Source organism: Uruburuella suis (genome assembly GCF_004341385.1).
In the GTDB taxonomy this organism is placed as follows: domain Bacteria; phylum Pseudomonadota; class Gammaproteobacteria; order Burkholderiales; family Neisseriaceae; genus Neisseria; species Neisseria suis.
The window spans coordinates 113,710-154,742 of sequence record NZ_SLXE01000002.1 but is presented as its reverse complement, the minus strand read 5'-3'; the positions used below and the strand labels follow the sequence as shown (position 1 = coordinate 154,742).

Below are 41,033 nucleotides of genomic sequence, written 5' to 3'. Positions count from 1 at the left end.
GCATGGCAGATAAGTATGTTTTGTTTGGCGACAAAAATTTTAACTTATCTGCCTTTCTTTTATCTGATTATTTTTATGACAAGTAATTGTCAGGATGCCCTAGCGACAAAAAGGCCGTCTGAAAAATGTTTCAGACGGCCTCGGATGAAAAAGCTCAAGCTTGCTGCGCTTCTTCGCGCAATTCGCGGCGCAGGATTTTGCCCACGTTTGATTTGGGCAGCTCGTCGCGAAATTCGATGTCTTTGGGCACTTTATAGGCGGTGAGCTCTTGGCGGCAATAAGCGATTAATTCTTCGCGCGTGAGCGAGGCATCTTTTTTCACCACAAATAATTTCAGCGCTTCGCCGGTTTTCTCGCTGGCCACGCCGATGCAGGCCACTTCGAGCACTTTGGCGTGATGCGCCACCACTTCTTCGATTTCGTTGGGATACACATTAAAGCCCGACACCACAATCAAATCTTTTTTGCGGTCTACAAGCTTAAACCAGCCTTTTTCATCCATCACGGCAATGTCGCCGGTTTCGAGAAAGCCGCGTGCATCGATGGTTTTGGCGGTTTCTTGCGGCCGCTGCCAATAGCCCTGCATCACTTGCGGGCCTTTCACCCACATTTCGCCGGGCATGCCTTGCGCCACAAGCTTGCCATCGGCATCGCGCAATTCCACTTCGGTGGAAGGCACGGGCAGGCCGATGCTGCCGGTGTAGGCGGGGATGTTGAGCGGATTACAGCACACACCGGGGCTTGCTTCAGTGAGGCCGTAGGCTTCCACAATCGGTGTGCCGGTGATGTTTTTCCATTTTTCGGCCACGGCTTTTTGGGTGGCCATGCCGCCGCCGAGCGTGAGCTTGAGGCCGGAGAAATCCACTTCGGCAAAATCGGGGCGGTTGACCATGGCGTTAAACAAGGTGTTCACGCCGATAAACACGCTGATTTTGTGTTTTTTCAAATCGCCGATAAAGCTTTTCATGTCGCGCGGGTTGGTGATGAGCAAAATGCGCGCGCCGGCCTGCATGAAAATCATCAGGTTTACCGTGAGCGCAAACACATGGTAAAGCGGCAATGCGGCGGTAACCACTTCTTTGCCGGGCGTGAGCTGGTTTTGAATCCATTCCGCGCCCTGCATCATATTGGCGCAGATATTGCCGTGGCTGAGCACCGCGCCTTTGGCCACGCCGGTGGTGCCGCCGGTGTATTGCAGAAAAGCGGTGTCGCCGCGCGCCAGGGCCACGGGCATAAAAGCCTGCGCCGCGCCTTGCGCCATGGCTTGTTTGAAAGGAATCGCGCCGGTAATGCGGTAGTCGGGCACCATTTTTTTGATTTTGCGGATCACAAAATTCATCAGCGCTCCTTTGAGCGCGCCGAACATATCGCCGATGGTGGCCACAATCACATTTTTAATTTGCGTTTTGGGCAGCACCAATTCGAGCGTGTTGGCAAAGTTTTCCAGCACGATGATGGTGGTGGCGCCGCTGTCGTTGAGCTGGTGTTCCAATTCGCGCGGGGTGTAGAGCGGGTTGGTGTTGACCACCACCAGCCCGGCCTGCAAAATGCCGAAAATGGCGATGGGATATTGCAACACATTGGGCAGCATCACCGCCACACGCTCGCCGCGCGGCAGCTTGAGCGTGTTTTGCAAAAATGAGGCAAATTGCTGCGCCTGCTGCGCCAATTCGGCATAGCTGAGGCCTTTGCCCATGTTTTCAAAGGCGGTTTGCGCGCCGTATTTCTGCACGCTCTCTTCAAACACGCTGATAATCGACTCGTAGCGGCTGATGTCGATTTCGGCCGGCACACCGGCTTCATAGCTTTGCAACCAGATTTTTTCCATAAGAATAAAGGCTTTCTTTGAATAATGTGAAAGGCCGTCTGAAACCGTTCAGACGGCCTGTTTTGTTTATTTGCTGATAATTAAAGGTTTGTCGGTGCGCATAATCACGCCGCCGCCGAGGCAGATTTCGCCGTTGTAAAGCACGGCCGATTGCCCGGGCGTGACCGCCCATTGCGGCTCGTCGAATGTCAGCTCGATGGTGTCGTTATCCAGATATTTGAGCGAGCAGGGCGCATCGGCCATGCGGTAGCGGGTTTTGCAGCTGTAGCGGCCTTCGGCGGGGCGCTCGGGCAGGGTGAAGCTCAAATCGTTCATCACCAATGTGTCGGTAAACAAAAGCGGGTGGTTGTGGCCTTGCACCACGATTAATTCGTTTGCGGCCAGATTTTTGCCGGCCACAAACCACGGCTCGCCCGCGCCGCCTATGCCCAAGCCTTTGCGCTGGCCGATGGTGTAAAACATCAGGCCGACGTGTTCACCAACGATTTTACCCTCGGGCGTGACCATATTGCCATTATTCGTGGGTAGGTATTTTTGCAGGAATTCGCGAAAAGGGCGCTCGCCGATAAAGCAGATGCCGGTGCTGTCTTTTTTGGCGGCGGTGGGCAGGCGCGCTTCGGCGGCCAGGCGGCGCACTTCGGGCTTTTCCAAATCGCCCAGCGGGAAAATGGCGCGCTCAAGCTGATGCGGTTGCAGGCGGTAGAGGAAATAGCTTTGGTCTTTGTTTTGATCCAGGCCTTTGAGCAGATAATGAATGCCGCCGCGCACTTCTTTGCGCGCATAATGGCCGGTGGCAATCACATCCGCGCCTTGTGCGATGGCGTAATCGAGAAAGCATTTGAACTTGATTTCGGCATTGCAGAGCACATCGGGGTTGGGCGTGCGCCCGGCTTGGTATTCCTGCAGAAAATAGGCGAAAACTTTGTCTTTATATTGCGCGGCAAAATTCACAATATCAATGTCGATGCCGATAATGTCGGCCACGGCCATGGCATCGAGCGAATCTTCTTTGATGCTGCAATATTCGTCGTTGTTGTCGTCTTCCCAATTTTGCATAAACACGCCGTGCACATGATGGCCGGCCTCTTTGAGCAAATAAGCGGTTACAGACGAATCTACGCCGCCGGACAGGCCGACAACGATATTTTTGGGGGAGGAAGTAGCGTGCATGGTGCGGCAGATGGGGCGGCTGCGCGGCTTTGAAAGGCCGGTTGCGAAAGCGCATGTTTGCCATGCATTTGCAATCGGGCGTAAAGCGGGAGGCCGTCTGAAAAATAATAAAGAGCGTAATTTTAGCATACTTTCAGACGGCCTCAATCGACATGCGTGAAGGTGCGCAATCGAATGAGAAATGTTATGGCAGAACACATGCATGTAAAGAAATGTGATGCTGCCATACAGCAGCCGTCGGACGGGTAAAATGAAGCGCAATCCATGAAAAAGGCCAAACCAAATATGAAACGCAAGCTAATTATCAGCGGCCACAGCAACGGCTTAGGGCGTGCGCTGGCCGAATATTATTTGCGCTGGGGTGATGAGGTGCTGGGTTTGTCGCGGCGGCGGGTGGCTGTTGAGTCGTCTGAAAAATTTCAGCAGCATATTATCGATTTGAGCGACAGCGCTGCCGTGGCCGCGCTGCTTTCAGACGGCCTGATTGCTGATTTTATGCATGCGGCCGATGAGGTGGTGTTGATTAACAATGCCGGCACGGTGCAGCCCAGCGCCATGCTCGGACGGCAAAACGATGCCGAAATTATCACATCGGCGGCTTTAAACATCACCGCGCCCTTGCTGCTGGCTAATGAAGTATGCCGGCAAAAACCCGCAAATGCAGTGCTGAAAATCGTGCACATCAGCAGCGGCGCGGGTCGAAATGCCTATCCGGGCTGGAGTGTTTACGGTGCCGGCAAAGCCGCGTTGGATCATCATGCCCGCTGCGTGGCGGCGGAACAATTGAGTGGCGTGCGCATTGCCAGCATTGCGCCCGGCGTGATCGACACCGGCATGCAGGCGCAAATCCGCGCAAGCGACACGGCCGATTTCCCGATGCTGGCGCGTTTTCAAGATTTAAAAGCGCAAGGCGGCTTGAGCAGCGCAGAAGAGATTGCCGCACACATTGCCGCCATGATTGCCGACCGGAATTTCGGCAAGGCAATTGTGCAAGATGTACGCGATTGGCAGCCTTCGGCATAATATATTCATATGAAAAAAGGATAATGAGCAGGTAAAAGCATGAGCAGCGATTTTGAACACACTTTGAAAATGCTGGGCAAGCAGGCCCGGCAGGCAGAAAAAGCACGTATTGAAGCCGAAGCGGCACAGCGCCGGCGCGAGGCGGAAATCGTGGATTTTGCCGCTGCTGTGGGCGAGGTGGTGCCGCTGAAAAACACGCAGCGTTATGCGCCGCCGCGTGATGCATCGCCCATCAAACCGCGCGCCAAAAATGAAGCGGCGCGGGCAGAGGAAGATTATTTCTACGTCGGCACCGGCGGCTTTGATGAGCCGCCGGCCACGTTCAGCAAAAACGGCCAAGGGCAAAACGACATCCGCCGCCTGCAAAGCGGCCATTGGCCGGTGGTGGCCGATGTGGATCTGCACGGCTACACGCAGGAAGAAGCGCAGCAGGTGCTGAACGAATTTATCGATTTCACCGCCCGGAGGGGCGTGTGCGGCGAAATCGTGCATGGCAGCGGCTTGGGCTCTTCGGGCTATAAGCCGGTGCTCAAAACGCTGGTGCGCCGCTGGCTGATGGCGCATCCCGATGTGCTGGCCTATGCCGAGCCGCATCCGGGCAACGATGGTGCGGTGCGCATTTTGCTGCGTCGGCGCACGGCATCGGAAGCATGATTGCAACATGGGAAATTTACCCGTTTTAACGGTGTTGCAGGCCGTCTGAAAGGCAGCGGGGTGATGTGTGTGAAATGATTCGTTTTTGTTGGTTTATAATCGAAATGGAAAAAATTTCAGCATATTGAAACGATGATTGTTCGGAAAAGAATAATTGGATGAAAACATCATGGTTGAGCCGCGCTGTTTTCCTGCTTGGCGGCGCTGCGCAAATTTGCCAGCAAGGCGGTTTGCTGATACGATTTAAGCGTTCATATTTTAAATTTGCAGCGACATTACAGCGGGTTAGTTTAATATCTTCATTAAGCAACTGATAATGCGCTGTTTTGTTCCGTCAATGCCCGAGAATATAAGCTTTTTGCTCTAATATTCGGGCAGGTTCGAAAACGAAAAGGCGGCCTTTGAGCAGGCCGGTTGATAACCCATCTCAATCTTTATAGGAAGGATGACTATGTCCACCCAAACCAACGATGTTAACGACATTGATCCGATTGAAACCCAGGAGTGGTTGGATGCATTGAGCTCTGTGCTGGAAAGCGAAGGCACCGAGCGCGCGCATTTCCTGCTGGAAAATCTGGTGAAATACACCCGCCGCCGCGGTGTGCATTTGCCGTTTGATGCCACCACCGCTTATCTGAACACCATTCCGGTGGGCAAAGAGCAAAAATCGCCGGGCAATCAGGAATTGGAACACCGCATCCGCTCCATTATCCGCTGGAATGCCGCCGCTATGGTGTTGCGCGCCGGCAAAAAAGATTTGGAGCTGGGCGGCCACATCGCTTCTTTCCAATCTGCCGCCACCTTGTATGACGTGGGCTTCAACCATTTCTGGCACGCCAAACACGATGATGCCGAGGGCGATTTGGTGTTTATCCAAGGCCACTCCGCGCCCGGCATTTATGCCCGCGCTTTCGTGGAAGGCCGCTTGAGCGAAGATGAGCTGAATAATTTCCGCCAAGAAGTCGAGGGCAAAGGCCTCTCTTCTTATCCGCACCCGCACTTGATGCCCGATTTTTGGCAATTCCCCACCGTGTCTATGGGTTTGGGTCCGTTGATGGCGATTTATCAGGCCCGTTTCCTGAAATACCTGGAATCGCGCGGCCTCACCAAAACCAAAGGCCGCAAAGTGTGGGTGTTCTGCGGTGATGGCGAGATGGACGAGCCGGAAAGCCAAGGCGCGATTTCGCTGGCCGCCCGCGAAGGCTTGGACAACCTGATTTTTGTAATCAACTGCAACCTGCAACGCCTTGACGGCCCTGTGCGCGGTAACGGCAAGATTATTCAAGAGCTGGAAGGCAACTTCCGCGGCGCCGGTTGGAATGTGCTCAAAGTGATTTGGGGCAGCCGCTGGGATGCGCTCTTGGCGCGCGATACCGACAACGAACTCAAAGCGCGTATGGATGAATGCCTCGACGGTGATTATCAAACCTATAAATCGAAAGACGGCGCTTATGTGCGCGATCATTTCTTCAACACCCCGAGCCTGAAAGCCATGGTGGCCAATATGTCGGACGCAGAAATTTGGGCGCTCAACCGTGGCGGCCACGATCCGCACAAAGTGTATGCCGCCTATTATGAAGCGGTAAACAACCCCGGCGGCCGCCCCACCGTGATTTTGGCCAAAACCATCAAAGGCTATGGCATGGGTGCTTCCGGCGAAGGCCAAAACACCGCCCACCAAGCCAAAAAAATGGATCAGGATTCGCTGAAAAAATTCCGCACCCGTTTCGACATTCCTGTTACCGACGAGCAAATCGAAAGCGGCGATCTGCCTTATTACCGCTTCCCGGAAGACAGCGAAGAAATGCGCTATCTACGCGAACGCCGCAACAGCTTGGGTGGCTATCTGCCGCAACGCAATCCCAATCTGGAAGCGCTGCCGATTCCCGAGTTGTCGGCTTTTGATGCGCAGCTGCAATCAAGCGGCGAGCGTGAATTTTCCACCACCATGGCGTTTGTGCGCATTTTGAGCACCCTGCTCAAAGACAAACAAATCGGCAAACGCATCGTGCCGATTGTGCCCGATGAAAGCCGCACCTTCGGCATGGAAGGCATGTTCCGCCAATACGGCATCTGGAATCCGAAAGGCCAGCAATACACCCCGCAAGACAAAGACCAGCTGATGTTCTACAAAGAATCGGTTGACGGCCAAATCCTGCAGGAAGGCATCAACGAGCCGGGCGCGATGGCCGACTGGATTGCCGCGGGCACAAGCTATGCCAACAGCCATTTTGCGATGATTCCGTTTTACATCTACTACTCGATGTTCGGCTTCCAGCGCGTGGGCGATTTGGCTTGGGCGGCGGGCGATATGCACACTCGCGGCTTCTTGATCGGCGGCACCGCCGGCCGCACCACGCTCAACGGCGAAGGCCTGCAACATCAAGACGGCCACAGCCAGATTCAGGCCGACCTGATTCCGAACTGCATCTCTTACGACCCGACTTTCTCATACGAAGTGGCCGTGATTGTGCACGACGGTTTGCGCCGCATGTATGTGGATCAGGAAGATGTATATTACTACCTCACCGTGATGAACGAAAACTACACCCATCCGGCCATGCCGCAGCGCAAAGGCATTGAAGAAGAAATTCTCAAAGGCATGTATTTGCTCAAAGCCGGTGAAAAAGGCGATAAAAAAGTGCAGCTGATGGGCTCGGGCGTGATTCTGAACGAGGTAATCAAAGGTGCCGAGTTGTTGAAAAACGATTTCGGTGTCGATGCCGATATCTGGTCGGTGCCCTCATTCAACCTGCTGCACCGCGATGCCATAGAAGTGGAGCGCTACAACCGCCTGCACCCGCTGGAAGAAGCCAAGCTGCCGTTTGTGACCCGCCAGCTGCAAGGCTATGAAGGCCCGGTGATTGCCTCCACCGATTACATCCGCAGCTTTGCCGACCGCATCCGCGCCTATATTCCCAACAATTACCATGTGTTGGGCACCGACGGCTTCGGCCGCAGCGATTCGCGCGCCAACTTGCGCGACTTCTTCGAAGTCGACAGCCGCCATGTGGCCGTAGCCGCCCTGAGCGCGCTGGCCGAACAAGGCAAAGTGGGCAAAGAAGTGGTGCAGCAAGCCATTGAGAAATACGGCATCCAAACCGATACCGCTCCGAGCTGGAAACGCTGATGCCTTTCAGACGGCCTTGTGTTTTAAAGGCCGTCTGAAACCGCACCGTTTCCCCCTCATATATATCGAACAACTGTTCTGCAATGCGCGCACCGTATTGCAGCCCGTTAAAGGAAAACACGATGAGCCAAATCGTAGAAATCAAAGTGCCCGATATCGGCGGCCATGAAAATGTGGACGTGATTGATGTGGCCGTTAAAGCCGGCGACACCATCGCCGTAGACGACACCCTGATCACCCTCGAAACCGACAAAGCCACCATGGATGTGCCCGCCGATGCCGCCGGCGTGGTGAAAGAAGTAAAAGTCAAAGTGGGCGACAAAGTATCGGAAGGCAGCGTGATTGTGGTGGTGGAAGCCGCTGCGGCCGAAGCAGCTGCACCAGAAGCCGCGCCGGCCGCCGCGCCCGCACAAACCGTTGCGCCTGAATCGGTTGCGCCTGCCGCACCCGCTGCGCCCGCCGTTGCCGCGCCAGCCGCCGCAGCGATTGCAGCCGTGGAAGTGCCCGATATCGGCGGCCATGAAAATGTGGACGTGATTGCCGTAGAAGTGAAAGTGGGTGACACCGTTGCCGAAGACGACACCTTGATTACCCTCGAAACCGACAAAGCCACCATGGATGTGCCCAGCAGCGCCGCCGGTGTGGTGAAAGCCGTGTATGTCAAAGTGGGTGATAAAGTATCGCAAGGCAGCAAAATTATCGAAGTGGAAAGCGAAGGTGCAGCCGCGCCGGCTGCTGCACCCGCTGCCGAAGCGGCACCTAAAGCAGCTGCACCTGCCGCTGCACCGGCGGCAACTCCTGCTGCTGCGCCTGCTCAGGCAGTGCCCGTGGCCGCATTCGGCAACACGCCGGTGAATGAAACCGCGTTTGCCAAAGCCCACGCCGGCCCCTCTGCTCGCAAACTCGCGCGCGAATTGGGTGTGGATTTGGGCTTGGTGAGCGGCAGCGGCCTCAAAGGCCGCATTATGGGCGAAGACATCAAAGCCTTTGTGAAAGCCGCCATGCAAGGTGGTGCCGGCAAAGGCGCACCGGCAGCGGCTTCTGCCTCTTTGGGCGGCGGCTTGGATTTGCTGCCGTGGCCGAAAGTGGATTTCAGCAAGTTCGGCGAAATCGAAGTGAAAGAGCTGAGCCGCATCAAGAAAATTTCCGGCCAAAACCTGTCGCGCAACTGGGTGGTGATTCCGCACGTTACCGTCAACGACGATGCCGACATGACCGATTTGGAAGCTTTCCGCCAGCAGCTCAACAAAGAATGGGAGCGCGAAGGCGTGAAACTCTCGCCGCTGGCCTTTATCATCAAAGCTTCGGTGAACGCGCTCAAAGCTTTCCCCGAGTTTAATTCTTCGCTCGACGGCGATAATCTGGTGTTGAAAAAATATTACAACATCGGCTTTGCCGCCGACACGCCCAATGGTTTGGTGGTGCCGGTGATTAAAGATGCCGACAAAAAAGGCCTTAAAGAAATCAGCATCGAATTGGGCGAATTGAGTAAAAAAGCCCGCGAAGGCAAGCTCAAGCCGCAAGACATGCAGGGCGCATGCTTCACCATTTCCAGCTTGGGCGGCATCGGCGGCACCGGCTTCACCCCGATTGTGAACGCACCCGAAGTGGCTATTTTGGGCGTGTGCAAATCGCAAATGAAGCCGGTGTGGAACGGCAAAGAATTCCAGCCGCGCCTGATGTGTCCGCTGAGCCTCTCTTTCGACCACCGCGTGATCGACGGCGCGGCCGGCATGCGCTTCACCGTGTATTTGGCCAATCTGTTGAAAGATTTCCGCCGCGTGGTGTTGTAAGGCTTTTCAGACGGCCTCTGTGAAGCGTGAGGCCGTCTGAAAACATTTATCGAAAGCAGCTTGAACACTGCTTGATGAAAGGTTGAACATGAGCTTAATCGAATTGAAAGTGCCCGATATCGGCGGCCACGATAATGTGGACATCATCGCCGTTGAAATCAAAGCGGGCGACACGCTTGCTGTTGAAGATACCCTGATTACTTTGGAAACCGACAAAGCCACGATGGATGTGCCGGCTGAAGCGGCCGGTGTGGTGAAAGAAGTCAAGGTAAAAGTGGGCGACAAAATTTCCGAAGGCGGCGTGATTGCCGTGATTGAAGCGGCCGGCGCGGCTGAAGCGCCCAAAGCCGAAGAAAAAGCGGCAGCGCCGGCAGCAGAAGCGCCCAAAGCGGCCGCAGCAGCGCCGCAAGCGGCAGCATTTGGCGGCAGCGCCGATGCCGACTACGATGTGGTGGTGTTGGGCGGCGGCCCCGGCGGCTATTCCGCTGCTTTTGCCGCAGCTGATGAAGGCCTGAAAGTGGCCATTATCGAGCGCTACAACACCTTGGGCGGCGTGTGCCTGAATGTGGGCTGTATTCCCTCCAAAGCCTTGCTGCACAATGCCAATGTGATTGATGAAGTGCGCCATTTGGCAGCCAACGGCATCAAATATCCCGAGCCCGAGCTGGATATCGATATGCTGCGCACTTATAAAGAAAAAGTGATCGGCAAGCTCACCGGCGGCCTGGCCGGCATGGCCAAAGCACGCAAAGTGGATGTGATTCAAGGCGAAGGGCAATTTGTGGGCGCGAACCATATCGAAGTGGCGCTCACCGACAGCCCGCAATATGAAAAAGCCACCGAAACCGGCGAGAAAAAAACCATAGGCTTTAAAAACTGCATCATCGCCGCCGGCAGCCGCGTGATGAATTTGCCGTTTATTCCGCAAGACCCGCGCATTATCGACTCGAGCGGTGCGCTGGAATTGAAAGAAGTGCCGCAAAAAATGCTGATCATCGGCGGCGGCATCATCGGCCTGGAAATGGGCACCGTTTACAGCACTTTGGGCACACGTCTGGATGTGGTGGAGATGATGGACGGCCTGATGCAGGGCGCCGACCGCGATTTGGTGAAAGTGTGGCAGAAGCTCAATGAATACCGCTTCGACAACATTATGATCAACACCAAAACCGTGGCCGTGGAGCCGAAAGAAGACGGTATTTATGTCACCTTCGAGGGTGAAAACGCGCCCAAAGAGCCGCTGCGCTACGATGCGGTGCTGGTGGCCGCCGGCCGCGCGCCCAACGGCAAATTGATTGGTGCCGAAAAAGCCGGCGTGGCCGTGACCGAGCGCGGCTTTATCGAGGTGGACAAGCAAATGCGCACCAATGTGCCGCATATTTATGCCATCGGCGATATTGTCGGCCAACCGATGCTCGCGCATAAAGCGGTGCACGAAGGCCATGTGGCGGCTGAAAATTGCGCCGGCCACAAAGCTTATTTCGATGCGCGCGTGATTCCCGGCGTGGCCTACACTGCGCCCGAAGTGGCTTGGGTGGGCGTAACCGAGCTTTCCGCCAAAGCGCAAGGCCTGAAAATCACCAAAGCCAATTTCCCGTGGGCCGCTTCCGGTCGCGCCATTGCCAATGGCTGCGACCAAGGCTTCACCAAGCTGATTTTCGACGCCGACACCGGCCTGATTATCGGCGGCGGCATTGTCGGCCCCAATGGTGGCGACATGATAGGCGAAATCTGCCTGGCCATCGAAATGGGTTGTGATGCCACCGATATCGGCAAAACCATCCACCCGCATCCGACCTTGGGCGAAACCATCGGCCTGGCGGCGGAAGTGGCATTGGGCACGTGCACCGATTTGCCGCCGCAACGCAAGAAAAAATAAGCTTTCGCACGGATACGTGTTGAAATCAAAGCAGGCCGTCTGAAACTTTTCAGACGGCCTTTCTGTTTTGTTTTATCAGCCTCGTTTGTGCCAAATCAAATTTCAAATGTAATAAAACTACGATTAAATATTATAATATCAATTGGTGATTTTAAATTTTATTTATTTAAATAATACAAAATATTATCAGCTTATTCTATTAAAACAATCGGAGGTTTTATGCAGAAATTCAGATTTGCAGCGGTCCTGTTGGCTGTATGTGCTTTACCGTTGGCGGCTGCTCAGCCGCATGATGCACATCATGCGCCGCATTGGTCTTATGCAGGCGCAGAAGGCCCTGCGCATTGGGGTGAGTTGGGCAGTGAATATACCGAATGTAGTGCCGGTAAAAACCAATCGCCGGTGGATTTGAGCCGGGCGGCTGCCACTTCAGAGCGCAGCGTGGTTTTTCATTATCAGCCGGCGCGTTATCGCGTGGAAAACAACGGCCACGCTTTGCAGGCCACGCCTGAGGGCGGCGGCCAGTTTGTGCGCATTGGTGGAGAGTCTTTTGCTTTGAAGCAGTTTCATTTCCACACGCCCAGCGAGCACACATTCAAAGGCCGCCATTTTCCGTTGGAAGCCCATTTCGTGCATCAAAGCACGCAAGGCGCGCTGGCCGTGGTGGCGGTGGTGTTTGATGCCGGTAAGGCCAATCCGGCACTCAAGCCGCTGTTGGCGAAAAAATTGAAGCCCGGCCAATCGGTGCAATTGCCGCATGAGTTGGATATTTCAAACCTGTTTCCCGCCGATACGGCTCATTTCCGCCTGAACGGCTCGCTCACCACGCCGCCGTGCAGCGAAGGGGTGAATTGGGTGGTGATGGAAGCGCCGGTGGCGGCTGCTGCGGCGCAGCTTGAAGCTGCTGCCACCATAATCGGCCACCCCAACAACCGCCCGGTGCAACCTTTGAATGCGCGTATTGTCATTGAAGAAGCACAATAAGCAAAAGCTGCCAGGGCCGTCTGAAAGGCCGGGCAAAGCATTCAGACGGCCTCGGTAAAAATAAACAAAGCCCCTGCGCAGCTTCGGCGCTTGTGATAAAGTAACAGCCCGATTGCCGTGCTGCCGCTTGCGGCGGCATGTTTTAAATTTTAGCCAACTCAGGCGATAAACGGCCTGTTGCCCGGCGCTTGGAGATTGAATCATGTCTTTTTGGAAAACCGGCATCCGCCCGTTGTGTGCCGCGCTGATGTTGCTGTGTGCCGGCAGCGTGTATGCAGCCAGCCATCAGGCGGCGCTGCAAAGCGATGATTATGTGGCTGTTGAGCGCAAAAAGCGCTATTCCGAAACGGAATATGCCGAAGAATACACGCGCCGCCAGGATATCGTGCAGCGGGCCAACCAAATATTCACGCTGCTGGGCGGCGAGATGGCTTTGGAAAAAGGCGAGGCCGGCACGGCGCTGGCCACTTATATGCTGATGCTCGACCGCACGCGTGATCCGGAGGTGGCCGAGCGCGCTATGGAAATGGCCGTGTCGTTGCATGCTTACGAGCAGGCAGAAGCCATTTATCAGAAATGGCAGCAGATTGAGCCTGTGCCCGGACCTGCGCAAAAGCGCATGACGTGGGCGCGCAGCTTGGTGTTTGGCGACACAAAATATGCGGCCGATAATCTGGCCGCCGTATTTGCCGGTGCCGATGAAGAGCAAGTGCGGCGCATGTTTTTATTGCTGACGCAAGTGAGCGTGCAGCAGCCGGATTTGGCTGCAAAAGCCGGCTCTGCCTTGCACCGCACCGCCGCGAAATATCCCGATATGCCGGAAGCGGCCATTGCCGATGCGATTTTCAGCGCGCAAAACGGCAAAGACAAAGATGCCGTTAAAGCTTTGCAAAAGCTCGCCGGGCTGGATGCCGATATCCGCCCGCCCACCGAGCTCACCTTGCGGCTGGTGGCGCAGCGCCGCCCGGAAGTGCTCAACCGCTTTTTTGCCGAAACCGACACAAAAGATTTGTCGCCTATGTGGCAAGAGCTGAAAATCAGCAGCTTGATCAGCGCCGGCCAAACCGATGAAGCTTATCGCCAGTTGCAGCAATTGTTGGCGCAAAGCCCCAATGCCGATCTGTATATCCAAGCGGCTTTACTCGGCGTGCAGCGCAACGATGATCTGCCTGCCGTGATCGGCCAGCTTGAAAAAGCCTATGCTTATGGTACGCAGGAGCAGCAAAGCCGCGCCGCCGTGATTGCCGCTATGCGCACCGCCGATGCCCGGCAATATGCAGAGGCGAAGGCATGGCTGAATAAAATCAACGCGCCGGATTATGTGTTTGATAAAGCCGTGTTGCGCGCCTCAATCGAAGCCGAGCAGGGCAATTGGCAGCAGGCATTGGCTGAAACCCGGCGCGCGCAGCGGCTGCCCGAGCAGCAGGGGCGCTTTTTCAACGGCAATGATTTGCAGCGGGTGCAATTGTTTGCCATTGCCAAACACAGCAACCCGCAGCAGGCGCTAGCCGAGCTCAACACCATGTTGGCGCGTGCCGAAAAGCAGCCCGATAATGATGAGCGGGTGGCCGATATTCTTTACCAACGTGCGCTGGTTTATGCCGACAAGCTGCACCAGCCCGAACGCGCCGTGGCCGATTTGCGCCGCTATTTGAAGCTGAATCCGAATAGCGCCGGCGGTATGAATGCCTTGGGCTACACCATGTTGTCGCAGCCTTCCGCCGATTTGGACGAGGCTTTCGGCCTGATTCAGGCGGCCTATCAAATCGAGCCGGAATCCGCCGCCATTAACGACAGCATGGGCTGGGCTTATTTCAAAAAAGGCGACCCGCAAGCCGCACTGCCTTATCTGCAATATGCTTTCGAGCAATATCCGGATCCGGAAGTGGCCGCGCATTTGGGCGAAGTGTTGTGGGCAATGGGCGAGCATGAGCAAGCGCGCGCCGTGTTTGCAAAAGGGCTGGCCGGCGAGGGCAATATGGCGGTGTTACGCGAAACCATCAAACGTTTGGGCGTGCGCCTGCCTGCTGCGTCAAACGCCAAAAAATAAAGCGCAGGCCGTCTGAAAAGATATTGTTTGTTTTCAGACGGCCTGTTTTTGATTTTATTGAAAATAAGGCCGTCTGAAATCAAACAAGGCCGTCTGAAACGCAAATACAAACACATGAATATAAATATCCGGATTTCTGCCGCAAAATTATTTGCACTTTCTGCCGCTGTGCTGCTGGCTGCATGTGCACAACCGCGCATGGCCACAAGCGACAGCTGGCGCGAGCAAACCGAAATGCCCGACTTCACCGCCGGCGGGCGCTTGGCGGTGAAGGTGAATGAAAAAGGCTCGTATGCCAATTTTGACTGGACGCACCAAAACCAGGTGCAAACCATTGATGTCAACACGCCGTTGGGCAACACGGTCGGCCAGCTTTGCCAAGACGGGCAGGGCGTGTTGGCGGTGGACGGCAAAGGGCAGGTTTATCAGGCCGCCAGCGCCGAAGCTTTGAGTGAGCAGCTGCTCGGTTATGCTTTGCCGGTGCAGTATCTTGATGTGTGGGCCAATGGCCAATGGGTTAAAAATGCCCCGTATCAAATATTACCTGATGGGCGCTTGCAGCAATTCGAGTGGACGATTACACGCCGTCTGAAAGAAGATGGCACGCCGCGCATCTTGCAGCTGGAAAGCCCCAAGCTCAGCTTGCGCTTGGTGTTTGACCAAATCACTTACAGCAAAAGCAGCGGTGCAGCCGGGCAATGCGCCGCGCGGGCAGGTGCATAATGGTGAAGCTGCCCGCGCATGCCCAAGCCTTTTTGGCACCGGCCAAGCTCAATCTCGATTTGCGCATCACCGGCCGTCGCGCCGACGGCTATCATTTGTTGGAAAGCATTTTCTGCCTGATTGATTTGTGCGACATCGTGCATTTGGCGCCGCGCACCGATGCTGAAGTCATATTGCATGCACCGGCCGCCAGCGTGGCCGCTGAGCAGGATTTAAGCTATCGTGCCGCCAAAGCCCTGCAGCAAGCCGCAAATTGCCGCTTGGGTGCCGATATTTGGCTGCAAAAAAACATTCCCATGGGCGGCGGCTTGGGTGGCGGCAGCTCCGATGCCGCCACTGTGCTGCTGGCGCTGAATCATCTGTGGCAATGCGGCTTGAACCGCCAAGCATTAATGGAAATCGGCGTTGGTTTGGGCGCCGATGTGCCTTTTTTCTTGTTTGGCCGCAATGCATTTGCCAGGGGCATCGGCGAGCAGTTGAGCGCATTTGCCGTGCCCAAACAATGGTATGTGGTGGTGAAGCCGGCTGTGCACGTGAGCACGCCTGCAATTTTTTCACATCGAGGCTTGACACGAAATTCCAAACCCAGCATAATGCCGACTTTCCAAACGCTACAGCCTTTCAGAAATGACATGCAAGCGGTGGTGTTGGAAACTTACCCCGAAGTAAAAGAGGTGTATCAAGCGCTGAAGCCTTACGGCAAGCCTTTGATGACCGGCTCAGGTGCTTGTGTGTTTATCGGCTTTGAGCAGAAGGGTGAGGCAGAAGCAGTATACAACCGGATTTCAAAAAAATATGAAGCATATTGCGTGGAAGGCCTCGAGTCCCACCCTTTGCTTGATAGATAAGTTTTGAAGTGTTGGGGAGTCGTCAAGCGGTTAAGACACTGGATTTTGATTCCAGCATGCGAAGGTTCGAATCCTTCCTCCCCAGCCACCACCCAGTTTTGGGGAGTCGTCAAGCGGTTAAGACACTGGATTTTGATTCCAGCATGCGAAGGTTCGAATCCTTCCTCCCCAGCCAGATAAAAGCGTGTAAGTTCACTTGCACGCTTTTATTACGTTTTCGCCACATCTGCATAAAAATGAGGGATGCGGCTTTGTGCTGCAAAGCTTGGGTGCGTATAATGGGCACCTCGGCGTCAGGCGCAGATGAAAGGGAAGCGCATATGTTTCCTGAAACAAAACACTATACCAATCCAGGTGATGAAGATATGGCTGCATACGATAGTTTGATGGTGTTTACCGGCAATGCCAATCCGGAATTGGCACAACGCGTGGTGAAACATTTGGATATCTCATTGGGCAATGCCTCGGTGAGCAAGTTTTCAGACGGCGAAGTGGCCATTGAGTTGCTGGAAAACGTACGCGGGCGTGATGTGTTTATTTTGCAGCCCACTTGCGCACCTACCAACGATAATCTGATGGAAATCCTCACCATCGCCGATGCGCTGAAACGCGCTTCGGCCGGCCGCATCACCGCCGCGATTCCCTATTTCGGCTATGCCCGCCAAGACCGCCGCCCGCGCTCTGTGCGAGTGCCGATTTCGGCCAAGCTGGTGGCCAATATGCTTTATTCGGCCGGTATCGACCGCGTGTTGACTGTGGATTTGCATGCCGACCAGATTCAAGGCTTTTTTGATGTGCCGGTAGACAATATTTATGCCACCCCGATTTTGATTAACGACATCCAACAGCAGCGCATCGAAAACCTGACCGTGGTCAGCCCCGATATCGGCGGTGTGGTGCGCGCCCGTGCCGTGGCCAAAGTGCTGAATGTGGATTTGGCGATTATCGATAAACGCCGCCCCAAAGCCAATGTGGCCGAAGTGATGAATATTATCGGCGATATTCAAGACCGCACCTGCCTGATTGTCGATGATATGATCGATACCGCCAACACCTTGTGCAAAGCCGCTTCTGCGCTCAAAGCGCGTGGCGCTTCGCGCGTGCTGGCTTATGCCACCCACCCGGTGTTTTCCGGCGAGGCCGTGTCGCGCATCGCTTCATCAGATATAGATCAAGTGGTGGTCACCGATACCATTCCCTTGTCGGAAGAGGCGCTCAATTGCGGCCGCATCCGCCAAGTGACCATTGCCGGGCTGCTCGCCGAAACCGTGCGCCGCATCAGCAATGAAGAATCTGTTTCTTATCTTTTCAATGAAGATTTGCTAACGATCGGCAATATGTATTTGCCGTAAAACCTGTCGTCTCAAGCTGGTCGCGGCCGATGACGACTTTTTCTGTTTATTTGGAGTATTTAATATGTCATACGAAATTCAAGCTACCGTTCGCGAAGCACAGGGCACTGGTGCGAGCCGCCGCCTGCGTCGCGAAGGCCAAACCCCCGCCGTGCTGTATGGTGAAGGTCAAGAGCCGGTTGCAATTGCTGTCGATCACAAAACCGTGTTTTACGCGATTGAAAAAGAATCTTTCCACACCGAATTGATTAAACTGACCCTCAACGGCAAAACCCAAGACGTGATTGTGCGCGATTTTCAAATGCATCCGTTCCGTCAAGAAGTGCAGCATATCGACTTCCAAGCCGTTGAAGCCGACAAGCCGCTGAAAATCCGCGTGCCGCTGCATGTAATCAACGCTGAAAATTCGCAAGCGGTTAAGCTGCAAGGCGGTCGTGTGTCTATGCTCAACGCTTCTGTTGAAGTGATTGCCCTGCCCAAAAACGTGCCTGCTGCGTTGGATCTGGATTGCGGCAAAGTGGTTGCCGGCGATATTCTGCACTTGTCCGACATTAAATTCCCGGAAGGCGTGGAAAGCGTTTCTTTGAAACGCGGCTCAAACTTGGCTGTGGCCACCGTTACCGGTAAAAAACGCTAAGCGGGTTGCAATATGTGAATCCCACTGTTTGGTTCAGTGGGATTTTTTATGGCAATCGCTAAAAATTATTGCATTGGAATAGTCAATGAAGTGGTAATTTTTATTTTTACATACTTTCAGTAGATAATATCTACCATTTATCTTAAGACAAGCGGATAATGCCGGCTTGATGTTATGCTGGCTCCATCACTACTGCCACTCACTGAAATCAACGGGTAAAGCTTGTCCGGCGTGCCATGGGCAAAACCAATAATATTTAAGTTGTGTAAACATGCAAAAGCATTTATTTAAAACGGGCGGATTATGGAAACGATGTGCGATTATCTCGGCATTGTTTCTTTTTGCTGCACCACCTCTTGCTGCGAAAGAATTGAAAGATATTCTGAAGCATTCACTGATTGCCGATCCGGCGCTGTTGGAAGCCCGCGCCATGGAAAATGCGGCCAAAAGCACCACCAAAGCCACACAGGCAGGCCATTATCCGGTGCTGACCCTCACCGGCACCAGTGTTTTGGCGCAAAAGCACAAATATGCCAGCAACGATAAAGATGACGGCTTGGGGGTGAGGGGCAATCTCAACCTCTATTCTTGGGGCGGCATCAGCGCCTCAGTGCGTCGCGACAAGCAAAAAGAAATCTATCAAAAATACAAATATTTCGAAACGCAGGAGCAGCTGGGCAGCACCATCGGCAAGCTTTATCTCACCGCCCTGCGGGCAAAAGAATCGCTGCAAATCAACCGCCAAAGCCTCAGCCGCCATAATAATTTATTAAAAGATTTAAGCGTGATTGTGAAGTATGACGGCGGCCGCCGCTCGGAGCTGATTGAAGCCAGAGCGCGCCAATTGCAGGTTGAAACCAATATTTCCCAACAAACCCGCACCATGGAGCTGGCCTTGAGCCGCTTATCTAAATATACCGGCAGCCGCTTGAGTGCCGATGATCTGCAAGATCCGTTCCGCAGCGAATCGGCCGTATCCCTGGTGCGCCGTTTTAAAAATGACGACAACGGCATCAACCCTTCATATTTGGCGCAACAGGCTGAGCGCGAAAGTGCCAACGAAGAATTGGCCGTTGCCAAAGCGGCAAGAATGCCTTCGGTGAATCTGGAGGGCAATGCCAGCCGCGAAACACGCGAGCTTTATGTGAATATGTCGTGGAATGTGCTGGATATGGCGGCACGTTACAACGTGGCCAAAAATGCCGAAACCTTGATTGCCGCCGAATCAAAATTGGATCAGATTGTGCGGGAAGTGGCTGAAAAGTCGCAAACTGCCGAAATCGATATGGCGCAAAGCGAGCAACGCTCCGACATCACCGCGCAACATATTGTGGCGCAAAAAGAAGTGGTGAAAGCTTATGAGCTGCAATTCAAAATCGCGCGCCGCACCTTAACGGATGTGTTGGGTGCTTACACGGAATTGGCCGGCATCGAGCAGGAATATGTGAGTGCGCGTAATGATTTTCGCGATGCCGCATTGGATTATTTGGTTGCCCAGTCGCAAGTGGCCAATTGGGCGGGCGTGGTGCAAGAGAAATAATTATTTAAATCTGAATTGAATCGTTATCATGAAATCTATAATCGAACACATTGCATTAACCACCCGTCTGCTGGGCGCACCCGTATCGGAAGCGGCCTTGTCGGCAGAAGTGGTGCGGGACAAAAAACTCAACGTCAATTTTCATTCCTTGGTTGAAGTGTTGCGCAGCCACGGTTTTGAAAACACTTTGTCCAAGCGCAGCCTGGAAGATATTCCTTCGCTGGCCGTGCCGGTGGTGCTGATTCTGCACAACGAAGAGGCGGCGGTTGTCACCAAGATAGAAGGGGTGGGGCGGGCGCGCAAATACCATATCCGCCAAACCGATGGATTGGCGCAAGAGCTCGATTATGCGCAATTGTCGGTTTTGTATTTGGGCTATTGCTGGTTTATCAAACCGAAAATGGTATCGGATGCCCGCTCGGAGCTGCCTGAATACCATTTGCCCAAATCATGGTTTTGGAAAGTGATTTGGCGCTTTCGCAGCTATTACTATCAGGTGATTTTGGCCACGTTTATCATCAATTTCTTGGCTTTGGTGAGCTCGCTCTATGTGATGAACGTTTACGATCGCGTGATTCCCAACCAAGCTTATGAAACGCTGTGGGTGCTGAGCATCGGTGTGTTTTTGGCCATTGCTTTTGAATTTGCCGCCAAAATGATACGCGGCCATCTCACCGATATCGCGGGCAAAAAGGCCGATCTGATTATCAGCTCGGCGCTGTTTCGCCGCGTGTTGGCGCTGCGCCTGGCCGATAGGCCGGCTTCTTCCGGATCTTATGCCAACAATTTGCGCGAATTTGAAGCCGTGCGCGAATTTATGACCAGCGCCAGCTTGCTCACCTTGGTGGATTTACCGTTTTTGCTGCTGTTTGTTACCGTGATTGCGATTATCGGCGGCAAGCTGGCTTTGATTCCGCTCACCATCATTCCGATTGTGATTATTGTCGGCTTTTTGGTGCAGCGCCCGCTTTCGCGCCACATCAACGAATCGATGAAAGAATCGTCGCAACGCTCCGGGCTGGCCGTGGAAGCCATTGAAGGTATCGAAACCCTGAAAACCAATAATGCCACTTCATGGGCGCAGCAACGTTGGGATGAATACACCGCCAAAACTTCAGCAGCCTCAATCAAGGTGAAAGATACCAGCAATTTTATGATTAACTTTACCATCGGTATGCAGCAACTCAATACCGTGGGCTTGGTATTGCTCGGCACTTATCTCATTCATGCCGAAAACCCGGCCGAGCGCATCACCATGGGTGCGCTGATTGCCGCCGTGATTTTATCCGGCCGCGCGCTTTCGCCTTTGTCGCAGATTGCCGGTTTGGCCACGCGCTTCCAACAGGCGAAGTTGGCGCTCGAAGGAGTGAACAATATCGTTCAGCGGCCGATTGAGCGCGACCCTGAGCGCAAATACATCACGCTTGACCGTGTGGAAGGCGGCATTGCTTTCGATAATGTTTCTTTTCAATATCAAGAAGAAACCGGCGCAGCCGTGAGCGATTTAAAGCTCAATATCCGCCCCGGTGAAAAAGTGGGCGTGCTCGGCCGCATCGGCAGCGGCAAATCCACCATGCTCAAGCTTGCCAGCGGCCTTTATGATTCGGCCAAAGGCAACATCACGCTGGATGGCGTGGATATGCGCCAGCTCGACCCGAATTTCCTGCGCAGCGAAGTGGTGTTGCTGAGCCAGCAGCCGCGCCTGTTTTTGGGCACTTTGCGTGAAAACATGGATTTGGCGCGCTTTGACGGCTATTCCACAGATCAGGAATTGCTGGCGGCCTTAAAGCGCTTCGGCCTCGACCGCATCATCCGCAACCACCCGCGCGGCCTCGATATGCCCTTGGGCGAAGACGGCTTGGGTTTGTCGGGCGGGCAAAAACAGATTATCGCTTTGGCGCGCATGACTTTGCGCCATCCCAAAGTGGTGCTGCTGGACGAACCCACCACCGGCTTGGATCAGGCCACCGAACGCATGGCTTTGAATGCTGTGGCGCAATGGAGCAAAGACAAAACCATGGTGGTGGTAACCCACCGCCCGCAGGTTTTGCAAATCGTTAACCGCATTATCGTGATGGACAACGGCAAAGTGGTGATGGACGGCCCGCGCGATTTGGTGCTGCAAAAGCTGATGCAAAACGAAGCCCAATCCGCCAAACCGGCTGCCGCCGCGCAAGTGCCGGCACCGCAGGCAGGCGCGGCCGGCTAAGCCGCCCGGATACAATAAACCAAGAGCCGGTTCAGACGGCCTGAAAGCAATAAAGTAAGGTAGCCAAACATTATGAGCAGCGAAAACAACGTTAAATCCAAAGATCTTGCATTGGTCAACGACCTCAATGCCGCTTTGCAAAAAGAAAAGCACAGCGGACAATTTTGGGTGATCATGCTTTTTTTCATCTTTTTGGTGGTGTTCGTTATTTGGGCGTATAACAGCCCGATTGAAGAAGTTACCCGCGGCCAAGGCAATGTGATACCGAGCAGCCGCGAGCAGGTGGTGCAAAGCATCGACCCCGGCATCATCATGGAAATGAAGGTGAAAGAGGGCGAAATTGTAGAAAAAGACCAAATTTTGCTCAAGCTGGACGACACCCGCAGCTCTGCCATCTGGCGCGAGAGCGAAGCCAAAGTGCAAAACCTTGAAGCCATGGTGGCACGGCTCAAGGCAGAAGCCTACGGCACCGAATTGAGCTTTCCCAAAGGCATCAGCAACGAATTGAAACAGCGCGAACATGCGGCTTTTGTGGCGCGCCGCCGCGCCGTTGTGGACGCGATTCAAGGATTGAGCATCAGCAAAGCCACGCTGGATAAAGAAATCAGCATCACCGCCCCGATGGTGGCTCAAGGCGTGGTTTCCGAAGTGGAGCTTTTGCGTATGCAACGCGAATCGAGCGATTTGGCTTTGCAAATCGCCGAGCGGCGCAACCGCTATATGGCCGATGCCAACAACGAATTGGTGCAGGCCGAATCCGAATTGGCTCAAGCCAAAGAAAATATGGCCATGCGCGCCGACCCGGTCGACCGCTCGCTGATACGCGCCCCGATGCGCGGCATTGTGAAAAACATCGAAATCAACACTGTGGGCGGCGTGGTGAATGTGGGGCAGGATATCCTCACCATTGTGCCGCTGGACGATAAATTATTGGTTGAAGCCTATATCCGCCCGCAAGACGTGGCCTTTATGAGCCCCGGCCTGCCTGCGGTGGTGAAAATCAGCGCTTATGATTACGCGATTTATGGCGGCCTCGACGGCAAGGTAACGCTCATCAGCCCCGACACCATGAGCAACAACAACCAGCCGCGCGCCAATGATTTGAAGCTTGATCCCAACCAAGTGTATTACCGCATTTTGGTGCAAACCGACAGCAATAGCCTGAAAGATAAAAACGGCAAAGACATGCCGATTATCCCGGGCATGGTGGCCACGGTGGATGTGAAAACCGGTGAAAAAACCGTCTTCCAATACCTAATCAAACCGATCACCCGCATGAAACAAGCCCTGCGCGAGCGCTAAAGCATAGGCTGCAAAACAAAAGCCCGCTGCAATATGCTGCGGGCTTTTGTTTTGTACAGGCCGTCTGAAAAGTTTTATGCCCATTCAAATAAATCATACCAATCCAAAAAAATAACCTAACTGCGTTGGCTCGCCTTGCCGTACTATAGTGGAATGCAAGAAAAAGTGATACAAAACTATGCTCTATAACGGAATAGATCGGGTTGATAAACCCAACGTTTCAGACGGCCTGTGGGCTTGTTGGGTTTTCAACGCACCCTACCTGTTGTGTCACTTTTTCTTGCATTCCACGATAGTTGTATTGTCTGCGGCTCGCCGCCTTGTTATACCAATTCAAAAAAATAATATACAAATAGGCAGCCTGTAGGTCGGATTCTCGAATCCGACACTTGTTCGCAGAACAAGGCACGCACATCGCTTTGGCCGTTGGTCAAATGTCGGATTCAAGAATCCGACCTACGCGGATGATGCCGCCGAACTGTTTTTATTTTGTAAGGTTATTTTTTAGAATTGGTATTAGCTTACTTTTTTGAATGGGTATAAACCGGCATGGCACGGGCAGCCGTTTGGGTTTTTGTGATATTGCAGCGAAAGCCAATAAGAAACCGCGGTTTGTTCGGCATCAGGATGCATGCGTTTAAAGCAGATGATGTCGGTTTTTTAGTGCTAAAAATAAAGGCCGTCTGAAACATTAATCTTTCAGACGGCCTTTATTTTGTTGTGGAATGAAAAACGCGTGCGTGGCTATTGTGTTGAAAATGTGCACAAGGTGTGCCATCTTGTTGTGCATTTCACCTGTCAAACGGGCTTTTCTACCCACGATCCGGCTTGCGGCTGAAGTGCGGGCAAGCCTTAATCCGGCTGCGGCACTTTGTGTTGCACGGCATACACGGCCGCCTGCACGCGGCTGCTCAGCTCGAGCTTGCGCAAGATATTCTGCACATGCACTTTGATGGTGGATTCGGCCAAATCGAGGCGGCGGGCGATCACTTTGTTGCTGTGGCCGGCAGCCAGATAGCCCAGAATTTCCAGCTCGCGCGGGGTGAGGCTGGAGAGTGCATTGTTTTTCGGCGGCGCGGCGGGGGAAATCAGCGATTGCACCAGTCGGGCGGTCATTTCGGGGGAAAACACATTGTCGCCGTCCACCGCTTTGCGGATGCTGTCGAGCAGGAAATCGGCGTTGATGTTTTTCAGCAGAAAGCCGCGCGCGCCGAGGCGCATGCATTCGGTGAGGTCGTCGCTGTCTTCCGACACGGTGAGCATCACCACGGTTTGCTCGGGGTGGGCGCTGAGAATCTGTGCCAGCGCTTCGCGCCCGTTCATCACCGGCATGTCGAGATCCAAAAGCACAATGTCGGGGCGGGTTTGCGCCACCAGCTTCACGCCGCTGAGGCCGTCGGCGGCTTCGCCGATCACTTCGAAATCGTTTTGACGCGAGAGCAGGGCTTTGATGCCGCTGCGAAAGAGGGTGTGGTCGTCGATTAGCGCTATTTTGATGTGGCTCATGTGGCGGTTCTCTTATGGTGCGGCAGCATCAGGGTGATGGTAGTGCCGTGTAGTGGCTCGGATTGTACCGCAAGCTCGGCATGAATGCGACGGGCGCGCTCGTGCATGATGCCCAGCCCCACGTGTTCGCCCGAAAGGTTTTTCAGACGGCCTGTGTCAAATCCTTGGCCGTTGTCGGCGATGCGCATGGTGAAATCCTGCTCGTTGACAATATCGATTTCCACGCTGTGCGCCTGCGCGTGTTTGCGGATGTTGGAGAGGCTTTCTTGCAAAATGAAAATCACTTGCAGCTGCTCTTCGCTGCTCAAGGCATAGCCGTGGCCGTGCCAATGGGTGTTGACGGCAATCTGGGTTTGCTGTTCAAAGCGCTTTACCAAGGCCTGCACGGCTTCGGGGAATTCTTTTTTGCTGATTTTGGTGCGGAAATTGAGCAATAATTCGCGCACATCGTCATAGCATTCCTGCACGCCCTCGCGGATAAAGTTAAGATTCTCCTGCACTTGCTCGCGCTCGTTTGCCTGCACGGCGCCTTCGAGCATCTGCACTTGCAGGTTTAGAAAAGTGAGCGTTTGGGCGATGCTGTCGTGCAGGCCTTGCGCCATCAGGTTGCGCTCCTGCAAAACCGCCAGCTGCTTGCTCTCTTCGGCCAGGCGGATGTTGGCGATGGCCACGCCGAGTTGGTCGCACAAGGCATGTAGAATTTCGGTGTCGCTGCTTTTCAATTGGCGGCCGTCTGAAAAATAAAGCGTGAAAATGCCGATTTCCTGCTCTTTATAGCGGATGTGGAACACGGCCACGCCATCGAAGCCCAGCCGCTCGCACAAGGTCGGCATGCTGGTGGTTTCGTGGGTGTTGAAAAAATGCACCGGCCGCACATCGCTTTCTTGCTGGGCAACTTTGCCGCACAAGCATTCTTCGAGGTGCTCGCATTGCTCGGCGCTTTGGATTTTTTCGGGCAGGCCGATGCTGGCCACCAAATCCATGCGTTTGCGGGCAAAATCGAGCAAGCGCACGCTGCCGGCAGCGGCGGCCACTTCGGGCAGCACGCGGGCGAGGAAATTTTCGGCGGCGGCAGCCGGCGTGCGGGTTTGGTGCAGATCGCGGGCGGTTTGGTAGAGCGTGTCGAGCTCGTGGTTTTTCTGCTCGAGATTGCGGGTTTGCAGCGCCACTTGACCTTCGAGATTGGTGTAGAGTGTTTTGAGGTGGGTGCTCATGCGGTTGAAGCCATCGTTGAGCTGGGCAAATTCGGCGGTGTCGCCCGTGGCCACTTGCGCGCCGAATTCGCCGCGGCGAATGGCCTGCATGCCGCTGCGCAAAATATCCAACGGCCGGATTACCCACAAATAAAGCAACACCACCATCACGCCTGCGCCCACCAGCACCATCACCATCAAGGCCGTCTGAAAAAGGCGCAGCCATTCGGTGTTGCGCGCATTCACGTTTTCCACTGAGCGCACAAAATCATCAATCAGCGCCACAAAAGAGCGCAATTGTGCGCTGTCGGGCGATTGACCGCTAGCGAGCACCGGTTTGATTTGCTGATGCCAATGGCCGATAAGTGCCTGCATTTTGGCGTGGATTTCGGGGCGGTCGGGTAGGAACAAGGGGCGCTGCGGGTCGCCTTTTTCAATATTGTGCAACGTGGTTTCAAAGGCTTCGATTTGCGGGGCGATGGCGGCGCTGTCGGCCTGCGACACCGAATAAGCCAGCCGGTAAGTGCGCATGCGCAGGCTGCCGGCATCGTTGATGGCGGCACCGGCACCTTCAAGCCGCCAGGAAAGCACCAGCGTGAAGGCAATCGAGAAAAGCGCAGCGCCCACCCATAAGCAGGTGAGTAGCTTGAGGCGGGAAGAGAGGCTGCTGCCGTAGCGGCGGATAAGCGGTTTGTTCATGCGGAATCAATCAGAATGGCTAGTTCTAAAGTACCATTTGCAGGAGCTAGGCACAATCCGCCTAAAGGATAAGGCTGCATCCGCCGAAATGGGCTGGGTTTTGGTGTAGAATTCTGCCACTATCGTCAACAACGATACTCATTGCGCCACGCTGCCTTCGGGCAGGGCGCGCAGCCTTTCTTTATGTGATGGATAACCGTTTTCAGACGGCCACGGCAAGCAGACATGATTACAATTTTATATTTCGGCGTGCTCAAGCAGCGCCTTAACACGGCTGAAGAAACCCTTGAATGGCAAGGCGGCAGCGGTGCCGATTTGCGCGCACTTTTGCAGGCGCGCGGCGGCGAATGGGCCGATGCGCTCTCAGACGGCAATGTTTTCCGGCTGGTGATCAATAAAAAAATCAGCCAATGGCACGATACCGTGCCCGATGGTGCCGAAGTGGGCTTTTTGCCACCGGTAACAGGAGGATAGCCATGCAGCCCGATATACGCGTGCAAAGTGCGGATTTTCATCTGCAAACCGAATACGAAGCCCTGCTGGCGCAAGGGTGCAATATCGGCGCGGTAGTGGCCTTCAGCGGGCTGGTGCGCGACCGCGACACCGCTATCCCGCTGGCGCATCTTTATCTGGAGCATTTTCCGGAAGTAACCGAAGCGGAAATTGCGCGCATTGTTGCCGAAGCAGCCGCACGCTGGCCGCTCACCGCCTGCACGGTGATCCACCGTGTGGGCCTTTTGGCTGCCGATGAGCAGATTGTGTTGGTGTTGGCTGCATCTGCCCACCGCAAAGCCGCTTTTGCCGCCGCCGAATATTTGATGGATTATCTGAAAACCGAAGCGCCTTTCTGGAAACAGGAGCGCTTTATCGACGGCAGCCAGCATTGGGTGGAGGCCAAGATAAGCGATCAGAAAGCGGCTGCGCAATGGGATGGCGGCGCATGAAAATCAATGCCTTAATCTTGGCCGGCGGGCAGGGCAGCCGCATGGGCGGCGCCGACAAAGGGCTGGTGCTCTGGCAAGGGCGCGCGTTTGTTGATTATGTGATCGACTGCATCCGCCCGCAGGTGGCGCACATCGCCATCAGCGCCAACCGCAACCTCGAGCAATATGCCCGGCGCAGCCCGCATGTGTTTGCCGATGCGCGCCAATGGCAGCATTTGGGGCCTTTGGCCGCTTTGTGCACCGCCGCCAGCGATTTTCAGCTGGCCAGCGCAGAATGGCTGTTGATTGTGCCGTGCGACACACCGAAACTGCCGCGCGATTTGGTGGCCGTATTTTTGGCGGCGGCACAAAAATCGCCCTTGTGCAGCGCGTTTTATGCCCAAACCGATGCGCAGCCGCACTACAGCGTGATTTTCGTGCGGCCGCAATTGCTGCCGGCCACCATTTCCTATCTCAACGCCGGTGCACGTACCATACGCGGCTGGTTGCAGCAACAACGCGCCCGCGCCGTGCATTTCAAGCACGAAGCCGATTTCGCCAATTACAACTCACCACAAGATATGGAAAACCCCTCATGCTAGATTTCGACCTTGCGCGCCAACAATTGCTCGACACCCACTCATGCACGCTCGCCAGCGCCAATTTATCGCTGGCCGAGGCGGCCAACCGCATTTTGGCCGCGCCGCTGGCTGCGCAATACCCCAGCCCGATGTTTGACAACAGCGCCATGGATGGTTATGCCGTGTGTGATCACGAAGGCCGTCTGAAAGAATTTACCGTGGTCGGCCGCACGCAGGCGGGCGAGGGCAGCGCCGCGCCGCTGCAACAAGGCCAAGCCGCCCGCATTTTCACCGGCGCACCGCTGCCGCCCAACACCACCGCCGTGGTGGCGCAAGAGCAAACCGAATGCCGGGGCGAACACTTGCATGTGGCCGCCGATATCGAGCCGGGGCAACATATGCGACTGAAGGCAGAAGAAATCCAAACCGGGCAGGAATTGCTTGCCCAAGGCAGCAAGCTCAACGCCGCCGCGCTCGGCCTGGCCGCATCGCAAGGCTATAAAAACGTGCCCGTTTACAGCAAACTCAAAGTGATTGTGTTTTCCAGCGGCAACGAAATCATCGAGCCGGGTGAGCCTTTGGCCGAAGGCAAAATTTATGATGCCAACCGCTTCCAATTGATGGCTTGGCTGCAAACGCGCGGTGCGCAAGTGATGGACGGCGGCATTTTGCCCGATGACTTGGCACGCACCGAAGCCGCGCTGGGCTTTGCCGCGAAAAAATTCGATGTCATCATCACCAGCGGCGGCGCTTCGGTGGGCGAGGCCGATTACCTCAAACAAGCGATTCAAAACGCCGGCACCCTCATCGAGCACAGCATTGCCATCAAGCCGGGCAAGCCTTTCGCCTGGGGCAGCATAGGCTCGGCCAAAGTGTTTGTGTTGCCCGGCAATCCCGTGGCCACTTTCGTTACCGCCCATATGCTGCTTTTTCCCGTGCTTAATAAATTAATGGGCAAAGAGGCGCGCTATTGGCGCATGCCGGCCATCAGCGCCACGGCAGCTTTCAGCACCCGCAAAGCCATCAAACGGCGCGAATTTCTGCGTGTGGAAGTGGGCATCAATGAAGCGGGCGACACCGTGGCCACCCTGTTGCCCAACCAAGGCTCGGCCATGCTCAGCACCTGCGCGCATGCCAATGCCTTGTGTGAAGTGCCCGCAGGCAGCGTGGTGGAAGCGGGGCAAAAAGTGAAAGTGTATTTGCTGCCGACTTGAGCGGATAATGATTAACGTACAGGCCGTCTGAAAGTTTTCAGACGGCCTGTTTCATTAATAAATAAATCTGCACAATCTATTGTGTTTATCTGCTGGTTTATCCCGTTTGCAATGCGGTTTTGTGGAAAAAAAATAGGCACCATAACCATCCGAAAAATACTGACAGCGTTGCCCCGCCTTGTGAGCTTACTTTTTTGAATGGATGTCAGCGCCACTCTGCTGATGGGAAACAACGCAACGGTGCGGTTGAGGCAAACACAGCCTTGCAACGTTTTACTTGAAAAATCTATGCCCGCAGCGAGTTGTTTAGTGCTGATTGTTGCGAAAGCATGCCGCGCCAAGCCGCATGAAACAAGCATGCGCGCACCTTGCATCTTTTCCGCTCGCTTTCAGACGGCATTGTGCGATTTATTGCATGAATTTGTGCAATGCGGGCTTATTTTATTTTTCATTTTTCAAATCTATACTGCATGCTTCATCCACCGCTTCATCACAGGAGTGCAGCATGTCGCAAAAATATTTTATCACCGGCGCCTCGGGCGGCTTGGGCATCGAATTGGTTAAAGCCGTGCTAAGCGCAGGCCACACCGTGGTGGCCGCCGTGCGCCGCCCCGAGGCGTTGGCCGATTTGGCGGCGCAATCCGGCGGCCGCTTGATTGCGGAAAAACTGGATGTCACCCAAATCGGCGAAATCGCCGCCGTGGCCGCCCGTCATCAAGACGCCGATGTGTTGATCAACAACGCCGGTGGCGCGATTTTGGGCGCGATGGAAGAATTGAGTGAAGCGCAAATCCAGCAGCAGCTCGACCTGAATTTAGTGTCGCCGATTTACCTCACCCGCGCCTTTCTGCCGGCCATGCGCGCCAGAAAAAGCGGCGCGATTGTGTATATCACCAGCGTGGGCGGTCGTGTGAGCTTTCCCGGCGGCGCCCTATACCATGCCGCCAAATTCGGCCTCGAAGGCTTTGCCGAAACCGTGGCGCAGGAAGTGGCGGGCTTTGGCATCAACACCCTTATCGTTGAGCCCGGCTCGATGAAAACCGATTTCATCACCAATGTAAACTGGACCGAAGAATCAGAAGCTTATCGCGACAGCACCGTCGGCCAAGTGCGCCGCTATATCGAGCAATACGGCGAAGACAATATTGCCGGCGATCCGCAAAAAATCGCCGCCGTGATTTACCATTTAACCCAACTGCCGGCGCCGCCGCTGCGCACCGCTTTGGGGGTGGACACCTTCGCCACGTTGGAGCAAGCTTATGCCCATAATGTCGCCACGTTAGCCGCGCAAAAAGCGCTGGCCGAATCGGTGGCTTTTGCAGGCAAAACCGGCTTTAGGCCCACACAGGAGTAAACCATGAAAACCAAACCGATTTTGAGCGAACACGAAACCGCGCTGATGATGGCCGCCGCCGTTGCAGAAGCCAAAAAACACGGCTGGCCGGTGGCCATCAGCATTGTGGACGATGGCGGCCATTTGCTGGCGATGACGCGGCTGGACAACACCGCGCCGATGAATGCCGTATTCTCACAAGAAAAAGCCAAAACCGCTGCCATCAGCGGCTTTGAGAGCAAATTGTTTGAAGACATTGTGGCCAGCGGCAGAAACGCTTTTCTCTCCGCACCCTTGGTCACTTCTCTGAGCGGCGGCCTGCCGGTGCTGGTGAACGGCCAAATCGCCGGTGCCATCGGCGCCTCAGGCGTCACCGCCGAGCAGGATATGCAAGTGGCCAAAGCAGGATTGGCCGCGTTAACCAATGTCTGATGTCCAAAAACATCTAAGAGGAAATGAAAATGACTGAATTTTCACTGCAAGAAATGGCCGATAGGCTCGCCATCCGTGATTTGATCGACCATTACGCCTATTACGCTGATCAGGCCGACCCTCAGGCGCAGGCAGCCTTGTTTACCGAAGACACTGATTACGTGGTGTATATGGATGCCAAATCCGCCACGCCCACGCAAACGGTGAAAGGCCGCGCCAATTTGGTGCCGGTGTTTGAAGCGCTCACGCATTATCAGGCCAAGATGCACTTTAACGGCCAAAACAGCGTTTGGTTCGACAGCACCGAGCGGGCACGCGGTTATTCTTATTGCATCGCCCACCATTTAAGCGTGGAAGAGGGCGTACAAAAGCTGATGGTGGCCGCTATGCGCTACGAAGATGTGTTTGTGAAACAAAACGGCAAATGGCTGTTTGCCGAGCGCAAATTGTTGGTAGATTGGGTGGAAAACCGCTAACGGTTTGCCCCGCTAAAGCGTGTTGCATGCTGGCACGCAACAGCGTAGATTCAGATAACCATCAAGCAGGAAACATCATGAAACATTTGGATAAAATTTATATCAACGGCGAATTCGTTACCCCGCACGGCAGCGAAATCATGGATTTATTCAGCCCGGTGAGCAATGAAAAAGTGGCCGATGTGCGCCTGGCCGATGAAATGGACACCCGCAAAGCCATTGCGGCCGCCAAAGAAGCGCTGAAAACCTTTTCGCAAACCAGCAAAGAAGAGCGCATCGGCTATTTGGAAAAACTGCATGCCGCGCTCAAAGCACGCGAGCAGGATTTGATTGATGTGATGGTGGATGAATACGGCGGCGCTTCGGCATTTGTGGAAATGATCATGCCCTACAGCATTGATGATTTCAAAGAAATGGCCGGCGTGGTGAAAGATTTCGACTTCGAGCCCAAAGCAGGCCATTCCAAAGTGCGCCTGCAAGCGGCAGGTGTGGTGGGCATTATTATTCCGTGGAACATGAGCAACGGCTTTATCTGCACCAAAGTGGCCTCAGCCATCGGCGCCGGTTGCACCGTGGTGATCAAGCCCGCCGAGCTTTCTGCCCAGCAAACCCAGGTGATGATGGAATGCATCCATGCAGCCGGCATTCCCAAAGGCGTGGTCAATATCCTGCACGGCACCGGCCCCGTGGTGGGCAATGAGCTCACCGTCAACCCTGATGTTAACAAAATCAGCTTCACCGGCTCCACCGGCGTGGGCAAAACCATTGCCAAGGGCGCGGCCGACACCATGAAACGCGTTACGCTCGAATTGGGCGGCAAATCGCCCAACATTATTCTGGACGATGCCGACTTTGCCGATGCCATTCCCAAAGCCATTTTCGCCGCCTACCTCAACAGCGGCCAGGCCTGCGCCGCCGCCACCCGTCTGCTGGTGCCGGCCAAGCGTTTGGACGAAGTGAACGCCATTGCCAAAGCCACCATCGAGCAAGCGGTGAAAGTGGGCGACCCGAAAGACAAAAGCGTCAACATCGGCCCGATGGTGAGCCGCAAACAATGGGAAACCATTCAAGGCTATATCCACAGCGGCATCGAGCAGGGTGCCACCTTGCTCACCGGCGGCTTGGGCAAACCCGAAGGGCTGGAAACAGGCAATTTTGTGAAACCCACCATTTTCACCAATGTGAACAACAAAATGCGCATTGCCCAAGAAGAAATCTTCGGCCCGGTGCTGTGTATCATCCCCTATGAAGATGATGCCGACGCCATCAAGATTGCCAACGACACGCCTTACGGCCTGTGCTCCTACATCACCTCGGCCGACAAAAACCGCGCGTATGAGCTGGCCAAGCACATCGACGCCGGCCGCGTGTGCATCAACAATGTGCTGCACGACCCGCTGGCACCGTTTGGCGGCTTCAAGCAATCAGGCGTAGGGCGCGAATACGGCGTGTTCGGTTTGGAAGCGTTTTTAGAGCCGAAAGCCGTGATCGGGTAAATGGCTTAATTAACTAGGGGCATTCTTGCCCGCTAATCTGAAAAAGGAACAACCATGATTATTGTTGCCGGTTCTGTTGAATTTAATACGGCGGATTATCAAGCGCTGAAAGCCGATATTTTGTCGCTTGAAGCCGCCACCCGCCAAGAAAACGGCTGTCTTTATTACAGCTTTGCCCTTGCCGCGCAAGATGCCGACACAACGCAGATTACGCTGCTGGAAAAATGGCAGAGTCAAGCAGCGTTGGACGCGCATTTAAAACAAGCGTCACTCAAAGCCTTCGCTGAAAAAGGCTTGCAAAAAGCCCGAAATGTGCAGATTAAAATGTACGATGTTACCGGAGAGCGGGAAGTGGTGATTGGGTAAAACCAATCCCCCGTTTATTAGGCGGTGGAAATGAAAAGGCCGTCTGAAGATAGATTGGCTTTCAGACGGCATTTCACTTGTTTTCCGACTTACTGCCCGGTTGGGAAAATGCCCCCCACTTTTACAAAGCGGCAATACACATCCACGCAAGGCGTGTTCGGTTTGAAAGTATTATCAGAGCCGAAAGCGGTGATCGGCAAAACCAGCGGGTAGGTTGGGTTGATAAGCCCAACAAATCCACAAGCCGTCTGAAACGTTGGGTTTATCAACCCAACCTACGCTTCGGCCAAACCTGAATTGGCCAACTTTATTCAGGTAGCCTTAAGGCCGTCTGAAATGAAAACTAATATTATATCCAAGGAGTAATCACATGACCCAATCCCGCATCACCACCCCTTACGGCATGCGCACCGATGCCAACGATATTATCAAAGACGTAAACCTTGGCGGCAAACGCGCGCTGATTACCGGCGCCGCTTCCGGCATCGGCATCGAAACCGCCCGCGCACTGGCGCTGGCCGGCGCAGATGTGACCATTGCCGTGCGCAATGTCGAAGCCGGGCAGAAAGTGGCCGCCGATTTGGCCGCAGCCACCGGCAACCCCAATATCCATGTGATGGCGCTGGATTTGAGCGACTTGGCCAGCGTAGAAGCGCTCGCCCGCGCCTGGCAAGGGCCGCTGCATATTTTAATCAACAACGCCGGCGTGATGGCCAGCCCGCTGTCGCGCTCGCCGCAAGGCTGGGAGAGCCAGTTTGCCACCAACCACATGGGCCATTTCGCGTTGGCTTTGGCCCTGCATCCGGCGATGAAGCAAGAGGGCGCACGGCTGGTGTCGCTCAGCTCTAGCGGCCACCACATCAGCCCGGTGGTGTTTGAAGACATCCAATACGACATCCGCCCCTACGATGCCTGGACGGCTTACGGCCAATCGAAAAGTGCCAACGCACTCTTCGCCGTAGAAGCTGCCCGCCGCTGGGCAGCCGACGGTATTTTTGCCAACGCCGTGATGCCCGGCGCGATTCACACCAATCTGCAACGCCACAGCGGCGAATTGGTGTCGCCGGAAGAATATTGGAAAACCCCGCAACAAGGCGCCGCCACTTCCGTGCTGGTGGCCGCTTCACCGCTGCTCGAGGGCGTGAGCGGGCGCTATTTTGCCGACTGCAACGAAGCCGAACCGATTGTCCGCGCCAGCGGCAACCCGTTTGACGAAATGTCGCTGGTGGCACACTGGGCACTCGACCCCGCCTTGGCCGAGCGCTTGTGGAATGTATCGCTCGCTTTGCTGGGCAAGGCCTGATTATCCCGAGCGCGGGCAAACCTGCTGATTGTGCAGCATGCAGCCCATCGATGCTGTGATGCCTGTTCAAACAAATCACCTGACTGCGCTGCCGGCCTGCCTTGCCGCATGTGCAAACCGTCTGCGGCTCGCCGCTTCGGCAACTTACTTTGTTTGAATGAGTATAAAACAAGGCCGTCTGAAAGCTTTTCAGACGGCCTTGTTTTATTTGAGTAAGCGCTATCGGTTTTGCATTATTTTGGCTGCGATCATATCCTTCTCCGCCAGCAGAGATTGGCAAGCCCCTGTTTTGCAATAAGGAAAGTGTAGGTAGTGTCACCGCCTGCTTTGGTATCAAAATGCTTAATTCGGTATTCGGTATAGTAAAATGTGCAGTGTTTGAAGAAAGCTGAATAGTTTGTGTGGAAATGGGCAAAATAAAACCCCTTGGTGGCCAAGGGGTTGGAAGGGTAACTGGTGGAGGCGGGGTCTACGGGAAATAGGGCGTAACTTTCTGATTTTATTGATTTTCATTTTTTGGGTATTGGAAATATTACCCCAAGAATTACCCCATAACTGCTTGGTAGGGGTATTTTTTTACTGCCGTTGCCGCCTTATCGGTACACCCATCATAGCGGTTTTTCGGGGGCGGTATCAAGTGCGCTTTTTTTGGCTGCCGCTGATTTCTGAAAGTAGGGCGGGATGCGCTGCTAAGAGTTGCAATAACACTTTGGCCGCGCCGCTGGGTTTGCGTCTGCCTGTTTCCCATGCGGCGATGGTTTGGGGTGATACCTGTATCAGTTCGGCCAGCTCTTTCTGCGTGGTGGTGTGCAATGGGTGCTTGTGTGGCAGTTTGATGCGGTGGCGGATGGCGTGGATGTCGGCAGGGGTCATGCTGGGCTTTCCTGCTTTTGGTCGCGCCATGCTGTGTATTCTTCAAAATCAGGGGCGACAAACTCGATAACGGTCGGCATGTTGCTGTAATTAATGCTGTGGCCGTTGCTGGTGTGGTCGATAGCCTGCTTTTCGTTGTAGCCGTGGTTGGCCAACATCAGCTTGGCAATACCCGCGTTGAAATCGCCTTGCAGGCCGCCGTTAATCAGCATGACTTCTTGGCGGCATTTGATGCGGTCGAGTATGTCGGCCATTTCTTCGCTTTGGTCGGCATAAGCGGCAAGGCTGCTTTTGCTCTTGCCAAGATAAAGGGCTAGCCCGCTGATGGTGGGCAGGGCTTCGCTGTTTTCTGAAAAGCCGCTATCGGCATAGTGGGCGGCCATTTTTATCAGCGCTTCGGTTAATTCGGTGGGGCGGCTCATGCTGCATTTTCTGTGTGGTGTTTGCTTCACATTGTAAGGGTTTCTATGCCCGTTAGAAAGCGGTGGTGGGCTGTTTGCAAAGACAGCCCCATGAAAGAGCCGTTTTAGTGTGTTTTAGCGTGGCTTGATGGCTGGTGGTAGTGGTGGGCTGCCAAGAGGTGAAAGTCGCTCTGCGAAGCTTGCAGGCAAGCGGCAATACGGGCGGGGTATAGCGAGAGAACGGCACCGCAACAGGCTGCACGAATGTTGATGAATGTTAACATCAAATCCGAAATTGAAAGCCGCCTGAATGTTCAGACGGCCTTGTTTTGCTGGCGCTTCATACTTCCAGCAATAAATCGGCGCTGATGTGCAAGCCCTTGTGCAGTTTTTTAATCATGGTCAGGCTTAACGGGCGTTTGCCGCTCAATACCTCGGAAACTTTAGACGGGCTGCCAAGATAGGCGGTCATGTCTTTGGCGGTCAGGCCGTTTTGTTCCATGCGGAATTTAATAATATCCAGCGGGGTAACTTCGCTGGTGTCGATTTTGTAGTGCTTGTCTTCGTAGTTTTTTACCAACAATGCCAGCATTTCAAATTCTTCTGCTTCGGCTTCGGTCATTTCGTTTTGGCTGCCAAGCTCAAGCAGGCGCTCTAGCGCGGCTTCGTTTTGGGCTTCGGTTTTAATCAGGCTGTATGTCATGGTTTCTCTCCTAAAATGATTTCTTGTCATATTCTGCGTGTGTGCCTACCCATTCGATAATCAAACGCCCTGCCGCATAAACAACCACGGCTATCAATCTGAAATGGTTGCCGCGTATGTTGAAAATTACTCTGTTTCCTGCCAAGAAGTCGGCGGATTGATACACGGCTTTAATGTCTTGCGGGGTCTGCCAGTCTTCGCGTTCTACATCAGCTATCCATCTTGTCAGGGCTTTCCTGCTATCGGGGTGTTTGCGCCTAAATTGCTCAAGTTTGCCTTTGCCTAGTATTTCCATTTATCCGCTTTCCTGTTTTGGGAATTATACCCCTCATTTTCCCGTTTTGGGAATTAATTTACTGTTTTCACCCAAAACACCGTATAGGGATAGAAAAAGTGGTTGGTATGGTTGGTATGTTGCCATGAATCGCTGAAACCCGCATGGATAAAGGCTTTCCGCATGGCAACCATGATTAAGAATGGTTGGTATGGGTTGGTATGTTTATTTTTGAATGTTTTAAGTTGTTGATTTTAAAGTCATACCAACCATACCAACCACATACCAACCTAGATTTTGTTAGGTTGCCATGCCGAAACCCGCATGGATAAAGGCTTACAGCAATCATACCAACCATACCAACCTAAAAATCGTTTTTCTCGCGTGTAGCAATTTTTAAATTCAACAATCAGGCTTATTTTCTATTGATTGTTTCCTATTTGGAAATCATGGCTGTTTTCTTGACTGGGTTTTGACTGGTGGCCGTCTGAATCTCTGGTCTGTTTTCTAATTTGGGCGGCAAGGCGGTAAAGCGGCTGTTTTGGGCGCATTTAATGGCGGGGGTAGGGCTTAGGCCGTCTGAACGGAAAGGCGGCTTAAATCGCTTGTTTCGAGGATTGGCGGCGGTCGATAAAAAAACACCAGCGGCGGTGCTGGTGTTTGGGTTTGATGCCGTCTGAAACGGCGGGGCGGTTATTGCGCTTGGTTGTCGTCTGTTTCGGGCGGCTCTATGCCCTCCAATACGAAGAAGCGGCCTTTACCGTATTTCTTCTGCTTCCAGCCTTTCCCGCTTGGCTTTACCAGCCAGCCGATTTCATGCAAGACGGTGCAGACTTTTTGCGGTTCGAAGCTTTGGCAGATTTCGCTTTCAAACACGGCGGGAATAATCCAGTATTGCGGCTCGCCGTCTTTGGTGGCGGCTTCTTTGCGATAGCCTGCATGCCCGTTATTGGTGTGGGGGTGCTGGCTGTTCCAGCCGATAAACCGCAATGAATCACCGTATAACTGCATAAAATCAACACCCTGTTTAATAATCCGCCTGTCTTCAAATTTGCCTGCGCCTGCTTTTGCCAGCCATGCGTCAAAGCATTGTTTGATACCTGCCATGCCCACACCGGCGGGCAAGCCTGTTACAGGGGCGGCCAGTTCAATAGCGGCGGCAACAAGGGCAAAGCGCAAGGCCACTCTTCGGGCTTGTCCGCTGCCCAATTCGGGCAAGGTAGCCATAAAGGCGTTAATGCGTTCTTTGGTTTGGGCGGGGGTGTTTTCGTCAATCAAGCAGACAAAGGCGCGGCCTGCTGTGCCGTGGTGGTGGGCGGCGGCCTGTTGCAGATGTTCGCTCAATTCTGCCCCGCCTGCATGGCCGTGCAAGGTGTCGTAAATGCCGTATCGGGCAAAGGCGGGTATAGACGGCAGACGGGTGGCGTGGCCTGCGTTCCAGTCTTCTGTGTCACGCAAAATGGCTTCGGGTGTTTTTTCGCCCGTGGAAAGCAGCAACACGCGCCAGCGGCTCAATGCCCGATTACCGCCGTCTTTTGCGCCTTGTATTTTGTTGGTGCCGTTCATCACGCTGTAAACGGTGTCGCCTATCACGTTGCGTTTGGCTTGGCTGATTTCGTCCAACACCAGCAAGCCGTCATTTCGGGCGGCGGCCAAATTGTCGAAGCCGTGGCTTGTGCCTTTCCATGTGACTTTAGTGCCTTCGGGATTTGCCCACACACTCAACGAAACCAGCGCGGCGGTGGTTTTGCCGTCTGAACTGTCGCCATACAGGTGAAAGCCGCCGCTCTCTGCTTTGATTAAGGGCAACAAGGGCGCTGCAAAAGCCACACCAAGCGCAAGGCACAAGCGGCTATTCCCTGCTGCGTATTGCGCTATTTCGGCCTGCCATTCTGCAAGGCTGCCTGATGGCTGATAAGCGGCGGCTTGGCTTTTATCACCGTGATAAATCACCTTGCCGCCTTGCTTATCGGGTTGGATGATTTCACCGCTGGGCAGGATATACGCGCCATCGTGCCAGCCTGCTTTATTGGTGATGGTGTAGCGCTCTTTGCTGCCCTCTGTTTGCAGATAATCGGCCAGCCGCTCACGCTTTGCCCTGCCTGAATAAACGGTGATGCCCCACGACTGCAAGCGCTGAAAGCCTTGATTGCTGCCAATGTCGGCGCTGGGAATGGCGGCGGTTTTGCTTTGGCGGGTGAGCTTGTCGCGGTATTGAATCACACGGTAATAATGGCCGCCTGCGTCTGTGCCGCTGCCCACAAGCTCGATAGGGTCGGCAAGGCGCATAGGCTCGGCTTCCACCGTTTCACCGTCAACGGTTTTCACGCCAATGTAAAACACGCCCTTGTTATTGCACACATAGCGCGGCTGGATGGCAAACGGCTCTGTTTCGGCGGCAATGTCTATCATGCCTTTGCTTTCGGCTTCTGTAACGGCTGCATTAATGCCGTCTGCAAGCGTTTCACGGGCGGGGGTGACTTGTGGCGCCTTTACAATACTGCCTATCAACACAGGGCGCTTGCCGCTGCTTTTGCTGGCGTTTTCTGATACAATTTCATTTGTATTCATGGTGTTTCCTTTGTGGGGGAATGCTGCTTTCAAGGCCGTCTGAAACTTTTCGGGCGGCCTTTTTCTTGCCGGGTTTATTCGTGGTCTTCAGACGGCCTTTAACTGCTGCGTGATTGCCCATGCTGGCCGTTTACGTCTGTTCAATTCGTCCAGCGCATCGGTGTTTTCTTCTTCAGGCTGCCATATGCGCACTTTGATGCCCTGCTTGATGGCTCGCACGGCTAGGCTGTGGGCGGCTTCGTAGCCAACGGGGCTAGGGCTGTCGTGGTCGGCAACAATCAGCAATTCTTGCAGGCCATCGGGCAACACCAGCGATTTCATGCCGTTGGCGCTCAAACAAGCCCACACGGGCAAGGCGAATAACTCATGCGCCGCCAATGCGGTTTCTATACCCTCTGCCACACACAAGCGGCCTTGTTCGTCCATCGGGTAAAGCTGCACCGCTGCGCCTTTCAGGCTGCCTGAATGGCGGCTCTGCATTTTCTTGGCGGGCATCTCTTCGCCTGTTTCGGGGTGATGAATATTCAGTTTGCTGAATGTGGGCGTGTGATGGCCGTTGTCACCCATCGGTTTAACCCATGCTGCTTTCAGGTAGGTTTGGTGCAAGCCCTGTATCTCGCCGTCAAGATTGCAGATGGCGGCCAGCATCACGGGGTGTCTGCCTATCGGCTTGAATTTGCCGTCTGCAAGCTGCACCCAATAAGGCAATTCGGCATAACGTATCATTTGCGGTAAATCGTCTTCCGCCTCCAAGCCCCTACCGCGTAAATAGGCTGCTATGGGGTCTATTTTGCTCATAGATTGCGATTTACCCCAAAGTGACACCAGCTTAACCTGTTTGTCTTGAATGCGCTCTGTGGGCTTCTTTTCGGCCTTAATGGCGATTTCTGCTTTCGGGGCGGCATCTATCAAACCCAAAACACCAGCCACATGAATCAGGGCGGTGGCAAAGTCGCAATCAAGCAGGTGCATCACCAAGTGAAAACCGTCACCGCCGCCATTGCCATAGTGGCTGCAAATGAATGTGCCTCGCCCGTCTTTATCGTCGAAACGAAAGCGGTCAATCCCACCGCAAGCAGGGCAGGGCTGGTGTTGGTTGCGCAAGCTTTCAGACGGCACACCCAGCGCGGTTAAGATACCGTGCCAGCGGTGTTGCGCAGCGGCGCGGATGGTGTCGGCGTTAATGCTCATGGCCTGCCCCTTTTGTTATCTGTATGGCGGTTTGTGCAGCCAGCTTGGCTAAAAAAACTTCTTGCTCACGCATGGCTTCGGCAAAGGCGGCGGCTTGGTGTTGATGTTGCTCAATGGCGGCCTTTGCCTGCTCTAAAACGGTGGTGGGGTCGTGGCCGTCTGCCAAGTTGTCAATCAGGGTGGAAAGCATATGGTTTGCACCAAAACATTCAGCCGCTATCAAACCTGCCAGCGGCTTGATTTCAGCAAGCTGCCGTTTGTTCATGCGCTTGATGTTGCCTGATACTTTGGTTGTTATCTTGGTGTGATACAGCCCATCGGTGTAGGTTTTCATCGCTCAATCTCTTTCTTTCTGCCATTCAGGTAGCCTTGCCGT

The 41,033-nt window shown here is 54.2% G+C and carries 37 protein-coding genes and 2 tRNA genes; 27 read left to right on the top strand and 12 right to left on the bottom strand.

Features of this window, described 5'->3' with window-relative positions:
• Positions 1-154: 154 nt before the first annotated feature.
• Together EV680_RS01630 and mnmA are read right to left on the bottom strand one after the other, a co-directional pair.
• Complete coding sequence (locus EV680_RS01630; protein WP_132952526.1) at positions 155-1,828, bottom strand: AMP-binding protein; 1,674 nt, start codon at positions 1,826-1,828, stop codon at positions 155-157.
• A 66-nt stretch (positions 1,829-1,894) separates the two neighbouring features.
• Positions 1,895-2,998 (bottom strand): tRNA 2-thiouridine(34) synthase MnmA, encoded by a 1,104-nt coding sequence (gene mnmA, locus EV680_RS01625; protein WP_132952524.1) that lies wholly within the window; start codon positions 2,996-2,998, stop codon positions 1,895-1,897.
• A gap of 285 nt (positions 2,999-3,283) precedes the next feature.
• On the opposite strand from mnmA, the gene EV680_RS01620 reads away from it, so the two are divergent.
• The 16 genes from EV680_RS01620 to EV680_RS01545 all read left to right on the top strand — a co-directional run bounded on the left by EV680_RS01620 (position 3,284) and on the right by EV680_RS01545 (position 23,122).
• Positions 3,284-4,021: an SDR family NAD(P)-dependent oxidoreductase gene (locus EV680_RS01620; RefSeq protein ID WP_132952522.1), complete on the top strand. Its 738-nt coding sequence runs from the start codon at positions 3,284-3,286 to the stop codon at positions 4,019-4,021.
• A 39-nt stretch (positions 4,022-4,060) separates the two neighbouring features.
• Positions 4,061-4,675 carry a Smr/MutS family protein gene (locus EV680_RS01615; RefSeq protein ID WP_132952520.1) on the top strand — a complete coding sequence of 205 codons (615 nt, stop codon included), beginning with the start codon at positions 4,061-4,063 and terminating at the stop codon, positions 4,673-4,675.
• Between the two features lie 451 nt (positions 4,676-5,126).
• Entirely contained in the window at positions 5,127-7,805 is a 2,679-nt protein-coding gene (gene aceE / locus EV680_RS01610) for a pyruvate dehydrogenase (acetyl-transferring), homodimeric type (RefSeq protein ID WP_132952518.1), read from the top strand.
• 122 nt (positions 7,806-7,927) lie between these two features.
• Complete coding sequence (gene aceF, locus EV680_RS01605; RefSeq protein WP_132952516.1) at positions 7,928-9,598, top strand: dihydrolipoyllysine-residue acetyltransferase; 1,671 nt, start codon at positions 7,928-7,930, stop codon at positions 9,596-9,598.
• Positions 9,599-9,686: 88 nt separating this feature from the next.
• Positions 9,687-11,477 carry a dihydrolipoyl dehydrogenase gene (gene lpdA / locus EV680_RS01600; protein ID WP_132952514.1) on the top strand — a complete coding sequence of 597 codons (1,791 nt, stop codon included), beginning with the start codon at positions 9,687-9,689 and terminating at the stop codon, positions 11,475-11,477.
• 249 nt (positions 11,478-11,726) lie between these two features.
• A complete protein-coding gene (locus tag EV680_RS01595) occupies positions 11,727-12,461 on the top strand; it encodes a carbonic anhydrase (RefSeq protein ID WP_243650317.1) in 735 nt (244 codons plus the stop codon).
• A gap of 202 nt (positions 12,462-12,663) precedes the next feature.
• On the top strand, positions 12,664-14,511 hold the full coding sequence (locus EV680_RS01590) for a tetratricopeptide repeat protein (protein WP_132952510.1): 1,848 nt from the start codon (positions 12,664-12,666) through the stop codon (positions 14,509-14,511).
• 114 nt (positions 14,512-14,625) lie between these two features.
• Positions 14,626-15,234 (top strand): lipoprotein insertase outer membrane protein LolB, encoded by a 609-nt coding sequence (gene lolB / locus EV680_RS01585; protein ID WP_132952508.1) that lies wholly within the window; start codon positions 14,626-14,628, stop codon positions 15,232-15,234.
• Positions 15,234-16,082 (top strand): 4-(cytidine 5'-diphospho)-2-C-methyl-D-erythritol kinase, encoded by an 849-nt coding sequence (ispE, locus tag EV680_RS01580; RefSeq protein WP_132952506.1) that lies wholly within the window; start codon positions 15,234-15,236, stop codon positions 16,080-16,082. The genes lolB and ispE overlap by 1 nt, the downstream gene beginning before the upstream one ends.
• 12 nt (positions 16,083-16,094) lie before the next feature.
• Positions 16,095-16,170: transfer RNA gene (locus tag EV680_RS01575), tRNA-Gln, on the top strand.
• 11 nt (positions 16,171-16,181) lie between these two features.
• A tRNA-Gln gene (locus EV680_RS01570) sits at positions 16,182-16,257 on the top strand.
• 190 nt (positions 16,258-16,447) lie between these two features.
• Positions 16,448-17,434, top strand: a complete 987-nt coding sequence (locus EV680_RS01565; RefSeq protein ID WP_132952543.1) for a ribose-phosphate pyrophosphokinase — start codon at positions 16,448-16,450, stop codon at positions 17,432-17,434.
• A 64-nt stretch (positions 17,435-17,498) separates the two neighbouring features.
• Complete coding sequence (locus EV680_RS01560) at positions 17,499-18,071, top strand: 50S ribosomal protein L25/general stress protein Ctc (protein ID WP_132952504.1); 573 nt, start codon at positions 17,499-17,501, stop codon at positions 18,069-18,071.
• 271 nt (positions 18,072-18,342) lie between these two features.
• Positions 18,343-19,611, top strand: a complete 1,269-nt coding sequence (locus EV680_RS01555; RefSeq protein WP_132952502.1) for a TolC family protein — start codon at positions 18,343-18,345, stop codon at positions 19,609-19,611.
• 28 nt (positions 19,612-19,639) lie between these two features.
• Positions 19,640-21,820, top strand: a complete 2,181-nt coding sequence (locus tag EV680_RS01550) for a type I secretion system permease/ATPase (protein ID WP_132952500.1) — start codon at positions 19,640-19,642, stop codon at positions 21,818-21,820.
• 72 nt (positions 21,821-21,892) lie between these two features.
• Positions 21,893-23,122: an HlyD family type I secretion periplasmic adaptor subunit gene (locus EV680_RS01545; RefSeq protein ID WP_132952498.1), complete on the top strand. Its 1,230-nt coding sequence runs from the start codon at positions 21,893-21,895 to the stop codon at positions 23,120-23,122.
• Positions 23,123-23,974: 852 nt separating this feature from the next.
• On the opposite strand, the gene EV680_RS01540 is transcribed toward EV680_RS01545, so the two are convergent.
• Both EV680_RS01540 and EV680_RS01535 read right to left on the bottom strand, forming a co-directional pair.
• The gene (locus EV680_RS01540; protein ID WP_132952496.1) at positions 23,975-24,628 is read right to left on the bottom strand and encodes a response regulator; all 654 of its coding nucleotides are present in this window, start codon (positions 24,626-24,628) and stop codon (positions 23,975-23,977) included.
• Positions 24,625-26,520 carry a type IV pili methyl-accepting chemotaxis transducer N-terminal domain-containing protein gene (locus EV680_RS01535; protein ID WP_132952494.1) on the bottom strand — a complete coding sequence of 632 codons (1,896 nt, stop codon included), beginning with the start codon at positions 26,518-26,520 and terminating at the stop codon, positions 24,625-24,627. The genes EV680_RS01540 and EV680_RS01535 overlap by 4 nt, the downstream gene beginning before the upstream one ends.
• Before the next feature lie 225 nt (positions 26,521-26,745).
• Between EV680_RS01535 and EV680_RS01530 the strand changes: the two genes are divergently transcribed.
• The 4 genes from EV680_RS01530 to EV680_RS01515 are packed head-to-tail and all read left to right on the top strand — an operon-like array spanning position 26,746 to position 29,238.
• Complete coding sequence (locus tag EV680_RS01530) at positions 26,746-26,994, top strand: MoaD/ThiS family protein (protein ID WP_132952492.1); 249 nt, start codon at positions 26,746-26,748, stop codon at positions 26,992-26,994.
• Between the two features lie 2 nt (positions 26,995-26,996).
• The gene (locus EV680_RS01525) at positions 26,997-27,464 is read left to right on the top strand and encodes a molybdenum cofactor biosynthesis protein MoaE (protein ID WP_132952490.1); all 468 of its coding nucleotides are present in this window, start codon (positions 26,997-26,999) and stop codon (positions 27,462-27,464) included.
• Complete coding sequence (mobA, locus tag EV680_RS01520; protein WP_132952488.1) at positions 27,461-28,045, top strand: molybdenum cofactor guanylyltransferase MobA; 585 nt, start codon at positions 27,461-27,463, stop codon at positions 28,043-28,045. The genes EV680_RS01525 and mobA overlap by 4 nt, the downstream gene beginning before the upstream one ends.
• On the top strand, positions 28,039-29,238 hold the full coding sequence (locus tag EV680_RS01515) for a molybdopterin molybdotransferase MoeA (protein ID WP_132952486.1): 1,200 nt from the start codon (positions 28,039-28,041) through the stop codon (positions 29,236-29,238). The genes mobA and EV680_RS01515 overlap by 7 nt, the downstream gene beginning before the upstream one ends.
• An 11-nt stretch (positions 29,239-29,249) precedes the next feature.
• On the opposite strand, the gene EV680_RS01510 is transcribed toward EV680_RS01515, so the two are convergent.
• Complete coding sequence (locus EV680_RS01510) at positions 29,250-29,612, bottom strand: hypothetical protein (protein WP_132952484.1); 363 nt, start codon at positions 29,610-29,612, stop codon at positions 29,250-29,252.
• A 131-nt stretch (positions 29,613-29,743) separates the two neighbouring features.
• Here EV680_RS01510 and EV680_RS01505 point away from each other — a divergent pair, with 131 nt between their 5' ends.
• The 6 genes from EV680_RS01505 to EV680_RS01480 all read left to right on the top strand — a co-directional run bounded on the left by EV680_RS01505 (position 29,744) and on the right by EV680_RS01480 (position 34,644).
• Entirely contained in the window at positions 29,744-30,592 is an 849-nt protein-coding gene (locus EV680_RS01505) for an SDR family NAD(P)-dependent oxidoreductase (protein ID WP_132952482.1), read from the top strand.
• Positions 30,593-30,595: 3 nt separating this feature from the next.
• Positions 30,596-31,003 carry a GlcG/HbpS family heme-binding protein gene (locus EV680_RS01500; RefSeq protein WP_132952480.1) on the top strand — a complete coding sequence of 136 codons (408 nt, stop codon included), beginning with the start codon at positions 30,596-30,598 and terminating at the stop codon, positions 31,001-31,003.
• Positions 31,004-31,032: 29 nt separating this feature from the next.
• The gene (locus EV680_RS01495) at positions 31,033-31,479 is read left to right on the top strand and encodes a nuclear transport factor 2 family protein (protein ID WP_132952478.1); all 447 of its coding nucleotides are present in this window, start codon (positions 31,033-31,035) and stop codon (positions 31,477-31,479) included.
• Positions 31,480-31,556: 77 nt separating this feature from the next.
• Complete coding sequence (locus tag EV680_RS01490) at positions 31,557-32,975, top strand: aldehyde dehydrogenase family protein (RefSeq protein ID WP_132952476.1); 1,419 nt, start codon at positions 31,557-31,559, stop codon at positions 32,973-32,975.
• 54 nt (positions 32,976-33,029) lie between these two features.
• On the top strand, positions 33,030-33,341 hold the full coding sequence (locus EV680_RS01485) for a putative quinol monooxygenase (protein ID WP_132952474.1): 312 nt from the start codon (positions 33,030-33,032) through the stop codon (positions 33,339-33,341).
• Between the two features lie 370 nt (positions 33,342-33,711).
• Positions 33,712-34,644, top strand: coding sequence for an SDR family NAD(P)-dependent oxidoreductase (locus tag EV680_RS01480; protein ID WP_132952472.1), 933 nt, complete (start codon positions 33,712-33,714; stop codon positions 34,642-34,644).
• A 633-nt stretch (positions 34,645-35,277) separates the two neighbouring features.
• Here the strand turns inward: EV680_RS01480 and EV680_RS01475 are convergent.
• Positions 35,278-35,517 carry a helix-turn-helix domain-containing protein gene (locus EV680_RS01475; RefSeq protein ID WP_132952470.1) on the bottom strand — a complete coding sequence of 80 codons (240 nt, stop codon included), beginning with the start codon at positions 35,515-35,517 and terminating at the stop codon, positions 35,278-35,280.
• Positions 35,514-35,939 carry a terminase small subunit gene (locus EV680_RS01470; RefSeq protein WP_132952468.1) on the bottom strand — a complete coding sequence of 142 codons (426 nt, stop codon included), beginning with the start codon at positions 35,937-35,939 and terminating at the stop codon, positions 35,514-35,516. The genes EV680_RS01475 and EV680_RS01470 overlap by 4 nt, the downstream gene beginning before the upstream one ends.
• Positions 35,940-36,134: 195 nt before the next feature.
• Here EV680_RS01470 and EV680_RS12210 point away from each other — a divergent pair, with 195 nt between their 5' ends.
• Entirely contained in the window at positions 36,135-36,287 is a 153-nt protein-coding gene (locus EV680_RS12210) for a terminase small subunit (RefSeq protein ID WP_132952541.1), read from the top strand.
• On the opposite strand, the gene EV680_RS01460 is transcribed toward EV680_RS12210, so the two are convergent.
• From EV680_RS01460 to EV680_RS01440, 5 genes are all read right to left on the bottom strand, one after another.
• Positions 36,259-36,621 (bottom strand): helix-turn-helix domain-containing protein, encoded by a 363-nt coding sequence (locus EV680_RS01460; protein ID WP_132952466.1) that lies wholly within the window; start codon positions 36,619-36,621, stop codon positions 36,259-36,261. The genes EV680_RS12210 and EV680_RS01460 overlap by 29 nt on opposite strands.
• A gap of 10 nt (positions 36,622-36,631) precedes the next feature.
• Positions 36,632-36,916: a type II toxin-antitoxin system HigB family toxin gene (locus tag EV680_RS01455; RefSeq protein ID WP_132952464.1), complete on the bottom strand. Its 285-nt coding sequence runs from the start codon at positions 36,914-36,916 to the stop codon at positions 36,632-36,634.
• Positions 36,917-37,588: 672 nt separating this feature from the next.
• The gene (locus EV680_RS01450) at positions 37,589-39,466 is read right to left on the bottom strand and encodes a DUF927 domain-containing protein (RefSeq protein WP_243650316.1); all 1,878 of its coding nucleotides are present in this window, start codon (positions 39,464-39,466) and stop codon (positions 37,589-37,591) included.
• Positions 39,467-39,553: 87 nt separating this feature from the next.
• Positions 39,554-40,657: a toprim domain-containing protein gene (locus EV680_RS01445; protein WP_132952462.1), complete on the bottom strand. Its 1,104-nt coding sequence runs from the start codon at positions 40,655-40,657 to the stop codon at positions 39,554-39,556.
• The gene (locus EV680_RS01440) at positions 40,647-40,991 is read right to left on the bottom strand and encodes a hypothetical protein (protein ID WP_132952460.1); all 345 of its coding nucleotides are present in this window, start codon (positions 40,989-40,991) and stop codon (positions 40,647-40,649) included. Before EV680_RS01440 ends, EV680_RS01445 begins: the two co-directional genes overlap by 11 nt.
• Between the last annotated feature and the right edge of the window lie 42 nt (positions 40,992-41,033).

Bases quoted from the DNA above. Each gene is read 5' to 3' on its own strand.
- EV680_RS01630 (WP_132952526.1), bottom strand. From the start codon at position 1,828: ATGGAAAAAATCTGGTTGCAAAGCTATGAAGCCGGTGTGCCGGCCGAA.
- mnmA (WP_132952524.1), bottom strand. From the start codon at position 2,998: ATGCACGCTACTTCCTCCCCCAAAAATATCGTTGTCGGCCTGTCCGGC.
- EV680_RS01620 (WP_132952522.1), top strand. From the start codon at position 3,284: ATGAAACGCAAGCTAATTATCAGCGGCCACAGCAACGGCTTAGGGCGT.
- EV680_RS01615 (WP_132952520.1), top strand. From the start codon at position 4,061: ATGAGCAGCGATTTTGAACACACTTTGAAAATGCTGGGCAAGCAGGCC.
- aceE (WP_132952518.1), top strand. From the start codon at position 5,127: ATGTCCACCCAAACCAACGATGTTAACGACATTGATCCGATTGAAACC.
- aceF (WP_132952516.1), top strand. From the start codon at position 7,928: ATGAGCCAAATCGTAGAAATCAAAGTGCCCGATATCGGCGGCCATGAA.
- lpdA (WP_132952514.1), top strand. From the start codon at position 9,687: ATGAGCTTAATCGAATTGAAAGTGCCCGATATCGGCGGCCACGATAAT.
- EV680_RS01590 (WP_132952510.1), top strand. From the start codon at position 12,664: ATGTCTTTTTGGAAAACCGGCATCCGCCCGTTGTGTGCCGCGCTGATG.
- lolB (WP_132952508.1), top strand. From the start codon at position 14,626: ATGAATATAAATATCCGGATTTCTGCCGCAAAATTATTTGCACTTTCT.
- ispE (WP_132952506.1), top strand. From the start codon at position 15,234: ATGGTGAAGCTGCCCGCGCATGCCCAAGCCTTTTTGGCACCGGCCAAG.
- EV680_RS01565 (WP_132952543.1), top strand. From the start codon at position 16,448: ATGGCTGCATACGATAGTTTGATGGTGTTTACCGGCAATGCCAATCCG.
- EV680_RS01560 (WP_132952504.1), top strand. From the start codon at position 17,499: ATGTCATACGAAATTCAAGCTACCGTTCGCGAAGCACAGGGCACTGGT.
- EV680_RS01555 (WP_132952502.1), top strand. From the start codon at position 18,343: ATGCAAAAGCATTTATTTAAAACGGGCGGATTATGGAAACGATGTGCG.
- EV680_RS01550 (WP_132952500.1), top strand. From the start codon at position 19,640: ATGAAATCTATAATCGAACACATTGCATTAACCACCCGTCTGCTGGGC.
- EV680_RS01545 (WP_132952498.1), top strand. From the start codon at position 21,893: ATGAGCAGCGAAAACAACGTTAAATCCAAAGATCTTGCATTGGTCAAC.
- EV680_RS01540 (WP_132952496.1), bottom strand. From the start codon at position 24,628: ATGAGCCACATCAAAATAGCGCTAATCGACGACCACACCCTCTTTCGC.
- EV680_RS01535 (WP_132952494.1), bottom strand. From the start codon at position 26,520: ATGAACAAACCGCTTATCCGCCGCTACGGCAGCAGCCTCTCTTCCCGC.
- EV680_RS01530 (WP_132952492.1), top strand. From the start codon at position 26,746: ATGATTACAATTTTATATTTCGGCGTGCTCAAGCAGCGCCTTAACACG.
- EV680_RS01525 (WP_132952490.1), top strand. From the start codon at position 26,997: ATGCAGCCCGATATACGCGTGCAAAGTGCGGATTTTCATCTGCAAACC.
- mobA (WP_132952488.1), top strand. From the start codon at position 27,461: ATGAAAATCAATGCCTTAATCTTGGCCGGCGGGCAGGGCAGCCGCATG.
- EV680_RS01515 (WP_132952486.1), top strand. From the start codon at position 28,039: ATGCTAGATTTCGACCTTGCGCGCCAACAATTGCTCGACACCCACTCA.
- EV680_RS01510 (WP_132952484.1), bottom strand. From the start codon at position 29,612: ATGCAAGGTGCGCGCATGCTTGTTTCATGCGGCTTGGCGCGGCATGCT.
- EV680_RS01505 (WP_132952482.1), top strand. From the start codon at position 29,744: ATGTCGCAAAAATATTTTATCACCGGCGCCTCGGGCGGCTTGGGCATC.
- EV680_RS01500 (WP_132952480.1), top strand. From the start codon at position 30,596: ATGAAAACCAAACCGATTTTGAGCGAACACGAAACCGCGCTGATGATG.
- EV680_RS01495 (WP_132952478.1), top strand. From the start codon at position 31,033: ATGACTGAATTTTCACTGCAAGAAATGGCCGATAGGCTCGCCATCCGT.
- EV680_RS01490 (WP_132952476.1), top strand. From the start codon at position 31,557: ATGAAACATTTGGATAAAATTTATATCAACGGCGAATTCGTTACCCCG.
- EV680_RS01485 (WP_132952474.1), top strand. From the start codon at position 33,030: ATGATTATTGTTGCCGGTTCTGTTGAATTTAATACGGCGGATTATCAA.
- EV680_RS01480 (WP_132952472.1), top strand. From the start codon at position 33,712: ATGACCCAATCCCGCATCACCACCCCTTACGGCATGCGCACCGATGCC.
- EV680_RS01475 (WP_132952470.1), bottom strand. From the start codon at position 35,517: ATGACCCCTGCCGACATCCACGCCATCCGCCACCGCATCAAACTGCCA.
- EV680_RS01470 (WP_132952468.1), bottom strand. From the start codon at position 35,939: ATGAGCCGCCCCACCGAATTAACCGAAGCGCTGATAAAAATGGCCGCC.
- EV680_RS01460 (WP_132952466.1), bottom strand. From the start codon at position 36,621: ATGACATACAGCCTGATTAAAACCGAAGCCCAAAACGAAGCCGCGCTA.
- EV680_RS01455 (WP_132952464.1), bottom strand. From the start codon at position 36,916: ATGGAAATACTAGGCAAAGGCAAACTTGAGCAATTTAGGCGCAAACAC.
- EV680_RS01450 (WP_243650316.1), bottom strand. From the start codon at position 39,466: ATGAATACAAATGAAATTGTATCAGAAAACGCCAGCAAAAGCAGCGGC.
- EV680_RS01445 (WP_132952462.1), bottom strand. From the start codon at position 40,657: ATGAGCATTAACGCCGACACCATCCGCGCCGCTGCGCAACACCGCTGG.
- EV680_RS01440 (WP_132952460.1), bottom strand. From the start codon at position 40,991: ATGAAAACCTACACCGATGGGCTGTATCACACCAAGATAACAACCAAA.